The organism is Chitinophaga sp. CB10 (assembly GCA_001870995.2).
In the GTDB taxonomy this organism is placed as follows: domain Bacteria; phylum Bacteroidota; class Bacteroidia; order Chitinophagales; family Chitinophagaceae; genus Chitinophaga.
Genome location: MLAV02000003.1, coordinates 1 through 57671 on the forward strand (window position 1 = coordinate 1; position 57671 = coordinate 57671).

Genomic DNA, 57671 nt, shown 5'->3' on the forward strand with positions numbered 1-57671 from the left:
GGTATCTATCTCCTTGCAAATACGCCGAGCGTTTTTATCAAGGTCTATTGCATGAGAAGCTCTAATCCTGACTGGCTTAGTTTTAGGGGAAGCTTACAAAAAGATGGTAAATTCTTTATGGTATTACAAATTCAGGGAGGTGTTGAAATGGTACAAAATGCCACAACTGGAAGATTTTATGCTACTGCAAAGAAGTGTTTTATCCCATGCACTTTTGATGAAACAACTGCTAAATCCTTGATTGGCACTCAAATCAATGGTTGTATCAAAAGAGAAGAATGTGATCCCTATCAATATACTGTTCCATCAACAGGAGAAGTGATTACTTTAGCTCATAGCTACACCTATTCTCCTGAAGAATCCTTTAATAAAACCAATCCTGTATTGGCTTTTCAATAATATTTCAAAAAGACATACCTGGCAGATTGTGATAAGCAGTCTGCCTTTTTTCATTTAATCTAACTCTACATCTTATGGTACAAGGACATGAAATTATTCACCTGGATAATCCACCACAAAGCAGTACTGATATAAGTAAAGCTGCTTTTATTGAGGCTAATACTTTCCCTTCATCTTTGGAAGAAATAGCCAGTAAACATATTATCCCTGTTTTCTCCAAGGATAATGAAAGTACAATTAGCCAGACAGATTTCATTGAAGTAACTAACCAGGCTATTTCTGACCTGTTTAATGGAGAAAAGATATTACAGCCCAACATCAGGCTTTCTCACCCCATTAAAGGAAGAATTCCAGAGGCTAAGTATAAACCTGCCAGTCAGTTGCTGGAATGGGAAAAGACCATATTTTTTGAGAGAATGGCATTTATTATAGAAGTGTCATCCATCTATGATTATATTGATGGCAATAAACTAACTCTCACTATTGGAGGTGTGAAAGCCTATAATCTTGATAATCTTTCTGGAAAGAAAGGTAATGGTGAATCCTTCAAAGTCTTTATAGGCTTCAAAAACAAGGTATGCACAAATCTCTGTGTTTGGAGTGATGGCTATATTGGAGATTTGAAAGTTAACAGTGTATCTGATCTGAAAGCAGGTATTTATCAACTCATCAATAATTACCAGTCAGTCAATCACCTCTCTATGATGAAATCACTGACTGAGTATTCTCTTACTGAGAGCCAGTTTGCCAAGGTGATTGGAAAATGTAGAATGTATCAGCATTTACCTATATCAGCCAAAGCTGAAATACCCACATTACTGATTAATGATACACAGATTAATGCAGTTTGCAGAGAATATTATAAAGACCCAAATTTCTGTAGTAGTCTGGATGGAAATATAAGCCTGTGGAGATTGTATAACCTTTTAACAGGAGCCATTAAAAGCAGCTACATTGACAATTTTGTTGATAGGTCTGTCAATGCCATCAATTTTACTTCACAAATTAAGTCTGGGTTGGACAGCCATTCCTTCAACTGGTTCTTGAATTAATAAATAATTGATTTTCAGATACTAAGCCATTCAGACCAATCTGGGTGGCTTTTCTGTTTTAAAAGTAATCAAATGACCTTACCCTACCTCCCACATTACATTAGTCCACAAGCCATTTTGGTGATCAATAAACATGGATTGATGAAAAAGCTATACTGTCCATTTGGGGTGGTAAGTAACCAGCAGATTGGGGCTATTCCTTCCTCCACCAGAATGATTGTGGAAGAAGTGCTTATCACCCTACAGGACATTTTAGTGTATATCATCAATGGGAAGCAGTATCACCACAGCAATTTTCACATTTTAATGCAATTCTGACATGAAAACACATACAGTTGAGCAGTATCAGGAATTTTTACAACATTCCCTACTTATTGACCAGACCAGGATAGTTGATAGAATACTCAATCCTGATACCTATGCAGATTACATGAATAATATTGAGAACAATGAGTATTTCAATATCAATCTATCTACAGGAAGGCTTTCTGGCACATTACATCTTATTGAAGAAATGCAGTCTGATATTGAAAATGTCTTAATCTCCAAAGAAGCCAAAGCATCAGTTACCAGCCCAGGGAATGAGCTAAATGCCCTCCAACTGGATATTAACAGGTTAAAGCATGATCTAAACCTGATAGAGAATGCTATCAGTTCCAGGAGATATATTTTCTCTTGGCTACTAGTCCCATACTGGCTTTCAAAGGAATTAACCATTATGGGGGAAGTAGTTTTTGAATGTTTGGGATCATTCTATTGGGGAATTACTTCAATTTCTGGGGAAGATGCTTTTTCCTCAGTGCTGCTGGAATTATCAAAGGAAATTAAACCATCAAACTAATTTACATGAGAAAAACATCAAATATATTGGCTAGGGTTCATTCCAGATTTATAAACCTACCCACCCAATTAAGGAAAAACATCTGTCAGGAATGTGGTTGGAGTACTCCTACCTTCTATAGAAAGATGAGAATCAAGGATAAGCCTGATCCTAATGATATTAACAATATCATCCCTTCTTTGAGTAATGCAGAGAAAGATGCTATTTTAAGGCAGGCACAGGTGTGTTTAACAAATATCAATGACTATATGAGGAGATTAAGCAAAAAGTGATCTGTGCAGGTTCTGAAAATGTATTACAGGAGAGCATCTTGATATGTATAGGTAAATGGTTATTAGTCTTATAAGAAGCACCCAAAAGTCCACCAAATGTTCACCAGTCAAAAAGAAGGAAGATAAATAGTTGATTTTCAGCTAATAAAAAAAGAGTGTGACTCCTCCTCCTACAGCTGAATTGGTTTAAAGAGTCCGTGGGTCCTGCTCACGGGCTTTTTTGCTTTCAGGCGGGGCGCCGCATCGCGAAAAGCCTTACCCGTACAGGAAAGCATACCAGCGAATGGCCGCCCCCGGCAGCCCGCCCCGTAAACAGGGAATTGTAAACGCTGCCGCGGCCCCTGCGGCATTATATCTTTCCCCCTCCCCCTATCCTGTTACAATGCTTTGCAGGAAAAACAATCAAAACTGTATTTTTGCGGCCAAATGGGACAAAAAAAATTAGAACGCTTCGCTGAAATAGAAACTTTTCCTAATGTATTGATCTATCCCGAAGGGATGCAGGGGAAATGGCACGAATTCTTTAAAAACAGCCACCCGCTTACGTTAGAACTGGCCTGCGGGAAAGGAGATTACACCGTTGGGCTGGCCCGCCTGTTCCCGGAAAGGAACTTTATGGGCGTGGACCTGAAAGGCAACCGCATCTGGAGAGGGGCGAAAACCGCGCTGGAAGAAAACCTCGGCAATGCGGCATTTCTGCGGACGCAAATCGATAAACTCAATAACTACTTTGCTCCCGGCGAAGTAGCCGAAATATGGATCACCTTCCCGGATCCGTTCCTGCGGCAGTCCAAATCCAAAAAACGGCTGACGCACCCGCGGTTCCTGGCCCTGTACCAGCCACTGCTCGCGCCCGGCGCCACCATCAACCTGAAAACGGATTCGGAAGAGCTGTACGAATTTACCAAGGAGGTGATTCAGCAGGCCGGTTGCAAACTGATAGAAAACATCCCGGATGTGTACGCGCTGCAGCCCGTGCCGGCGCTGTTGCAGATACAGACGCATTATGAGCGGTCGCACCTGGCAGATGGCCGCACCATCCGCTTCCTGAAATTCCAGCTGCCGGAAGCCCCGATGGACTGGCGTACGATTAAATTAGCCACTGATGAAGAAATCGCTGATAGAAAAAGTTGATTTCTACTATAACGGGCAGGGATATATGGTGTTTACGGAAAAATACCACCTCGAGCGCGGCTACTGCTGCGGCAACGGCTGCCGGCACTGCCCTTACAACTACGAAAAGGTGCCGGAACCCAAAAGAACGCTCCTGCTCAATAAAAGAAAAGACAACCGGCAGCCTTAACCTGCCATCTGCCGGAAGCGGCCTCCCCTGCCCGCTTCCGGCATGAAAAAATCAAAAAATAACACCCCGTTTGCATGTTTGCTTGATTTTCCCCATTATCTTTAATTATGACGATACTTAAACTGAAGCTGGATCAGGATCAACTGGTGGAGGACTTTTTTGACAGTTGCCATTTGATTGGAATAGCCTCTACTGCCCGCGATTACCAACTCTGCTGGCAGATAAACCGTCACCTCCATACCAATTTCCGGGTGAATAACTCGCTGGAGATTACCCTGTCTAAAAAAAACAGGTCCTACCATTTTCCCGTGCTGGACTTCCATGAGCCCACCAACGCCGTGGTGCATTACTGCTACAACAACCATTGCCAGGCCGAATTCCTGTTGCCTGAACTGAAGCAGATCCATTTTTTATGGATGATCAAAGGCGATTACTACCAGCTGGAAGATGTGAAAAAAATTGTGGAAGCTTTGAGGCACGTACCGCTGGTACAATTAGTATCTTTACTGGATATACGAGAGATCAAGAACAAGATGAACCTCATTTTTTAGGCAGGACATAACCAAATAATCTTAACCAGTCCACGTAGAAAAACCCTACGATAAAAATTTCCGCATATGTGGGAAGAAAAAAACAATCAGCTCTACCGGGCCTTTACATTCAAGGATTTCCGGGAAGCTTTTGCCTTTATGACCAAGGTGGCACTGACGGCTGAAAAGATGGATCACCACCCCTACTGGACGAATGTGTATAACAAGGTGGAAATCTATCTCAGCACGCACGATGCCGGCAATACCGTCACTGAAAAGGACAGGCAGCTGGCCGGCGCCATCGACCAATTATTTTAGATTATATATTCGCTATTTGTGAAGCGCATACTGCTATTGATGTTACTGTGCTGTTGCACAGCGGCTATCACCTTTGCCACCAACCGGAGCGAACTGCCCGATACCTTAACAATAGAGCCATCCGCGGCGCCTGTTGCCATTGACCTGCGCCCGTACGTGGGGTCCATCGAGGACGCTACCGGCCGCCTTACCATTGACGCGGCTACTCAGCTGCCGTTCTACCTCAATTCCCAATTGTTTCATGCGGCGCCCCGCAATAACAGCAAGCCCAATAACTGCTGGATTAAACTCAATATTAAGAACCCGGGCAGCACCAATGCCTCCTGGCTGCTGTTTACCGGCTGGCATGATTTCATGTACTGGTACGAACAGGACCCCGGCAAAGCGCCGTCCCTGCTGGTACAAACGGGGCTGATGCTGGACCGCGGCGGCGTGGAGCGATGGAATAATTACGCCTTTGTAGCCGATATCCCGGCGCATCATACCCGGACTTTTTACCTGCATATCATCAATAAATCTTTCAACGAAAATCCGTTTGAGCCTACCCTGTACAACTCCTCCGCGTTTGTGAAGTTCCAGAATGCCCAGGTGGAAGGCTACCGGCGGGAATCCGTTGTGATACTGGTTTTGCTGGGGATGCTGCTGGTGATACTGGGGATATCGATCATTAATTATATACAGCTGCCGGACAGGTCGTACCTCTACTTCGCGATTTATGTGCTGGGCCTGATTCTCTTTTTTGCATTGCGGCTGGAAAGCAAGCCATACCAGCTTTCGTTTTTCCACCGCTGGCCCATGCTGAAATACTACTGGGATATACCGGGGCTGCTGTTTTGCTTTTACCTGATGTATCTCCTTTTCGGGAATGCCTTCCTGAACCTGAAGGAGCGCTATCCCTTTATGGAACGGGTGTTTACCTGGGTGGCGGCCGTCGTGGGCGGGCTGATCCTCATCTGCATCTACCTGATAGCGGCGGAGCAGTATCATCTTCCTACCATTATATACGGGTATGTGTACTTCGGGACGCTGGTGCCGCTGCTGGCCATTTTCATAGCGCTGGCCAGGAGATCGCAGCATCATCCGCTGGTGAAATTTTTCCTCTTCGGCTCCGTATGCCTGTACCTGGCCTGTTTGGGCTCCTTCCTGATCCACGTACGCCCGTTGGGGTTAGTAGGCGCGCTGGGCGAGTTATCCGCGCCTACCATCCTGCTGATCGGCGGCATCCTGCTGCAGGCCTTCTTTGTACTGGCCGGCCTCAGCTACCGGAATAAGCTGGTGCATATGGAGCGCACCCGCACCCAGGAGATGCTGATCAAACAACTGAATAAGAACAAGGAGCTGCAACGCAAGCTGAATGAGCAGCTGGAAGAGCTGGTGAAAGAACAAACCACGGAGATACTGCGGAAAAAGCAGGAACTGGAAGAGCAGCGCAAGATCCAGCTGGAAACGGAGTATGTGAAAAAGCTCACGGAGATAGAGCTGAAGGCTATACGGGCGCAGATAAATCCGCATTTTATTTTCAACTGCCTGAACTCGATCCAGTTGTTCGTCATGCAGCGGGACTTTGAATTTGCGCAGAAGTACCTCTCTGATTTTTCTTTCCTGATCCGGAAGACGCTTGATTTTTCCCGGCGGAATTTTATCTCCCTGGCAGATGAAATAACCTATCTGAATACTTATCTTGGCCTGGAAAGAATGCGCTTTGAAAACCGGATGGAATACGAGGTGATCGTAGATCCCGAGATAGCCACCGCCGAGCTGGAAATTCCGGCGATGTTGCTGCAGCCCTATGTGGAAAACGCTGTAAAGCACGGGATGACCAACCCGAGGCAGACGCTGGGCAAGCTTTCCATCCGCTTTACGCAGATTGAGCCGGATATGCTGGAATGTATTGTAGAGGATAACGGGATTGGCATTACCCGGGCCCGGGCGCTGCGCAGCCTGCCGAAGCACCACCAGTCGTCCGGCATGGAAATCAGCCAGAACAGGGCGGACCTGCTAAACAAGATGTACAACACGGAAATACAGATTGAGGTGATCGATAAGTCGGTAGAACAGGAATGCAACAGCGGCACCCTGATCCGCATCCTGATCCCTCAACTCTAAGTGTATTCGTAAATGTTAGAATTCTCAAATATGGTAAAAGCAGTTATTATAGACGATGAGCGGAACAGCAGGGACATTATTGCACTGATGCTGGAAAAATATTGCCCGTTCGTTGAGATAGCGGCTATGGCTACCGACTGTGCAGATGGTATTGCCCGTATCCGGGAGCATCGGCCGCAGCTGGTATTCCTGGACCTGGAGATGCCGGATGGCACGGGGTTCGACATCCTGGCGGCCACGCAGGCGGAGCTGAGCTTTGAAGCTATTTTTGTAACGGCTTTTGAAAAGAAGTTTTTGCAGATTATACGTTTGAGCGAGGTGGAGTTGATACTGAAGCCGGTGGATAAGGAAAGCTTGTTGCAGGCGGTTGGTACGGTGGTGCGCCGGGTGGAGGAAAAGGTGGTTACCCGCCGCTACCAGGTGCTGATGGAGAATTTCAATTCCCAGCAACACCATCACTGGCAGGTGATCATTGCGGATAAGGATAACCAGGAGCAGGTGATTTTTTTGGGAGAGATTGAATTCTTCGAGTCGGCCGATGACCAGGCCGTTTTTTACCTGCGCGATGGACGTGCCGTTGCAGCCGCGGGCTCCTTTAGGTACTACCTGGAGTTATTTTCCGGTTTAAGATTCTATCAGTTAAATAATACCCAAATAGTGCGTTTGTCGGCAGTGGCGCGACTTTCCGGGGATGGCGCCCGGGCGGTCCTGCAAAACGGGCAAACTTTGGATATCTCGGAAAGAAGAAAAAAGGAGTTGTTAACCCGGCTTCACGGAGAGCATTAAAACAAGTTGACACAGTCAAAATACCCTACCCTATTGCATTTCCACGATTTTAAGCCGATTGTGGCAGTATGAATTAATACGAGTGCGCGAAGGATACGTAACAATTTCTTAACAAAAAAATTTGGTTGAATAGTTTTTGCCCGTACATTTGACCCGCGAAACGAAAAAGTCAAATAGTCAGACCAATATCGTATTGCAATCGACCAGAATCAGCCGCCAAGGTATGTAGAAAAAAATTAAGATAGGAAGCACAGTTTTAATGAATATTTAAATTAACGAAAGATGAAAAAGTTGATTGTAATTGCCGCAGCAGCTCTGTTCGGCACCCAGGTAGCAAAAGCGCAAATCTCCAAAGGCGATATTTTACTGGGCGGTAATGTTAATGTTATCTCCTCTTCTGAAAAAGTGAAAGATGCTGACAAGAAAAATACCAGCACTTCTTTCGGTATTAGCCCTAAAGTAGGTTATGCACTGAACAGCAACTGGGTACTGGGTGTGTTCGTAGGAACAAACTTCGGTTTCGAAAAGAATACAGCTGATGTAAAGACTAAAACGCTGGATATCAACCCTGGTATCTTTGTTCGTAACTACCACATGCTGGGTGATTCCAAATTTGCGTTCTTTGCTGAAGGTAATGCATCTTATGGCTTCGGTAACAAAAAAGTAGCGGATGTTAAAACTTACAGCTACAACAAGTTTAATGTAAACGTACAGCCAGGTATCTCTTACTTCGTAACCAAACACTTCATGGTGGAAGGTATGTTCGGTGGTATCGGTTACCAGTTCCAACAGAAGAAAGACGAAGCTACAGGTGTTAAAACTAACTTCAGCGACTTCGGTGTGCAGTTCACACAGCAGTTCTCCCTGGGTGTTAACTTCCTGTTCTAGTAGTTACCACGTGACTTTATGTGAAAATTTTATGGTAATAGGAACAGCCGTCTCGTTTGAGGCGGCTGTTTTGTTTTGGGGTGGGAGGGTTTATGGCGGGAGGCAGAGCGCATAGCATGTGGCGCGCCGGCGCGCCGCACTCCCATGATCCCTGATGATAAATAAAAAACGGCGGTGAATTACTTCACCGCCGTTTTTATTATCAATAACCTATTGATCCTATCCGTTCATAGAGATCAGGAACTCTTCGTTGTTCTTGGTTCCGCGCATATGCTGCAGCATGAAGTGCATGGACTCGTCGGTATTCATATCTGCCAGGTGGTTACGGAGGATATGGATACGTTTCAGGGAGTCTTTATCCAGCAGCAGATCATCGCGGCGGGTAGAAGATGCAGATACATCGATGGCCGGGAAGATACGTTTGTTAGCCAGCTTACGATCCAGCAGCAGCTCCATGTTACCGGTACCTTTGAACTCTTCGAAGATCACCTCGTCCATTTTGGAACCGGTGTCGATCAGCGCAGTAGCGAGGATGGTCAGTGAGCCACCGTTCTCGATTTTACGCGCCGCACCGAAGAATTGTTTAGGTTTCTGCATGGCGTTGGCTTCCACACCACCGCTCAATACCTTACCGGAGGCAGGGGCCACGGTGTTGTGCGCACGTGCCAGACGGGTGATGGAGTCAAGCAGGATCACCACATCATGACCGCATTCTACCAGGCGTTTTGCTTTCTGCAGGGCGATAGCGGAAACTTTCACGTGTTTTTCTGCCGGCTCGTCGAAGGTAGAAGCGATGACTTCTGCCTTTACGCTGCGCTCCATATCGGTCACCTCTTCCGGACGTTCGTCGATCAGTACCACCATCAGGTAAATTTCAGGATGGTTGGTAGCGATGGCGTTGGCCACTTCTTTCAGGAGCATGGTTTTACCCACTTTCGGTTGCGCTACGATCAGACCACGTTGCCCTTTACCGATTGGCGTAAACATATCCATAATACGGGTGGAGTAGTTATTGGACGTGGTGGTCAGGCGCAGTTTTTCGAAAGGAAACAGCGGGGTGAGGTAATCGAAAGGTACACGGTCGCGTACTTCTTCCGGGGATTTACCGTTGATGGTCTCCACTTTCAGGAGGGCGAAATATTTTTCACCTTCTTTCGGAGGGCGTACCGAACCTTTAACGGTATCGCCGGTTTTGAGACCGAACAATTTTATCTGGGACGGAGATACGTAGATATCATCCGGAGAACTCAGGTAGTTATAATCGGAGGAGCGGAGGAAACCATAGCCGTCAGGCATCATTTCCAGCACGCCTTCGCTAACAATCACGCCATCGAATTCGATATTGAATACGGGCTCTTTCTTGTTGCTGAATTTATTCTTCTGCGCTGCAGGCGCGATTGTATCAGGTTCTTCAGGCATCACGAAATCATCATCCTCATCCTGTAATTCTTCCTCTTCTTCTTCCGCAACCGGCGCCGGTATTACTTCTTCCTCTTCTTCCTGCATATCTTCCGTGAACGAAGGAATGATGATATCATCATCGTCATCGAAGGTGAGGGAAGGAATGCTGTCGAGGTCTATATCAAAGTTTTTAATTTTCGGTTTCGGAGCGGGTTCGGAGTTATCTTCGGTTTCCTTGCTTTTGCCTGTAGTGGCCTTTTTCGCTGGTTTCTTTGCTGCAGGTTTTTCTTCAGTATGGTGAGGTTCTTCAGCTACGTGCTCTTCTTCTTTTTTTACTGGTTTACGTTTGCGTGCTTTTTTCTCTTCTCCGTTTGCTGGGTTATCTGCAGAAGCCATTACAGCTTGTTTATCAAGAATCTTGTAGATAAGGTCTTGTTTGTTCAGTTTTTTTGCGTTTGGAACGTCCAGTTTCTCTGCTATGTCAAGCAGTTCTGGAACGAGCATGTCGTTCAATTGTAAGATGTCGTACATCATCGGAATTGTCAAATTTTAGAAGTCATGTGAGGCGGGTACCACTGCATACCAACACGCACCAATTACAAATAATTGTTTTGAGTCAATAAATTTAATTTGATTATTAAATTTGATAGGGAATGTTGAGTTCAGGAACTGCTGATGAAGGTGGTAATTTTGGACTTAATCAGACAGATTATACCGCAAGATTAAAACAACTTTCATAATTATCCAAAAAAATTTGCCCCCTGTTAGCCTCTCCTTTCCTTGTTGCCGCTAGATTGCAGCCATTTTAAGTGCTTTTTTAACATTTCCTTGGGAAAAGCCGCCTTGCATTTCCGGCGCTAATTGCAGGTAACCGGGTTATGCACTATGGAGAATTCCGCTTATTTTTGCACTCCTAAAATTTATTTATTATGAGCCAAAGGGTAAAAGTTAAACAGATCCTGGCAGACGACAGGACTAACTATGAAGTTACAGTAAAGGGTTGGGTGCGGTCTTTCCGCAACAATCAGTTTATAGCTTTAAATGACGGCTCTACCAATAATAATCTGCAAGTAGTAATAGATACCGAGCATACAGACCCTGCCACGCTGAAGCGCATCACCACCGGCGCTGCTATCAGCGCAGTGGGCGAAATAATTCCTTCCCTGGGCAAAGGCCAGCGGGTAGAGCTGAAAGCCGCATCCCTGACCATCCTGGGCGATTGCGATCCGGAAAAATATCCGCTGCAGCTCAAAAACAGGCCCAGCCTCGAATACCTGCGCGAAATCGCACACCTACGTTTCCGCACCAACACATTCGGCGCTATCTTTCGCCTGCGCAGCTCCCTGGCGTTTGCCGTACATCAGTTCTTCCGGGAAAAAGGCTTTGTGTACCTCCACACGCCTATCATCACCGCTTCCGACGCAGAGGGCGCCGGCGAAATGTTCCGCGTAACCACGCTGGACTTAAACCAGCCGCCACGCACTGAAAGCGGGGAAATCGACTATAAGGAAGACTTCTTTGGCCGCTCTACCAACCTCACCGTTTCCGGCCAGCTGGAAGGTGAACTGGGCGCTATGGCACTGGGCGATATCTATACGTTCGGACCTACCTTCCGCGCCGAAAACTCCAACACCGCCCGCCACCTGGCTGAGTTCTGGATGATTGAGCCGGAAATGGCCTTCTATGAACTGGAAGATAACATGAACCTCGCGGAAGAGTTTATCAAGTTCGTGATCCGTTACGCGCTGGAACATAACCGGGAAGATCTCGAGTTCCTCGCTACCCGCCTCGCCGAAGAAGAGAAAACAAAACCGCAGGCAGAACGCTCCGAAATGGGCCTCATCGAAAAACTGGAATTCGTTGTCAACAACGAGTTTATGCGCCTGACCTATACGGAAGCGATCAGCATCCTGAAAGATAGCAAACCTAACAAAAACAAGAAATTCCAATACCTCATCGAAGGCTGGGGCGCCGACCTCCAGAGCGAACACGAACGCTACCTCGTGGAAAAACACTTTAAGAAACCGGTGATCCTTACCGACTATCCGAAAGAGATCAAGTCCTTCTACATGAAGCTGAACGAAGACGGTAAGACGGTGAGAGCGATGGATATCCTCTTCCCCGGCATCGGCGAAATTGTAGGCGGCAGCCAGCGCGAAGAAAACTACGAGAAACTGGTGGCACGCATGGAAGAAATGCATGTGCCGGTAGAAGAACTCAGCTGGTTCCTGGATACCCGCCGCTTCGGTACTGCCCCGCACTCCGGCTTCGGACTGGGCTTTGAGCGACTGGTACTCTTCGTGTCCGGTATGACCAACATCAGGGACGTGATTCCTTTCCCACGTACGCCGAAGAACGCAGAGTTCTAGTAGTGGACGCATATAATATTCCTCAACTCCCGCACACCGCGGGAGTTTTTTTTTGCCCCCTATGTATGGAATCTCCGCCACATCGCATCTTACTGATGAAGGCGCTTTCAACCATTTTTCGTTTATACTAAACTGTTATACAATGGCTGAAATTAACACTACATCCGGCAACCGGCGCGATGGCAAAAGAAGAAGCATTAAAAAATCTACCCGCGTGGACATGACGCCCATGGTGGATCTTGGCTTCCTGCTGATCACCTTTTTCATGCTGACAACCACCATGGCACAGCCCAGAAACCTGCAGCTCCTCATGCCCCGGGAAGATGGCGAACCCATGAAGCTGGGGGAATCAAAGGCCTTAACGGTCATCCTTGGCCCCAATAACCAGGTGGCCTGGTACGAAGGCACGGACGCCAACCCGGAAATACGCCGGTCCTCTTTCGCCAATAAAAACGGCATCCGGGATATAGTTATCAACAAGAAAGCGGCGGTCATGGAAAAGTACCATTCCAACGAACTGATGGTACTCATCAAGGCCGATAAAGGCGCCAGCTATAAAAACCTGGTGGACATCATGGATGAAATGCTGATCAATAAGATTGACCGCTACGCCGTTACCGACATTACTCCGCAGGAAACTGCCTGGTTCAATAAATAGCCATATTACCGGCCCCGCCAATCCCGGGGCCGGATTCCATGTGGTAAGGATTTGCTACCTTTACCACTCCAAAACAATAGCAATATGGCAATTACCCACTCCATTCCCTCCGTGGACCTCGCGGACTTTACGTCAGGCGACGCCAGTCGCAAGGCTGCCTTTGTACAGCAACTGGGCAAAGCTTATGAAGAAGTAGGATTTGTGGCCGTTAAAAACCACGGCATTCCTGATGATCTGATCGCTGACCTGTACAAATACGTGCAGGAGTTTTTTAAACTCCCGTTCGATATAAAACACAAATACGAAATTCCTGAACTGGCCGGCCAGAGAGGCTATACCAGCTTCGGGAAGGAACATGCGAAAGGCTACGAAGCGCCGGACCTGAAGGAGTTCTTCCAGTTCGGGCAAACAGTGGAGGATAACGACCCTACCGTGGAACATTACCCGCCTAACGTACAGGTAGACGAAGTGCCGGCATTTACGCCCACCTTCTTCAAAGCCTACCGCGGCTTCGAGCAGTCCGGCCGCTACCTGCTGCAGGCTATTGCGCTCTACCTCGGCCTGGATGAGCATTATTTCGACGATAAAATCCACAATGGCAACTCCATCCTGCGAGCCATCCACTACCCTCCTATTAAAGAAGAACCTAAATCAGCCATCAGGGCCGAACAGCATGAGGATATCAACCTGATCACCCTGCTGGTGGGCGCTTCTGCCGACGGCCTGCAGATCCTCGATAAACAAAACAACTGGGTACCGGTTACCTCGCTGCCGGAGCAGATCGTGGTAAACGTGGGCGATATGCTCCAACGGTTGACCAACAATAAACTGAAATCCACCACGCACCGCGTAGTAAATCCGCCACGCGAACTGTGGGGCACTTCCCGTTACTCCATCCCCTTCTTCCTGCATCCTAAATCAGACATGAAGCTGGATAGCCTGGAGAGCTGCGTTACCAAAGAAAATCCGCTTGCCTACGAACCCATCACAGCGGGCGAATACCTGGATGAACGCCTCCGCGAAATCGGTCTGAAAAAATAATCTGCAAGTAGCAATAAAACTTAAAGCCCCGGAAAGTGTGTACCTTCCGGGACTTTAAGCTTGCATATCTGAAGAGTTATTACTGTCCAGACGATGGTTTTTCGAACATTCGATATGGTTATTATTGAGAGCAGGTTAACTGCCCATAATTACGAGGCTACACGGCTACAGATGCAAATGCACACAACGGATAAAAGGCCATAACACAATACAATGTGCTGGATATTACAAGTACCGTGCCTGTAATAACCCGCTACTTTGGAATAATTAGCAACACTGTTGTATTTTGTGGTATTTTAACGGTGTTAATTGTATCACAAAGGCTAACCACCCTTAACTAAAACTGTGATTCTACGTCATATTCCATTCCTGAAAGCAGTACTCCTGCATAGTCTTACTGCCTATGGCGGCCCCCAGGGTCATCTGGCAATGATGATGAAAACATTTGTTCAGCAACGTAAAGATGTTACTGAACAGGAACTGATGGAATATAACGCCTTCTGCCAGCTGCTGCCGGGCGCATCGTCTTCCCAAACCCTTACCCTGATTGGTTATAAACGCGGGGGCGTACTGCTGGCCATTATCACCCTGCTGATATGGATCACGCCGGCCTGCCTGCTGATGGGCTCCCTCAGCTTTTTGCTGCAATATTTCGATAAAAAGGCCCTCCATACGGATATCTTCATTTACGTACAGCCGATGGCGGTAGGCTTCCTGGCCTATGGCAGTATCAAGGCATTCAGGATCAGTATTAAAAACACGGCTACCTGCTGCATCATGATGGGGTCCGTGCTGGTGGCCTTCTTCCTGAAATCGCCCTGGACCTTCCCCGCCCTGATCATAGGTGGCGGCATTGTGACCAACTTCAGCAACAAGCGTATCCCCGATATAGCGGAAAAGCCCAAAAAGATCCAATGGGGCAACATCTGGCTGTTTGTACTATTATTCATACTGGCGGGTTTTATGTCTGAGGTGGCCCGTACGCACGACTGGATCACCCGCCGGCCGTTCAACCTTTTTGAGAACTTTTATCGTTTCGGCAGCCTGGTATTCGGCGGAGGGGATATCCTCATTGCCATGATGCTGGAACAGTACGTATTCCGGGCCAAAACCCAGTTCCTGACGGCCGAAGAGCTGCTGACGGGAGCAGGGATCATGCGCGCCCTGCCCGGCCCTACCTTCTCCATATCTGCTTATGTAGGAGGCATGGCCATGCGCAACCTGGGCATGGGTTACCAGTTCCTGGGCTGTATCCTGGCGCCGGTGGCCATCTTCCTCCCCAGCTTGTTACTGGTCCTCTTCTTCTTCCCCATCTGGCACAACCTGAAAAAATATGTGATCATTTACAGGGCGCTGGAAGGCATCAACGCCGTGGTAGTGGGCATTATGTGGGCGGCCACCTTTATCCTCTTCTTTGCAATCCCCGTATCGCCGGTGAATATCCTCGTGATGGTATCCACCCTGGCCCTGCTGCTGTTCAGCAAGCTCCCTTCCCCGGTAATTGTACTCACCTGTGTATTGCTGGGGTGGTTGTTATAGGGAGATGTTATATTCCTTGATTTTATTGTACAACGTAGTTAGACCGATGTCCAGTAATTCGGCTGCCTTTGTTTTATTGCCTTTGACATGAGCCAGTACCCGGGAAATGTGGTACTTCTCTACCTCCGCAAGGCGCATGGAGGCAGGCGCCGCGGCATCCTGGCGGAAGTCGAACGGCAGCGCGTTCACATCCAGTGTATCGGTATCCGTTAGTATGGCTGCCCTTTCGATCACGTTTTTAAGTTCACGGATATTTCCCTTCCAGGAATGTTGCTGCAAAGCCTGCAGGAAAGCCGGCGTCATGCCGCTGAGGCGCTTGTTAAGTTTAGGCGCCACCTGGTCCAGGAAGAAGGCCGCCAGCAGCGGAATATCCTTTTTACGTTCGTTAAGGGAGGGCAGTACTATCTGGAAGGCGCTGAGGCGGTAAAACAGGTCCGACCGGAAATGGCCTGCCTCTATCTCTTTTTCGAGGTGACGGTTCGTAGCGGCAATGACCCGTACATCCGTTTTAGTGGGCCTGGACTCCCCGACTTTATAAAACTCCTGCACTTCCAGCACACGCAGCATTTTGGCCTGAAGCTCCACCGGCATCTCCCCTATTTCATCCAAAAAGATGGTACCTCCCCTGGCCTCTTCAAAAAAGCCTTTCTTGTCCTTTACCGCACCGGTAAATGCGCCGGCTACATGGCCAAACAGTTCGCTTTCCAGGATATCCTTGCCGAAAGCGCTGCAGTTGACGGCCACAAAGGGCTGCTGGTTACGGCTGCTGGCCTGGTGAATAGCCTGGGCAAAAACCTCCTTGCCGGAACCCGTTTCCCCCAGGAGGAGGACGGTAAGGTCCGTCATGGCTACCTTCCGCGCCAGGGCTACAGCGGCATTGATTTCCTCGCTGTTGCCAAGGATGGTATCGAAGCTGTATTTGCCGTTTAATTTTTTTTCCAGATCGCGGACGCGGTATTGCAGCACCGCTTTGTCCATCGCTTTGCTCACCAGGGGGAGGACGCGGTTGTTATCGTCGCCTTTGGTGATATAGTCGAAAGCGCCGTTTTTAATGGCCTGTACCCCATCGGCAATATTGCCATAGGCGGTGAGTACTATGATCTCAGTTTGTGGATACTTACTGCGGATGGTTTGCACTAATTCCACACCGTTACCGTCCGGCAGCTTTACATCAGAGAGGATCACCTGGACCTCCTCTTTTTCGAGCAGTTTCAGCGCTGTACGCACGTTGGGAGCTTCGTGCATGGTATAACCTTCCAGTGCCAGCAGCCTGCTCATCAGCTTGCGCAGCTGGTCTTCATCATCGATAATAAGAATGTGACCCTTAGCCATAACCCTGCAAAGATAGCAGAAAGGCAAACGCGCTACGCAGTCTTATTTTTTAGCCCTGGCAGCGGCTTTTTTGGGGAGGGGTTTATATTTCTCTCCCTGGTCTTTCACACGTTGTGGCGTATAGTCCTCACTGTTATACCCGTCCACCGCGTATTTGTCGTTATGCTTGATAAGCAGCCAGGCATTGGACTCCGCCGTCTTCATTTTCACGAGGGCAAATTCGCCTTTCAGCTTTTTGCCTTTCATGACAATTTTGAGGTTACCGGCTTTGATTTCCCGTAATGCCTGCTTGTCGAAATTTTTCCCCTCATCGTTGAGGAGGGTGTAGGTGCCTTTATCCCAGATGTACACACTGCCTGCGCCGTAGTTCCCCTCGGGGATGACGCCCTGGAAGTCTTTATAATCATACGGATGATCTTCCACCTCCATCGCCAGGCGCTTATCCGCCGGGTTGAGGGACGGCCCTTTGGGGACGGCCCAGCTTTTAAGCACTCCGTCTACCTCCAGGCGGAAGTCATAATGCAGCCGGGAAGCCTGGTGGCGCTGGACCACAAAAATATGCTTACCCGCTTCGGGCTTACCGGACTGGGGTTCCGTCGTTTCTTTGAAATTTCGTTTAGCCTTGTACTTTGTAAGCGTCATGATACTTTCTTTTTACCTGATTTACCCAAACTGGCCTTGAGCTGGTCAAAGAGATCGCTACTCTTGGTATGTACCACACGCAGCTTTTTGACCACCGGCTTTTTACCACTGGCTTTGGCCTTGATGATTTTCATCAGCTCGGCGCTGTACTGGTCCTTATACGCGGTGATGTCAAACTTCTCCGTGTATTCCTTCACCAGTGCGGCCGCCATGTCCAGTTCCTTTTTCTGCAGCTTTACGCCTTTAGGCAGGTTCAGGTCTTCGGCGGACCTCAGTTCTTCTTCAAAACGCAGCTGTTGTAACAGCAGGTAGTTTTCCCGGGGGCGTATGACGGCCAGGTGTTCCGCCGTACGCAGCACAAAGCTGCTTAGCCCTGCTTTCTTCGTTTTTTCAAGGGTTTGCCGGAGCAGTTCATAAGCCTTCTCCCCTCCTTTAGCCGGCTCAATGAAATAGGGCGACTCGAAGTAGATGTCGTCAATCTCGCTTTCTTCCACAAAGGAAGATATTTCGATCACCTTACTTTTTTTAGGGCTGGCCGCCTCAAAGTCTTCATCTTCCAGTACAACATATTCATCGTTGTACAGGTAGCCTTTCACAATTTGTTCCCAGGGAACCTCCTTACCTGTGTCTTCATTTACACGCTTGTACCGGATATGCCCCATATTTTTGCTGTCCAGCATATCCAGGCTGATATGGCTATCCTGTGTGGCGCTGTATAGCTTCACCGGTATGTTTACCAGTCCGAATCCGATGGCGCCTGACCAGATTGCTCTCATAACTAAAGGTTTTTGGTTATAGTTAACTAACACACAAATAGTACCATGTGTTGTATAAGTCCAACGAATGGGTGCGGCATAACTTTTGGATTTTTAAGGATAACCAAAAACCCTTTTTTATGGAAAAGCCAGGCGAAATGACAACACTGACAAGAGTAATGGAAAAATTGCGTGAGAGAGGCTTTGATCATGAATTGAAACTCAGCGACCATGGCCGCATGCAAAATCCGGAATCTAAAAAGATATATAATCCGGAAGATCTGTTAATTGTCAAAACATATCGATTTGAAGGTGACTCCGACCCTTCCGACTCTTCCGTGCTGTATGTACTGGAAGATAAAGACGGGGATAAAAGCTTCGTACTGGACGCCTATGGCGCTTATAGCGACCATGCCGGTTCAGGCTTTGATGAATTCATACAAAAAATTCCTGTCGAGGACAGGGATGAACAGTTGTTATTTGGATAAGGTAAGGGAGCAAAGTCCCTTACATCATCTTTCGTTAAAGTATAAGGGGCAAAGCAGCAGGAACCTGTTATCCTTGCTGCTTTGCCCCTTATACTGCTTTGCTTAAGCAAAATCAATGCGTCTGCGGATCAGCAGGCTGATGTGGCGTCTGCCGGTCCGGGATCTCTTGTGGAATAGGCCTTATTTCAGGCTTATCCGGCGGAGGCTGCATGGGAGTGGGCTCGTGTTTTCCTGGCTCCTGCCTGTCCGGAGCCGGTTTATCCGGCTGAGGAGGAATTGGTTCCCTGTTCCTGTCTGGATTTGGATTATTTGCCATAGCTTACAGTTTAAAGGTGAACATATATTATTGAAAAATCAAAGTTCGTTCCAGCACAGTTAGTCTGCCCTCAACATCAGAACCCGCCATGGTTGTAGAAATTTACGTTCCAACCGTGGAAATTGTTGCTCAATATCTGCCATGAAAACAAATGACAGCCTGCCAAAAATTCCGGGAGATATAGTATCTTCAAATGCCGTTGCAGTAAACAACAAAGACGATATGCATTTTTCCGTACACAAGAAAATACAGATTGGTTTTTTCATTGCGTTTACAGTTATCGTGACAGCGTCGATTTTCTCCTATCTTGTTGCAAAAAACCTCCTGGATAACGCTGCCAGGCTTAACCACGCTATTGAAGTCTCCAAACGACTGGAAGTCATCACCAAACAGGTGAAGGAGGCTGAGGCCGCTATACGCGGCTTCAAGCTCACTAAAGACAGTTCCTTCCTCGATCCTTCCATGAAAGACAGAAGCCTCCGCATTGAGAAGGAATACCAGATGTTACGGAAAGTAACCGCTGACAGCAAAATACAACAGCTGCACCTGGATACCCTCCGCCAGCTCCTTTCCCTCAAATACGAACAGCTCCTGGGCAGTAATGCCGAAGCGGTGATGAGCCGGGAGGAGAAAGCCACCGTGCTCGCCGGCGAAGGCGTGATGGACCGTATTGACCATACCGTGCGGGAAATGATACATATTGAGGAAAGCCAGGTGCATGAAAAATCAGAACTCTTTAATTTTTTCTCCGGGCTGTGGGTACCCATGATCTTCATCTCCTCGCTGGTAGCCATTACCATCGGCATCTATTCGTACATCACCCTCACCAAGGAAGTAAGGCTGCAACATCATATTGAGTCCAAACTGAAATCTTACCAAAGGGATTTACAACAAAATATTTCCCTGTTAAATAAGACCAACCAGGAGCTCGAACAATTCGCCTATGTGGCTTCCCACGATTTGCAGGAGCCGCTGCGAAAAATTTCCACGTTCTCCGACAGGCTGCAGGTTAAATACAAAGAGCACCTGCCGGCTGATGCCAGCGAGCTGATAGACCGCATGGTGGCAGCCGTATCACGCATGCGGATCCTGATCAACGACCTGCTCACCTTTTCCAGGGCCGGCCGTATTGTGCCGGAAAGCATTGTGCCGGTCAACATGGATGAACTGCTGCAGGAAGTGATCAGCGACCTGGAAATCACCCTGGAAGAGAAAAACGCAGTCATCCATGTGGATGAACTGCCGGTGATAGAAGGTAACCCTACCGCTTTCCACCAGCTGTTTCAGAACCTGATCGCCAATGCGATTAAATTTTCCCAGCCGGAGCGGCAACTGCATATAAACGTCCACAATGAGGTGGTGTCCGGTGAGGACCTGGGCTTCGTCAAGGAAAATCACTGGCAGGAACAATATTGCAGGATAAGGATTGAGGATAACGGGATAGGTTTTGACCAGACCTATGCCGAACGTATCTTCCTCATCTTCCAGCGCCTCCACGGCATCAGTGAATACAGCGGAACCGGCATCGGGCTTGCCATCTGCAAGAAAATAGTAGATAGTCACCATGGCTTTATCATGGCAAACGGTTACCCCGACAAAGGCGCCACATTTACGGTGATCCTCCCCCTGATCCAGCAGCTAAAAAGTGAAGAATTTGCCGAGCAACATAAAGCTTAGCATCGTTCTTGCTGTGAACCTGCATGTTATTAAATGCCTGAAATATTACCTGCTACCGCGATGAGTGAGTTTCCTGTTAACATACTTATGATTGACGATGATGAGGATGATTTCTTTCTAGTCAATGAATTATTACACGACATCTCTCCCGGCCAGTACAAGCTGGAATGGGCGCCTACGTTTGATAAAGGGAAGGCAGCCATAAACCGGAGAGCCCATGATGTTTACCTGGTAGACTACCGGCTGGGCCCTTTTACCGGGCTGGATATTCTCCACTACTTCCAGGAGCTGGACTTCCAGGCGCCGGTGATCATGCTTACCGGTAAAGGCGATTACGCGATCGACCGGGAAGCCATGCAGGCCGGAGCTTACGACTACCTTGTAAAAGGAGATATCACGGCCGACCTGCTGGAAAGAAGTATCCGTTATGCGCTCGATGAATACAGCCACCTGCGCACCATTGAAGAAAGTGAGAAAAAGTACTTTGGTATTTTTGAAAAAGCACATGACCTTATACTCCTTGCCGACTGCAATAAAAACATCATCGACGCCAATCCCGCCGCGCTTAAAACGCTTAAATACCGTAAAGAAGAATTGCTAAACAAGCACCTTCGCGACCTTTTTGCGAACAAGGAGCAGAGCGACAATTTCATTGAACATATTTGCGAGGAGGGCGAAGCATCCAGGGAATACGATTTCAAAACCAGCGATAATCAAAAGCTGGTTGTGCAGATAAACGCGGTCATGCTGGATGAGGCGGCGCAGATATTCCTCTGTGTAATACAGGATATCACCGAACGGAAACGGGAAGAGCAGGAAAAACAACACCAGGAAAAATTCGTAATCACCGGCCGCATCGCCCGGGTAATTGCGCACGAAGTCCGCAACCCGCTGACCAATATACTCCTTGCCGTTAGCCAGTTTAAGGACGATCCCGCTGTAGCTGCCAGTGAAGATGCCATGCTGTACACCGATATAATTGAGAGAAATTGTACCCGCATCAACCAACTGATCACGGAACTGCTGCACAGCACCCGTATGATGGAACTGCATGCATCGGCAGTGAGCCTTGACAGGCTGTTGAATAATACCCTGGCGCTTTCCAGGGATCGAATGAAGCTCAATGAAATCAGCCTGGAACTGCAGCTGGAAAATGAAACCATCAAGGTAGTTGCTGATGAAGAGAAAGTAGTGATCGCATTCCTGAACATTGTGATCAATGCGATTGAGGCTATGACGCCGGGCAAAGGCGTGCTTACCATTTCCACCAAACGGATACACGATAAGGCGGTGATAAAAATTTCAGACAACGGGCCCGGTATCCCGGAAGAGCAGCAGGGGCGCTTGTTTGATCCCTTTTACACGAGCAAAGCCAAAGGCACCGGTTTGGGTTTGACGAGTACCCAGAATATCCTGCTCAATCACAAAGGCACCATTCACGTAGAAAGTGAAATGGGTAAAGGAACAGCTTTCACTATTACTTTACCCATTGCGCCATAAAACCTGCGTACAGGTTTTAGTAATTTATATTCAGCAGCCGCAGTTTGTTATACAGGGTTTTCCTGTCGATGTTTAACAGCTGAGCTGCTTTTGTTTTATTGTACTTCACCTCTTTCAGCACATTGATGATCTTGTTGTACTCCGCCTGTAAGGCTACGGACTTCAGATCATTTTCATTGGAGAGGATGGAAGATATTTCGCCTGCTACCGGCATTTCTTCTGCCGGCTGGTTAAAGGATTCTTTCATTTCCAGCGGCAGCGCAGCCATGGTAATCTCTTCTCTTTCCGGCGTCAGCAGGCAGGCGCGGCGAATTACGTTTTTAAGTTCGCGGATATTACCCGGCCAGTTGTACTGGCGGAAGCATTCCCATACTTCAGGCGAAATGCTGCCACAGGTTTTATCCAGTTCTCTTTCAACCTGGCTAACGAATGCCTCTACAAACAGCGGCAGGTCGGCCTGGCGTTCTCTTAATGGCGGGATGTAAATAGTGAATTCGTTGAAGCGGTGGAACAGGTCTTCCCTGAATTTGCCTCGCTGTACGGATTCAGATAATTTTTCGTTGGAAGCGACGATGATGCGTACGTCAATGGGTATTTCCTTGAGGCTGCCAACCCTTCTGATCACTTTTTCCTGGAGTACGCGCAGCAGCGCTACCTGGATATCATACGACAGGTTGGAAATCTCATCCAGGAAGAGCGTACCGCCCTGCGCCTGTTCAAAAGCGCCAATCTTGGTATTGATAGCGCCGGTAAACGCGCCCTTTTCATGCCCGAAAAGCTCGCTGGCGGCCAGTTCTTTTGAAAGGCTGCCGCAGTCCAGCGCCACGAAAGGTTGTTCGGCGCGCTTGCTGTGGTAGTGGATCAGGTGCGCTACGGATTCCTTACCGGTACCGGTTTCCCCGAAGATGATCACACTGTAGTCAGTGGGCGCAACCAGTTTGATCTGGCGGATCAGCTCCTGCGAATTAGCGCTTTCCCCGTAAACGTATTTATCATTTTTATCGTTCTGATTGCGCTGCAGCAGGGTTTCGCGGGCTTCCGCCTCGTTGCCTGCTTCTACCGGCTGGGACGCGCGTCTTTCCTGTTCCGCTTCCTTGTGTGCGAATGCCTTATGTACGAGATTAAGGATTTCATCCGGATACAATGGTTTTGACAGGTAGTCGTATGCTCCGTTTTTCACCATCTCCACGGCTACGCGAACGTCCGTATAACCGGTGATGATAATTACAATCGTATTAGGATTTATCTGGCGAATATCCTGGAGCAACTGCGCACCGTCTGTGTCTTTGAGCCGGTAATCGCACAGCACAAGATCAAAAGGTTTTTCCTTCATCATCTTGAGCGCGGACGTACCGGTCATCGTGGTTTCAACAGCAAATCCGTGCTTCGTAAGAAACTTGCTCAGCAACGTACAGATGTTGATTTCGTCATCTATTATCAGAATATTTCTCATACTGGATTCATATAGTTTTGTGGGAACAGCTATCGAATTTAATCATTAATAATTTGGACTACTAACTTTTTAACTTACCAAGCAGTTCATCCACGCTTTTAACGTTGAACGGTTTGGCCAGGAAAAAAGATGCGCCGGTAGTCAATGCCTTTTGTTTCTCCATTTCATTATCATAGGCGCTGATGGTAATGATCGGTAACGTTGGAATAATACCTTTGATTACGGGCAATGCATCCAATCCTGAACCATCCGGGAGGTGTATATCCAGGAACAGCAGGTCAGGTTTATAGGTTTGCAGGTACTGCATCCCGTCGCGCAGGGCATGAACGTATTTTACGGAATAGCCATGCCTAACAAGACTGAGTTGCAGTAACCTGCAAATGTCAGGTTCATCGTCTATAATCAGGATATGTTGTCCTGTTTTTCTCTCTTCAGTTGAAACCGACTCTGGCCGGTTCCATGCTGTTGTCTTGTTTCGATGTAACATACTTATGTTTATTCCATTCCTCCATGAGCAGACGGCCCATCAGGTAACAGACGGTTGACTCCGCGCCCTGGTTTTGGTTGACATTATTTGTTTCCAAGCCATCGTAGCAACCGTATGTAAGGGGATTGTAAACCAGCTGTTTCAGGTGGTTGTTACCTAAAAACCAGCTGAAAGCCAGTCGTGACCTCTCCAGGCAGGAAGGATCTTTTGTGATATTATAAAATGTATGAAGCGCCAGCATGGTATAGGCCACCTCGATGGGTTGCTCGCCGCCTTCGGCGATTTCCGCATCGGAGCGGTGGTACCATGACTTGTTGCTGATCATCTTCATGTGATTGTTATTGCAGGTTTTGTGCCAAAGGAAGTGCATGCTTTCCTCGGCGGTTTTCCGGCACCTTTCATCCCCGGTAATTTGCCATGCCATCATCATCGCTTCCGGCAGTACGGCATTACCATAGGTAAGGTAGGATTCGTACCATTTCCAGTTACCGTCGGCTTCCTGGTTGTAAGCCTGCTGCAACCTGAATGCTAATGTACGAACAATGTCTTCCGTAATATCGCTGCGGCGGTATTGGCGGAAATAATATAACCCTTTGATAGCGAATGCGATAGCTCGCGGCGATTTCAGGCTTTCCATCCATTTAAGGCAGGGCCTGAAGATGGAATTGAGCTCCTGAAGGATATCGAAGGGCAGGTGTTTATAGTTAGAGAGGGCATATCCCAATGCCCAGATCGTACGGCCGTTGGCATCTTCCAGGTTCACTTCGTCGTTCATCGGGGAGAAAGTCCCGTCGAAATCTACATAGTTAAGGAATTTTCCGGAAGGTTTCTGGCAATAGCGTATAAAGTCGATATACCTGCGGCAGAGGCTGTAAACAAAGCTGCTGGGCTGCAGTTCCTTCATGTACATACACATGGCGATCAGGGCGCGGGCGTTGTCGTCCAGCGTGTAGCCTGATTCCGGGTCCGGCGTGTCGTATTTGGAGAACTGAAGCATACCGAATTCGGTGGTGAGGCGGTCGATATGGTCCAGGTAAGGAGGCGGCAGGTTGGGCAGCAGTGGCTTGTCTTCCGCAAATACTTCGCTGATCACACCCATATGAGCGATCGCCACGTTTTCCCAGATGGAGCTGCGGGTCTTTTCGATCGCATTCTGGCTCATGGTCTGGCGCAGCTCCGGGTTGGAAATCAACTTGATAGCCGCGGCGGCCAGCTGTTCATGGTTATTGAAATCGATCAGGCAGCCGCAACTTTCGTCCAGCATTTCCTTGGCCTGTACGAACTCCGTAGAGATCACGGCGCAGCCGGCGCTCATGGCATATACGAAAGTGCCGCTAACCGCCTGGTGCGGGTCTTTGGAGGTGAACAGGTATATATCTGTGAGCGACAGGTAATCCAGCAGGGTATTGAGCGACAGGTAGCTGTTAACGAACCTGACATTGTTTTCCAGGCCGTATTCTTTTACCAGGTCTTGCAGGTATTCCCGGTATTTTTCACCCTGGTGGCTATATACCACCGGGTGTGTTTTACCTAGGATCAGATACAGTGCATTAGGCTCGTGTTTTACGATCTCCGCCATTGCTTTGATCCCGGTTTCGATCCCCTTATTTTCTGATAACAGGCCAAAAGTGCTGAGGACAGTTCTTCCCTGTACGTCGTACTGTCTTTTCAGCGCGTCGATATCATCCACGATATGCGCATGCGTTCCGTGAGGGATATGCTCTACTTTGGATGCAGGTACATGGTACACTTCCTCCAGGAGTTTGGCGGAAGCTTTTGTCATTACCAGCACTTTGGCCGCAAGCGCACTGATAAGGCTTACCACCTTCGTGCATTTGGGGTCAGGATATGGTAATACGGTGTGAAAACGGATTACAAAGGGCTTGTCCAGCAGGGAAAGCATCCCCAGCAGGTTGTGGCCGTATTCGCCACCCCATAATCCGAATTCATGTTCAAATACGATGAGGTCAATTTTACTGTTTGCATTCACTTCATGGGCAAAGGCCACACAACTGTCAATGTCAAATGGGTTAAGCGTGTAAGTCACCTGAGGGTTAGTGTAGGTTAACTGTTTACCGGCTTCGTGTAATGCGCAAACTTCTATTTCCAGTTTACCGGAGAAGCTTTTTTCCATCGCGTTAATGAGGTCCTGGGAGAAGGTAGCGATCCCGCATTCCCTGGGAGGAAAGGATGTAACAAATAGCAATGTTCTGGTCATGTTCCACAATTTTTTTTTCGTTTTACTAGATTACAGCCGTACACCGCTACTATTTCAAATATTAATCCATAGGGTTTAGCCAGTATTCTGGCTGACCTCTTTCAGAAAATGTAGAATTTTTTCCACAAAATCAGCACAACAACTGAGGAATTTGGTAGCGCCAACCCCGCTCAACCAGGTATTTTGTAAATCATTCGTTAATCCGGGTAGTCGTTAACATCTAGTAAAGGTTTGTTGTAAACATAAATCTTTACTTTGTATTACAGAATGCGTTGAGATAGGGTTATTATTTCACAATTATAATAATTATGACAGCATATGTTTCACATTACAGAAAATTTGTCCGAACGGTAATAATTTTGGTGCAGCGGAATAGCCAAAGCACCAAAATGATAAAAATTCTATGGAAAGCAATCATCAACATTAACGGGGACCTGCCCCTCCATTTAACTTCAAAAACCAGTGTTACATGCGGAATATCTCTTGTACATTCAAAGTAGATGGAGTACCCAATAAGGTGGTACTGCGAAAAGTGGCAAAAGAAAGAAGATTTCAGGTTTCTCTGAACGGAAGCACCACACCAACTGAATACATTATTTCTGACATCACGAATGAAGTCGAGTATTACGACGGCCCCATGCTAAGTGATACTTATTTTGCGAGAGTGGTTTGGATCATCAAACAATATTTCCCGAATGTCAAAGCGATTATGAAGGTAGGCGCAGATAGCTATGACGATTACGAAGACGAATAAAATTACTTAAATCTATACATCTGAACATTCCAGGTGGAGGGATCCATCATGGAGTTATTTTTGTACGCGGGAGACGTCTGCCTCCCGCATTTTTTTTAAGACTGATTTGAATGGATTTAAGACTGTTTTGAATGGATAAGTGTAAATAAAAAGGCTTTAAATAAACCCCTTCTCCAACGCCATAAACGCCTCCGTAGGATGCAACTGCTGCCATAAAATAGCATACACCGCCTGCGCTACCGGCATATAAGCCCCTATCTCCCGGTTCATTTCATGCAGGCACTTGCTCGCATAATACCCTTCCGCAATCATATTCAATTCCAGCTGAGCCGCCTTTACCGAATACCCCTTTCCAATCATATTCCCAAACGTCCTGTTCCGGCTGTGCAGGGAGTAACAGGTAACCAACAAATCGCCCAGGTAAGCGCTGGCACTGTAATTATGCGCCGTACTCTCAATCCCTTCCTCCGCAGCATGGATGGTCTCGTATTGCTTCAGGAACGTTTGCATCTCCCCAAAACAATTCGTAATAAACACACTCAAAAAATTATCCCCATACTCCAACCCATGCGCAATACCGGCGCCCAACGCATAAATATTTTTCAGCACCGCCGCCAGCTGCACGCCAATCACATCCGTATTCACCACCGTCTGCAAATTGCTGTTGGTGAACTTATCCGCAATCGCCTGCGCCTTATCGGGAATTACGCCGGAAAAGGTGAGATACGACAACTTCTCATTCGCCACCTCCTCCGCATGACAAGGCCCCGTAATCGTGAAATAACGATCCAGCGGCACATGGAACCGCTCCGCCATATAATTATTAATCAGCGTATTGGTACTGGGCACCAAACCCTTAATAGCAGAAATTACTTCCTTACCTTCAAAGGCATTCTCCGGCAGCTCCCGCAAGGCGTCTTCCAGGAAGGCCGACGGTACGGACAATACCAGCTGATCGCTGGCGCCAACAATATACTCCAGGTCGCTGCTCAGTTCCAGCAGGTTGGTATCAAAATATACAGAAGTCAGGTAATGCTTGTTATGATGACGGAGCTGCAAATGCCGGATGGTATCCTCATTGCGGATCCACCAGTTAATGCGGTGACCGTTGTCGGTCAGAATCTTGGCCAGCGCGGTAGACCAGCTACCACCGCCGATAATACCTATGCTTTTATCCTTACTCACTACGCGAATTTTTACGCAATGTAAGGAAATTGAGGCTATTGAAAACGATGAAGCCGCACCAAAGGCGCGGCTTCCAATAGGTTATGTGTTAGCGGACTTACTTCTGCGTGCCTTCAAACAGCTGGGCTTTCGGTACTACCTTCACCTTTTTACCATTGGATAAGGTACGCGAAACAGCGGAATAAGGCGCCGTAATAATCTCATCTCCTTCTTTTAAGCCGGAAAGGATTTCAATGTTCGTATCATCCTGTACGCCGGTAGTCACCTTCACCATCTTAACCGTCATATCCTTCTGCAGCACAAATACCACTTCATTCAGCTCAGGTTTGGTGCTTTCGGAGGAGCCGGGAGTCGTGTTATCCTGTACTTTCTTCTCCCCTTTGACAGTGTCCTGGTCGCGGGTAGTTACCGCGTTGATAGGTATTGCCAGTACGTTGTTGACGTGCCTTGTTTGTATATCCACGCTGGCGCTCATTCCCGGGCGGAAAGGATAAATTTTCCGGCCGCCGCTGGTAGCGGTCATGAGATCCGCATAACTCTCCGCCAGGATCCTGATATGTACAATATAGTTAGTTACCTGCTCCGCGCTGCTGGTAGCAGCGGTAGCCGTAGCCGCGCCTTTGCTGCTGCTGGCAATCTGGGTAACGATCCCTTTAAATTTACGGTTGTTATAAGCGTCTACTTCAATGATGGCGGTATCTCCGTACTTTACCTTAGGGATATCGTTTTCTCCCACATCCACCTGTACCTCCATAGCATTCATATCCGCGATACGCAGCATTTCCGTACCGGTCATTTGCGCAGTACCCACCACGCGCTCCCCTTTCTTAACGGAAAGCAGGGAAACGATCCCACCCATCGGGGCGTTGATGGTAGTACGGCCCAGGTTCTTGTTCGCCTCTGTGAGGTTGGCCTGGGCGCTGGCAACAGCGTACTTGTTACTGTTGATTTGCTGCAACGCGGCATTGTAATCCGCCAGGGATGCCAGGTAGGCCGCTTCGGCGGTTTCAAATTCAGACCTGGATATTACTTTCTGATCCAGCAGTTCCTTGTTGCGGTTATAAGCTGCTTTATTCTGATCCAGACGGGCTTTGTAAGAGTTGAGCGCGGCGGTGGTGTTGGCCAGCTGGGCTTGCGACTGACTTACGGAAGCAGCAGCCTTATCCACCATGGACCCATAAATATCTGCGTATATGCGTGCCAGTACCTGGCCCTTTTTTACGCTGTCCCCCTCCTGTACCAGGAGGTCTGTAATTTCACCGGAAACGTCGGAGCTAACTTTAACTTCTACTTCGGGGTAAATTTTTCCGCTGGCAGTTACCACTTCGATAATGTTTTTGCGGCCAGCTTTTTCTGTAGCGACTTTAATACCTTCTTCCTTACCAATAACACCTGCTTTTTTCAGGATAAGTAGTAGAACAATAAGTGAACCGAGTATGCCTATGAGCCAGTAAAGTGTCTTTTTCTTCATAAAGCAGTTTATTTCCTGGACAGCGCTACAGCGATATCTTTTGATCCCTGTAGAACTCCAGTAATTTCATTTTAAATATATAATCGTATTGCGCAGAAACCTTGTCAATCTGGGCCCTGAACAATTTACTTTGCGTGGTAATATAGTCGATGGTATTCATCAGACCAAGGTTGAAACGTTTGGTAGCAAAATCATAGGCTTTCTGGGCAGCATCCACTCCTTTGGAAGCAGCGGTGTACTTTTGCAGGGCAGCCACTGCGTTGGCATGAGCCGTGTAAATATCCTGCCTGAGTTTTTGCACATCCTGCTCCTTCGTCAGCCTGGCATTCTCCACATTTAACTGGGCTTTTTTGGTATTGGCCCTCACCTGCCAGCCGTTGAAAATAGGGATACGCAGGCTAAGCTGTACAAACTGCTGGAAGTTGTTGCTTATCTGGTCGCCGAAAGGAGTCATATAATACGCGCTGGACGGTATATGCACTGCCGGCTTTACGACCGACTGCGTCGGGGCGCTGGCCAGGTAACCAACGGTGTCAATAGTAGTCTGTACCTTCGTCAGGTCTATACTCCTGAAGTTATTCGCAAAGGATGAACCCAGGCCCGCATTGAATCCCAGGGATGGGTATAATCCCGCCCGGGTGGACCTGAAGTTGTATTCCGCCGCCTGTATCTTATAATCATCCGCTTTCAGCAACGGATAGCTGGTAACAGCTGCGCTGTACACCATCTCCGGCGCCATCTCACTCAAATGGGCCATCGGCAGGTCAAAGATGTTTTCAGGCACCTCCGGCTGGAAAGGAATTTCAAAGTCCAGGTTCAGATAAGCCTTCATCTGCAAAATAGATGTGATAACATTATTTTGCGCGGTTACCAGGTTCACGCTGTCTGTTGCCAGCTGCGCTTCCAGGTCGGCCTGGTTACTTTCCGGCACAGATCCCGCGATCACCAGCTTCTTGGTATTATTCAGGTTGGAGTTGGTCAGCTTTACCTGCACCTCGTTCACCTTCACCTGTTCAATATTCAATAAAATCTGCAGGAATGCGGTAGCCACGTTAAACGCAAGGTCGTTCCTGGCTTTATCCAACAGGTAGTTGTTGGCATGCAGGTCAAACGTATTCGCCTTTACCAGGTTCTGCTTCGCAAACCAGTTGAAGATATCGCCCTGTATGTTAGCATTACCGTTCAACGATGTGAAGGATTGTTGAATATAGGTATTGGTTTCAGGGCTGGGATTACGTCCTTCGTTGTATGCCCCTCCTAAACTGGCATTAACATTCGGGATTCTGCTCAGCTTACTCTGCTTCAGGGTAAGTTCGGCCATACGCCGTTGTATGTCCTGTTGCCTTACTTGTATATTATGTTGCAATGCATAATCAACACAACGTTGCAAACTCCACGTATCCTGCGCTACAGCTTGTGAGATGTTAGCAAACATGAATAGTAACAGGCACCTGCCTGCATATCGGGATAATCTCATAGCATTACAAAAATATAGTAATTGTATTGATACTTTCCTTTTCTTAATGACGGAAGGTAAAATTTTTGTAGGTATGGCGGCATACCTCAAAATTTGAGTGTACAACATAATCTTTTTTTATCAGATTATTATTATTGAATCAAGCCATCCTGTATGCGAATGATCCTGTTGCCATAGGTAGCATTGACATCCGAGTGGGTAACCTGTACAATGGTGATCTTATCCTGTTTGTTTAATTGGCTGAACAGCTCCATGATAACTTTAGCCTGATCGGAATGCAGGTTGCCCGTAGGTTCATCCGCCAGGATCACCCTGGGCTCCGCCACCAGGGCCCGGGCAATGCCCACCAGCTGCTGCTGGCCGCCTGAAAGCTGGTTGGGGAAAAGGTCCTTCTTGGCCACCATGTTGAACCGGTCCAGGATATCCGCCACCTTGCTTTTCCGCTCGGAGGCCGGCACGTTCTTATATAACAAAGGGGTTTCAATATTTTCATAGACCGTCAGCTCGTCGATCAGGTGATAAGCCTGGAACACAAACCCGATGGCCCCCCGGTGCAACTGCGTACGCTTCTTCTCATTCATACTGTCTACCCGCTCCCCCTGGAAGAGGTATTTCCCGGAAGATGGCTCTTCCAGCAGGCCCATAATATGCAGCAGCGTGGATTTGCCGGAGCCGGAAGGGCCCATGATGGACACAAATTCCCCCTCCCTGATCTCCAGGTTTATATGCTTCAGGATCTCATTTTTGCCAAATCCTACCGGGTAATGTTTGGATATATCTTGTAACTGTATCATAATGCTGTTTTTGCAATTAATTAGACAGAGTGTGTAGACACACTCCCTGGTTACTTGTTCACTTGTTATTCTACTCGTAAAACATGAATTATTTCTAACGCGATGGAATACACGCAGTTATAACGTATAGGCACTATACGTGGAATTGCTCCTTGATATTCTCCGTTACCACACGGCCATCGAACAGGTTGATCACCCGGTGGGCAAAACCCGCATCATAGGGGGAGTGGGTTACCATAATCAGGGTGGTGCCGGCGTTATTCAACTCCTGCAGGAGCTTCATCACTTCTTCCCCGTTGGTAGAATCCAGGTTGCCCGTCGGCTCATCCGCCAGGATCAGGTTAGGCTTGGCCACCACGGCACGGGCAATCGCCACGCGCTGCTGCTGACCGCCGGACAGCTGCTGGGGGAAGTGGTTCCGCCGGTGCATGATGTTCATGCGCTCCAGCACCTCCTCCACCTTCCGCTTCCGCTCCGGCGCCGGCACCTTCAGGTACAGCAACGGCAGCTCCACGTTTTCATACACGGTCAGTTCATCAATCAGGTTAAAGCTCTGGAATACGAAACCGATAGCTCCCTTCCTCAACTGGGCACGCTGGCGCTCGCTCATGCGCGCCACCTCCTTGCCCCAGAAATGATACTCACCGTCAGTCGGGTTATCCAGTAATCCCAGGATGTTGAGCAGGGTCGATTTTCCGCATCCGGAAGGTCCCATGATGGCTACAAACTCGCCATCCTGTACTTCCATATTAATACCATTCAAAGCGGTAGTTTCTACTTCCTCAGTGGTAAAGAGCTTTTGTAAGTTAACGGTACGTATCATAAAAAGGCTTTTATGGGATTCTGAATATAATATTACTAAAAGGCCAACACATCTTTGTTGCCAAAACTTTCATAGGAAGAGGTGATCACCTTGTCCCCCGGCTGCAACCCTTCCAGCACCTCGAAATAAAGCGGGTTTTTGCGGCCCAGCGTGATGTTCCGCTTCACGGCGCGCTTGCCGTCCTTATCAAGTACATACACCCAGTTGCCCCCCGTATCGGAGAAGAAACCGCCCAGCGGCAGCAGCACTGCCTCGGAAGATTTACCCAGCACCAGCCGGATCGGGGTGGACTGCCCGCGGCGAATGCCTGCCGGCGTTTCCTTTTCAAAGGTCAGGTCCGCCTGGAAGCGGCCGTTCTTCACCTCCGGATAAACCTTCGTTACCATCATATCATAGCTCTTGCCGTCAAATTCAAAGGTCGCCTTCAGCCCGGAAAATACCTGCGAAACATAGTGCTCATCAATATCCGCACGCAGCTTAAACCCGTTCAGGTCATCTATCTGCCCGATGTTCTGGCCGGCGGTGATACTGGAACCTACTTCCACGTCAATGGAAGATAACTGGCCGGATACCGGGGCGCGTACAATCAGGCTGTTCAGGTTCTCCTTCATCAGCGCCAGGTTGCGCTGCGTTCTTGCCAGCGTGCCTTCCAGCTGCGCTATCTGGCGCACGGCATTTTCATCCTGGTAACGCTGGGATTCCAGCTGTATCTCCCTTTGCTTGATCAGCCCTTCCAGCTCAATTTTGTTCTTGTTAAACTCCTGGCGCGCTACAATCTTTTCATCCACCAGCTGCTTGTTGCGGTCGTACAGGTCCTGCGCCGCGGCGATCTTCGCATCCATATCGTAGATCGTCTGCTGCATGGTAAACTTCTGCTGCCGGATAGAGAGCCGCGTGTTCTGCAACTCGTTCTGCAAACGGTATATCTCCGTTTCATGGTTCACGAAATCCATCATCAGCCGCTGGTTGTCCAGCTTCAGGATGGAATCGCCGGCTTTTACCATGCTGCCCCCATCCAGGTATTTATGGCTTACATAACCGCCTTCAATCGCATCCAGGCGGATGGTCTTCAGTGGCATCACTACAGCCGTTACCGCTATATAAACATCAAATGTTCCTTTCGTTACCGGTGAAATGGTAATTTTATCCTTTTCCACATTGAGGGTAGCCCTGTGATCTGCAAAAATGAGGTTATATGCCAGTAACAGCACCGCTATACTGCCCGCCCCTATCCATAGGATGCGTTTCCTGGTCCAAAATTTCTTTTCTAATTTTCTGTCCATGATTTGTTGGAAAGTTTGATGCCAGGAAGAAGTCAATGCATATGCCAATAACGTAACCAATTAACCAACAACAACTTAAAGCACTTTTCGCCAGTTAAATCTGTCCTGTTCCGCACAGCGTTTGTTCGCATTCGGACACTTTCAAATCTTTGCTTTTGTGCGGAGAAAAATTCTTTATTATTGTAGCCAATACCCACTCAATATCACCGCTATGACCACAATGCAACAGGGGAAAATTCTGATTATAGATGACGATGCAGATGTTTTACGCGCTGCACGCCTGCTCCTTAAACGCCATTTTGAACAGGTGGACTTCGAAAGGAATCCGCAGAAAATACCTTACCTGATCAGCAACTTCGACTACGATGTGATCCTGCTGGATATGAACTTTACCCGCGACCTCAGTAGCGGCAAGGAAGGCTTTGAGTGGCTGGACCGGATCCTCGATATCAAACCCCAGTCAACAGTAGTGCTGTTTACCGCCTATGGCGATGTGGAAATGGCCGTACGCGCAATTAAAGCAGGAGCGGCGGACTTCGTACTCAAACCCTGGGAAAATGAAAAACTGGTGGCCACTATACAATCGGCCTACGAAAAACACCTGGCCGCTACCGCCAAACCCGGAACCATACACGCCGCCGCCGGCGGGAACCTGCTCATAGGCAAAAGTCCCGCCATGCAGGAGGTATTTGAAACGGTATCGCGTGTAGCCGGTACGGATGCCAACATCCTGATCCTCGGGGAAAATGGTACAGGAAAGGATATGCTGGCCCGCCATATCCATCAGCAATCTCACCGGAAAGAAAAACCTTTTGTAAGTGTAGACCTCGGCGCAATTGCCGAAAGCCTGTTTGAGAGTGAGCTGTTCGGCCATGTAAAAGGCGCCTTCACCGATGCCCGGGACGACCGCAAAGGCCGGTTCGAAGAAGCCAGCGGCGGTACCATCTTCCTGGACGAAATCGGAAACATCACCATGCCCTTCCAGGCCAAGCTCCTCACCGTCCTCCAAAACAGGAACGTGACCAAAGTGGGTTCCAATAAACTGATCAATATCGACGTGCGGCTGATCTGCGCTACCAACAGGAACCTGCAGCAAATGGCCGCCCAGCAGCAGTTCCGCCAGGACCTCCTGTTCAGGATCAACACCATCGAAATACACCTCCCTCCACTACGGGAACGCACAGACGATATTGTGCCGCTGGCAGAACATTTCCTGCAAATCTACCGGGATAAATACAAACGCCCGGTAAACAGCCTGAGCGACGCGCTGGTAACACAGCTGCTGAAATATGACTGGCCGGGCAATATCCGCGAACTGCAGCACGCCATTGAAAGGGCCGTGATCCTCTCCCAGGGCAAAACCCTGCAACCCAAAGATGTTTTCACGAAAAACAACCAACCGAGCGACCAGCCCGCCGATACCGGCTACAACCTGGAAGACATGGAAAGGAACATCATTACCCAGGCCATGAAAAAGTGCAGCGGCAATATCACAGAAGCCGCCAGGGAGCTGGGCTTGAGCCGCGCTGCCTTGTACCGCCGCCTGGAAAAATATAACATTTAACCGCGCGGTATGAACAGGTTCAGTATCAACCTTTGTACGCGCGTCATACTGCTGGCGATGACCATCGTGGCAGGCGCCTGGCTGTTCTTTGGCTACAGCCGGATACTCGCCTACCTCTGTATTCCACTGGTGGCAGGCCAGATGTACGGCATCTACCATTACCTGAACCGCATCAACCGCAAACTGACGCTCTTCCTGGAATCCATCCGCTACCAGGATTTCTCCATCCGCTTCAGCAGCGATAATAAACTCGGCAAAAGCTTTCAGCAACTCAACCAGCAGTTCAACGAAGTGCTGGAAGCCTTCCGCCAAACCCGCGCAGAGAAGGAGGCCAACCTCAAATATATCGACGCCATCATCCAGCATATCAGCATCGGCGTGATCTCCTTTGACGCCGCCGGCAGAATTGAGCTGATCAACCCTGCCGCCTTTCGCCTGCTCAACATTTACCGGCTGCGGAACCTTTCCGAACTGAAAACCTCGCATCCCGGGCTGGATGAGCTTTTGCTCCAACTGCCGTCGGGGAATAAATCCCTCTACGCCACCAAACAGCAACAACAGTTATCCATACACGCTACCGCCCTGCGCTTGCAGGGCCGGCTGATCAAGCTGATCTCCATCCAGAACATCCATGCGGAACTGCAAAAGAAAGAGCTGGATGCCTGGCAGAACCTTACAAAAATCCTCCGCCATGAAATCATGAACTCCGTGACGCCCATCGTATCGCTCATCGGCACCATGCAGGAAATCGTAGCGGTGGACATCGCGCCCGGCGCCAGCAATGCGGAAGGCATTGCGGACCTGCAGGAAGCCCTGGATACGGTGGAGAGCCGCAGCAAGGGCATCATGAACTTTGTAAATGCTTACCGCGATTATACGGCATTGCCGCAGCCGCAGTTTACAGTGGTCAACATCCGTTCGCTCGTTACGGCCGTGGCCAACCTCTTCCAGGCGGACCTGAAGCAGGCCGGCATTCACTTCTCCCTGGAAATAAACATCCAGCAAACCGAAATACATGCGGATACCTCCCAGCTGCAAATGGTGCTGATCAACCTGGTGAAAAATGCCATGGACGCGCTGGAACATACGCCCAATCCTGCTATCAGCATGCGGGTGTACCAGCCCGGCACCGGCGTCCTGCATATCGAAGTAACGGATAACGGACCCGGCATCGACGAAGAGGCGATGGAAAAAATTTTTATTCCTTTCTTTACCACGAAAAAGAAAGGCTCCGGCATCGGGCTAAGTTTGTCGCAACAGATTATACAACTACACGGCGGGCAGCTGCGGGCCGGCAGTCCGTCCGCTAACGGTAACGGTTCTACGTTTTTTATCATCCTCAATATTTAACCACATGATAGCGCCTCTCTTTCGTTCCAAATGGTTATTGGTGTATAGTTTTATTTTTTTGGGAGATATCATCTTCACTGCGCAGCAGTTGCCCGTTCCACGCTACATTACCAAACCATTGCTCACGGTCGTATTAGGTATGTACGTCCTGTCGGAAAGTGGCTTCATTAAACGCAGTTATCTGCCATTCCTCTTACTCGCGTTGTTGTTCTCCTTTACAGGGGATGTATTGCTGATGTTCGACCAGCTGAACCCGGCTTATTTCCTCGGCGGACTTGGCAGCTTCTGGCTGGCCCATCTCATGTATATCGCCTTTTTCCTGAAGATACGCTACAGCAATCCGCCGGTACCGCTGTGCAAGTATCCCTGGATATTTCTCAACGCCGCATTCCTCATCGGGTTCATTATTTACCTGTTGCCCTCCCTGGGCGACCTGAAGATTCCCGTAATCATTTACGCCATTACCATCTGCATTACCGTGCAAAGCAGCCTGCATGCGTTCCACCACGGCTGGCAGAAGGCCGGGCCCTATTGCGTAAGCGGCGCCGTCCTCTTCCTGCTGTCGGACAGTTTGATTGCCCTCGGCAAATTCGTAGCGCCCCTCCCGGCCAACGGCGTGCTGGTGATGATCACCTACGGCCTTGCACAGTGGCTGCTGGTGACCGGCGCAGTCATGTATTTCAACCCTTTGCTGCAAAAGGAACACTCATCAATTTAGCGCTATTAGCTTTCAGCTTAATTCGTACTTTTGTTGCCTTATGCAGCAAACAGATTTTCTTGTCATAGGATCCGGTATTGCAGGACTCACATATGCGCTGAAAGTATCGCAGCAGTGTCCTGACAAAAAGATTACCATCATTACCAAGAGCAGGGAAGATGAAACCAACACCAAGTATGCACAAGGTGGCGTGGCGGTAGTGAACGATCTGGAAAACGATAGCTTTGAAAAGCACATCGATGATACGCTGATCGCCGGCGACGGACTTTGCAATCCCCGCATCGTGGAGATCGTAGTAACGGAAGGGCCGGAAAGGGTCAACGAGATCATCGAATGGGGCGCCAACTTCGATAAAACGGCCAACGGGGATTTTAGCCTGGGCCGCGAAGGGGGGCACTCCGTCTTCCGCGTCATCCACCACAAGGATGTTACCGGCAAGGAAATCGAAAGAGCGCTGCTGGAAGCCATTCACCAGCGCCCCAATATTGAGCTGGTAACGCATTGCTTCGTGATTGACCTCATCACCCAGCACCACCTGGGTTACCTGGTCACCAAAGCAACCCCGGACATCGAGTGCTTCGGCGTGTATGTGCTGAACCGCAACACCAACAAGATCGAAAAGATCCTGTCCAAAATAACCTTGCTGGCTACCGGTGGCAACGGCCAGGTGTACCGCAGCACCACCAACCCAACTATCGCTACCGGCGATGGCGTGGCAATGGTGTACCGCGCAAAAGGCCGGATCGAGAACATGGAATTTATCCAGTTCCACCCTACCGCCCTGTACCAGCCAGGCGTAAGCCCTTCCTTCCTGATCACCGAAGCCGTGCGCGGCGATGGCGGCATACTCCGCAATATCCACGGGGAGGATTTCATGCATAAATACGACCCGCGCCTGTCGCTCGCACCACGCGATATCGTGGCCCGCGCTATCGACAGCGAAATGAAGATCACCGGTACGGAGTATGTGTACCTCGACTGCCGGCACATGGATATGGAGAAGTTTATCCATCACTTCCCGAATATTTACGAAACCTGTAAGGCGGCCGGCATCGACGTGCGGGAGCAGATGATCCCCGTGGCCCCGGCGGCTCATTACAGCTGCGGCGGCATCAAGACCAACGAATGGGGACTCACCTCCATCCGCAACCTGTATGCCTGCGGGGAATGCGCCAGCACCGGTTTACACGGCGCCAACAGGCTCGCCTCCAACTCCCTGCTGGAAGCCATGGTATTTGCGCACCGCTGCTTCATGGACGCTACCAGCAAGATAGACAGCATCAATTTCAAGGAAAATGTGCCCGACTGGGACGCACGCGGCACCACCGCCCCCAAGGAAATGATCCTCATCACCCAGAGCCTCAAGGAGCTGAAGCAGATTATGAGCGACTACGTAGGTATCGTGCGTACCGATGTGCGTTTGGAAAGAGCCATCCGCCGCCTCGATATGCTCCACGAGGAAACGGAAGACCTGTACGAAAAAACCGAAGTATCTCCCCAGCTCTGCGAGCTAAGGAATATGATCACGGTAGGCTACCTGATCGTGAAAGGCGCCGCCTTCCGTAAGGAAAGCCGCGGCCTGCACTACAACACGGATTATCCGTATAAGTGCGAGCTGTTGCAGAATATAGTACTCTAAGGCTATAGACTGGTTTTCATTACCTTTGCTATCAATTTAATGAAAGGCAGCATGTACTATATACTTCTGGTTATATTTTACGGAATTTCCCTACTGCCATTACGTGTGTTGTATCTGCTGAGTGACTTCCTTTACCTGCTGATATACCATGTGGTGGGATACAGGAAACAAGTAGTTTATGAGAATCTGAGGCAGGCATTTCCCGATAAATCCAACGCCGAAATTACCGGCATCGCCAAAAAATACTACCATAACCTTACGGATATGATGGTGGAAACCATCAAGCTGCTTACCATGAGCAAAAAGCAGCTGCAAAAGCGTTTCATCTGCGACCTCACCGTCCTGCGGGAACTCTATGCCAAAGGCAAAAGCTGCCAGATGCACCTGGGGCATAATTTCAATTGGGAGTGGGCCAACGTTTTCTGCATGCAGGGCGTGGATTTCCCCTTCCTGGTAGTGTACATGCCGCTGACCAACAAAGCGGCGGACAGGCTCTTCCGGCATTTCCGGGAAAAAGCGGGTTCCATCCTGCTGCCGGCCAACGATATGGGCAACAGCATCAAACCCTGGCTGGATAAGCAATACCTCATTGCCCTGGTGGCCGATCAGAATCCCGGCAATCCCCGCAGCTGTTTATGGTACCCATTCCTGAACAAGATGACGCCTTTCTACAAAGGGCCTGAAATGAGCGCCAAACGCCATAATATCCCCGTTGTATTCGTGGATATACGCAAGCCTAAGCGCGGCTACTATAACGCCACCTTACAGCTGCAGTTCGAAGACCCTGCCAGCGAGCCGCCAGGCAGGATCACGGAGAGCTTTGTACGATTCCTGGAAAAGAATATCCACGAGCAGCCGGAAGTATGGGTATGGAGCCACAGGAGGTGGAAACACCGGTATGAGGATTATATCAGGGAAGATCATAAAAAGCAGTAACGCTGCTTACCATAAAGCAAAATGGGGCCAATGGCCCCATTTCGTTTATACGGAAAGTATGTCAGTCTTTATGACGGGATCTTCAGCTTCTGGCCGGGGTGGATCAGGTTGGGATCCTTGATCTGGTCTTTATTTGCCTCGTAAATATCCTTCCAGGATACGCCCGGATAGTTTTTGGCAATTTTGCTCAGGTTATCCCCGGATTTCACTTCGTAGATCTTTTCTTCTTTTGCAGCGTCGGTGGCGGTGAGGTTCATCACCACGTCAGCGGAACGCATTTCAGGGTCCAGTTTTTCGTAGGTATCCCACAGCTGGTCCTTTACCGCAGCGGTGGTTGAACCATCAATGTAGAGTACATTATCCTGCTCTCTTACCTGCAGATCAGCAACACCGGCTGCTTTAGCCTGGTTTATCAGTTCCTGGTATTTGTCCTGTAAACTCATGACAATAAGGATTTAAAGGGTTATTTAACTTTGATGTTATTCACAACTTTCTTAGGCCTGGATTCCTGCGCAGTACGTACAATCTTTTGCAGGTCTGATTTGGAGGCTGTTCCATCCAGCGTCACCACGCCATCTTTGATGGTAACGGAGATGCCGGAAAAACCTGCTGCTGCGTAAGCGGAATCGAGCGAGCGTTTCAGCAGATCGTCCGGGTTAATCACTACCGGAGCTGGGGCAGGTTCCGGCGCTTTGACCATGATTTTGTTATCCACAGACTTAACGCCTTTCACGTCCTTGAGCGCATCTTCTGCGGCGGAACGTGCGGCTTCATCGGATACTTCTCCGGAGAGGGTGACCACCCCGTTTTTAACATTCGCAGAGATGCCGGGGATGGCGCTCAGTTTTTCATTAACTGCCTGTTGAATTTTGCTGTCAGAAGGTTTGCAGGCAAACATAAATACGCCCATAGATAAGATCAGGGCAACAAGTAAGGATTTTCTCTTCATGACTGGGTGTTTTTTTATCCATAGAAGTTAAGGATAAACCGCGGAATGGACAATTTTTTTGCGCTTTAACTTATTGTAAATCAACCTTACATATCCAATTAATCCGCAATATTAGAACTTGGGTTTATTTATTGGCCGTCACGGGAAAGGGAGGATAAGGCAAGCGGGTAAAAGAACGGGAGTTACCTGTTGCCGTGGCAACGGGTAACTCCCGTGTGTATTCTTTGCAGAAAGGAATTAGTTCAGCGCAGGTTTTTCCTGTACTACCACCAGTCCTTTTTGATCTTTCATTTTAGCATAGCCGCCTTCTACGTTGCGGATATTGTGGATACCTTCCCTTTTCAGGAGGGAGCAGGCAATGATGCTGCGGTAGCCGCCCTGGCAATGTACGTAGAAGTTCAGGTTATCTTCCATATCGGCCAGATTGCCAGGATCCTTCATGTCGATCAGGGAGAGGTTTACGGCATCTTTGATATGACCGCTGGCAAATTCAGCAGGCTTGCGTACATCGAGGATAACGAGGTTTTCGTCATGCGGGATGTCCATGGCCAGTTCATCCGGCTCTACGGTGATGATGAGGTCTTTTTGCTCGCCGGCTGCTTCCCATGCAGGAAATCCGCCTTCCAGGTAACCCACCACGTTTTCAAAACCTACACGGGCCATTCTTACTACGGTTTCCTCTTCTTTACCGGGAGGCGTTACCAGCACGATGTCCTGGTCAAACGGCAGCAGGCTGCCCGCCCATTCCGCAAAGCGCCCTTCCAGGCCAATGCTTACGGAACCGGGTACAAAACCATCTCCAAACTCAGTGGCAGGGCGCGTATCCAGGATCAGCGCACCCGCAGCTGCTTTCGCCTTCAGCTCAGCAGGCGTGAGGGGCTGCATGGCTTTTTCCATAACGGCCGTAAGCGCATCATATCCTTCCTTGTTGATTTTCGCATTGATCGGGAAATAGGAAGGTGGCGTAGACAAGCCGCTGGTCACCTCTTCAATGAACTTTGCCTTATCGGTAGCCAGCAGGGCATAGTTGCTTTCCTTTTGCTCGCCGATGGTGCTGTAAGTGTTAGGCCCCAGGTTTTTACCGCAGGCGGAACCCGGACCATGCGCAGGATAAACGATCACGTTATCCGGCAGGGTCTTGATGACATTATTCAGCGATTCGTATAACATACCGGCCAGTTCTTCCTTGGTCAGGTTGCCGCTGAAAAGGTCCGGACGGCCTACATCGCCCACAAACAGCGTGTCGCCCGTAAATACAGCGTATGGCTGCTGTTGTTCGTCCAGTAAGAGGTAGCAGGAGGATTCCAGGGTATGACCAGGCGTATGCAGCACCTTCACAGTGAGTTCGCCTATTTTGAATTCCTCGTTGTTTTTGGCAATATATGCGTTGAAGTTAGTAACGGCATCCGGCCCGAAAACTATTTTGGCGCCGGTGGCTTTAGCCAGCTCCAGGTGGCCGGAAACAAAGTCCGCATGAAAGTGCGTTTCAAAAATGTATTCAATGGTGGCGTTGCGTTCTTTGGCCAGCTCCAGGTACACTTCAATATCCCTCAGCGGATCAATCACAGCCGCTACCCCATTGGATTCAATGAAGTAAGCCGCCTCTGATAAGCAGTTGGTGTATAATTGCTTTACGAACATGGTTTTTGATTTTCACAAATTTACTAATTATATGGCTGGCGGAAGTATGGATAAAATCTATACTAAAATAAAAAAGTAGCCGTATGGCTACTTTTTTATATACTTTCTCTGCATAACCTGCGTGGCAGTTATACGGTATTATTAACCTACGAGTTCTTCCACGAATTTAGCCACTTCAGCAATGCGTTGCTTGTTGATAGTGTAGTGAATGAACTTGCCATCTCTTTCTGTAATTACGATGCCTGCCCGCCTTAAAATGGCGAGATGCTGTGATGCTACCGATTGTTCCAGACGCAATTTCACATAAATCTCAGTCACAGTCATTTTTTTATGATCCTCCAGCAGCTTAATCATCTGCTGGCGCAGCTTATGGTTGATAGCACGCAAAACCATAGCGGCTTTTTTAACGGCAATGTAATCCAATTTGATCTGGTCTTTTTCATTGTTACCTCTAGAAATAATAAGAGTATTAGAAGAGGTAGTTAATAATGTTTTTTCCATCGCATAATAGTTTTAAAAAATGATGAAATGAAAGGGATCAACGGACAGTACACACAAACAGTTAGACAACAATTGTGGTTATCGATTTATACAAAAATATAATATCTGTCACAATAAAAAAAATTTCTATACCTTATTTTTTCATATATATCCGCCAGATACGTGCAAAAAAGATGTAATTTGACAGAATTATGACAGTATCACACGTCCGTGCTATGCTTTTTTAGGGAAAAAGAACGGTTTAAGGTAAAAAGGACTGAAATAAGCGAGGTCTGCGAAGGATTTTGACGTATAGGCCGCCTCTGATAACGGGGCCATATCGCCGGCGTTCATCGTGTATTCGGCAAACGCGGCGTTGCCTGCTGCAGGCAGCAGCTGACGCCACTTTGGACTACCGTCTCCAAAGAAAACAATTTTATGTTGGGCTAACAGCTCTTTAAATGAATGCTCTTCCAGGATCATCGCCTGCGGCTGCAAGACCTCTTCCAGCCGGTGGTTGTACACCGCGGTAAAAACTTCCATACGGCGCGCATCCAGCATCGGGCAATACAGCACGTTTTCCTCCGGTTGTTGCAGCAGCATGCCCTGCGCCATCATTTGCAGCGTGGAAACCGCGATCAGCGGCTTTTCCCAGGCATAGCACAGGCCTTTGGCAGTAGCCACTCCCACACGTAAACCCGTGTACGAACCCGGGCCGGCACTTACGGCAATCGCATCCAGCGTAGCGGGGTTGATCCCCTGCTCTTTCAGCAATTGCTCAATGAATAATACCATCGTAGCTGCATGATCCCGCTGCTCTTCACTGGCGAGGGTCTGGATTACTTTACCATCGCGGGCCAGGCTTACGGACCCTCTTGCTGTTGCAGTATCGATATTTATTATCAGTGCCATGTTCTATATTGCTTCGTATTCGGTTTCTAATAAGGCAGCTACTTCAAAACGGCCGTCGTTGGCGCTTTCCTGCACTGCTTTCAAGACTTCATAAACATTTTTTACCCCTATCCGCTCGCACCACTCAAAAGGCCCGAACGGGTAATTGGTGCCCAGTTTCATGGAGATGTCAATATCCTCGCGGGAAGCCGTGCCTTCTTCCGCAGTCAGGTAGGCCTCGTTGATGATCATGCATACCACCCGGGGCGTCACCAGCCCTACGGCATCCGCTACCACCCTGTACTCCCAACCCAACTGGTACATGATATTATCCAGGGTGCTGTACTGCGTTTCGTCCAGCACGGAAACCTCTGTTACCGGCATGGTAATAAAACCCGGCAACAGGTTACAGCCCATGATGTTAAATCCCTGCTCAAAAGCAGTATGGTTCATCGTTTCCGCCAGGGATACCTTTACCATACAGGCCAGCACCGGCACTTCCGGGTTACGCGCATAAATGGCCGCGTTGGAAAGCCTGTCGTCAAACAGGGTATCTATTACCAGGTCAAACGCCTTTACAGATAAAACATCTTCCAGGTTGGTTTTCCACTGTACCTCATTTTTTCCCAGGCCTTTCTCCTGCAACTCCTCATACCGCTGGGCGTCTGCAATTACCAGGATATTCATGCGTAAAATTTCAGCAAACCTAATAAAGAATCATTAATTATCACGCAACTCCATGGCCCCACTGGCTTTGAACCTTTTTATTTTATACTTTCGCCTTCATGGAAAAGCAAATTATCAATACCCAAAACGCCCCTGCTCCTATCGGGCCATATAACCAGGCTGTGAAAGCTGGTAACACCCTTTATATTTCCGGTCAGATCGCCCTGAACGCTGCTACCGGCGAACTCGTAAAAAGCGGTGTGGTGGATGAAACCCACCTCGTCATGAAGAACCTCCAGGCTATCCTCACGGAAGCTGGTATGAGCTTCGACAACGTGGTAAAAAGCACGATTTTCATTACGGATATGAACACCTTCGCACAGGTCAATGAAGTGTACGGCAGCTATTTCACGGGCTCCTACCCTGCCCGCGAAACCGTACAGGTATCTGCCCTGCCTAAAGGCGTGAACGTGGAGATTTCCGTGATTGCGGTACAGTAAGAGATTTTCCCCGCAGCGTTGCCCAAAAACAACCGCTGTGCGGACAAAAAAAATCCCGCTCCGTGAGCGGGATTTTTTTTATGCCTTTCTTTCTTAGTTCTTTCCAAATAAAGTGGCCGCCAGCTTGGCATCGTGGCCATACACATCGTCCCTGAAATTGAGGCGCCCCTGGCTATCCACAAAGGCGGTGAAGTAGCCGATAAACACCGGTACTTTCTCTTTCAGGGTCACATATTTTTCCTTACCGGCATTCATGGCCTCGTCAATTTTTTGCTCCGTCCAGGTGGAGTCGTCTCGCAGCAGCCACATGGCCAGGTGCTTGGGCTCTTCCACGCGGATGCAACCGTGGCTGAAGGAGCGTTTGTCGCGCTCAAACAAATACTTCGCAGGCGTATCGTGCAGGTAGATATTGTATTCGTTCGGGAACAGGAATTTCACCTTGCCAAGGGAGTTTTTACCTCCGGGCCGCTGGCGTACCACGTAAGGGAAATTTCCGCCGGAGTACTTGCCCCAGTTAATGGAGCCGGGGGAAATCGGCTTGCCGCTGGCGCCTACGATCTCCATGTTTTGCCGTGCGAGATAGGAGCTGCCGCTGCGTTTGATACCCGGCAGCACCTCTTTGGAGAGGATGCCCGGCGGTACATTCCAATAAGGGCTGAATACAATATATTTCAGTTCATTGCTGAAAATAACGGTATTGGCGCCCGGCGTGCCTACCACCACGTTGCAGCTCCAGTCGAGCTTACCATTCTGGTAAACGTGCATCTTAAATTCAGGCACATTCACAAGGATATAGGTTTTAGGCGGTTCCACGGCTACCCAGCGGAGGCGCTCCATGTTGAGCAGCACCTGCCGGATACGTTGTGCCACCGGCACATTCAGGGATTTTATGACTGCGGGAGATATCAGCCCATCTTCCTTAAGTCCCATACGTACCTGGTAATTTCGTATGGCCGTGTCCGTAGCCTGGTCAAAAATGCCGGAGGAATCGTGCCCGGGCAGGTCGCCATAGGCTTGCAGCCGCAGTTTGACCGCTGCTACCAGGGCGGAGCTATCTCCTTTTTTCAGGTTTTTAGGGGGAGACGGGAGGGTATCCCATTTTACATGTTCATTGATCACGGCCAATTGTTTCAGTCGCTCCCGGAGCATTTTATACTGCGGGTTAACCGGCGCGTTGGTCTCGATATTACCTGACCCGGTGATCATGGAGTCCAGCAGGCTGGACATATCCAGTTTCTTCCGGGGGATGAACCATTCCAGGTCCTTGGCATTATCGCTCGTGAGGCCGCCCCATACCTTATTGCCATAGCTGAAGAACTGGGAGGTCAGCATCATTTCCACCCGGGGGATTTCGCCGGCATTGGCGGCCAGGCTGGAGTCGCTCAGTTCCAGGGTATCAATCAGCATACGAAGTTCCGGCGTATTTACGGAGCTGTCTTTAATTCCGAAGGCGGCATCGTTTTTCATCATATTGATGAAGTTCCCTGCCTGTTCGGTGAGCCCTTCCTTATTGATCCAGGCGTAGTGATAATTCCGCTGACTGTAGAAATTTTTAATGAATTCAGCGTAGGGCTGGTAGGTCGGGTGCGCAGCGAGGAAGGTATTCAGCTGGTTGCTGTCGAGCGTGCGTTCGATATATTCTTCCTTGCTGTAATGGACGGTATCTCTTGCTTTCAGGCGTTTTCGCTGGCCGCCGTTCTGCTGACATGCGGCAAAGGCAAGGATGAACAGGAGGAGCATTGAGGTATAAAAACGTAGATTCATATGAGTTATGGATGTGGTTCAACAAATAAACATGACAATTCCGATGCCTGAATAAAGGGGTGATCGATTGCGTAAATGTATGAATTTAATTGAGTTAAAGATGCCGGGAGGTGCATGTTATAAAAATTTAAAGGGAGAGGTAACCGTGGTTACATCTCCCTTTAATAACTTATTGGTGCATCTGATTGTTTAAAGCTTTATTTCTTCTTCGTTCGCATCGAAGAAACGGTATTCCGTGAGGTGGTAATTAGCGTCGGCTTTTACTTTGATCCATTTCTTGAACTGGAAGTACCATTTCCACTGTTTGGATGTCAGGAATCCTTTAGTGAGGTAAGCAAAGAGGATTGGATGTACGTGAATGCTCAGGCCTTTGTGCTGGTGATTGATCAGGTATTGCAGGTTTTTCTCTATATCGTCCATGATAAGCATGGAAGCGCCGATTTTACCGGTTCCTTTACAGGTAGGGCAATCTTCGGCCACGGAGATGGTCACTTCAGGTTTCACGCGCTGGCGGGTGATCTGCATGAGTCCAAATTTGGATATAGGCAGAATGGTATGCTTTGCCCGGTCGAGCTGCATGAATTTCTCCATTGCTTCAAAAACTGTCTTTTTGTTTTCAGGCAGTTTCATATCAATGAAGTCGATGATGATGATGCCTCCGAGGTCGCGCAGGCGGAGCTGTCGGGCAATTTCAGCGGCGGCTTCCAGGTTGGATGCGAGGGCATTTTGTTCCTGGTTGTTGCTGGATGATTTATAACCGCTGTTCACATCAATGACGTGCAGGGCTTCCGTGGCTTCGATGATCAGGTAAACGCCGGAGTCGAGGTTTACGGTTTTACCGAAGGAGGCTTTTACCTGCCGGGTGATACCGAAGTTATCGAAGATAGGCGAGCCGTTATTGTAGTAGTCTACAATATTTTGTTTTTCCGGCGCTATTTTCTGGATATACGTTTTGGTATCGGTATATATATTCTTGTCATTGATCACGATCCTGTTGAAGCTCTCGTTGAGGAGGTCGCGCAGGATGCTGGTGGTTTTAGCCTGTTCACTGAGAATTTTCTGCGGGGCCTGTGCACCTTTGAGGTTGGACTGGATATTTTTCCAGGTTTCCACGAGGGTGGTGAGGTCTTCGTGCAGTTCTGCCGTTTTCTTTCCTTCGGCGGCTGTGCGCACGATTACGCCGAAATTGGGAGGCTTGATGGCTTCCACAATTTTCTGCAGTCTTTTTCTTTCTTCGGAAGAGTGGATTTTTTTAGAAACCGCAACAATATCATTAAAGGGTGTTAACACGATAAACCTTCCGGGAAGAGAAATTTCGCAGCTCAGGCGTGGTCCTTTGGAAGAAATTGGTTCTTTGAGGATCTGAACGAGCAGATTGGGTTTACCGCCCAATACATCAGTAATTTTACCGGTCTTAACTATTTCCGGTTCATTTTTAAATTTAGTGAAATCAAAGCCTTCAGGTGATTTATCATTGAGGGCCTGTTGAGTAAATTTAAGAATGGAGCGGATATAGGGGCTTAGATCCGTGTAATGGAGGAAGGCGTCTTTTTCGAAGCCAACGTCGACAAATGCAGCATTCAAGCCGGGAATCAGCTTTTTAACCTTGCCCAGGTATAAATCGCCTACTGCGAAGTTAGGATTGCCGCTTTCGTGGTGTAATTCTACTAACTTTTTATCTTCGAGTAAGGCAATTTCTACCCCTGTCGGAGCCGCATTTATAATAAGTTCCTTATTCAAGCGTCCAAAATTTTAACCTTTAATACTTCACCTTTGGGCTATGCACACGACTGTATATCACAGCTTGCTGCATACCAGATTTTAGCTGACTATAAAGTTAGCTTATTTCTTCACGTACGTGATGGATTGCTTAAGGGTTCAGCGATCACTGCAGGTAGTATCCGGAGAAATCAGTTGCGGGATCTATGGAAACAACCTGCATGACTTTAGCAATTTAAGAATTAAAGCTAAAATCATGCAGGATATATGAAAATTTTTATCCGATCGCCGCGCCGGGTTAAATATACCTGGTTAGTATAAATGGCGGGAAACTGGAGTAATTATTTCTTACCTTTTTTATGCCGGTTCTTTCTCAGTCTTTTTTTACGCTTGTGAGTGGCAATTTTATGTCTTTTTCTTTTCTTACCGCAAGGCATACGCTAATACGTTTTTAGATGATTGAAAAAATAAATATTATTGAATACTTTTGATATAACTATCTACTTCTTTCTTCAGTTCCGGATCGTCCATGAACTGCTTGCTTTTCTCAAACAATTCGATCGCTTTCTTCTTATCTCCCTTGCTCCTGTAGGATTCGGCCAGTACAAAGATGACCTTCGCATTGTCCGGATGCTTTTGCATCACCCCTTCCAGCCTTTCAATAGCTTTATCATATTGACCGGATGTAATGGCCAGGTTGGCTAAAGTAACCTGAGCGTCAATATTATCCGGGTGTTTTGCCACTATATCCCTGAGGTTGGCTACGCCCTTCATTGGTTCGCCACTGTTCATGTACACCATGGCCTGTGACATTTTGAGCGTATCGTTCTCCGGGTTGAGCGCAATAGCTGCGTCGAACAATTCAATTGCCCGGTCAGCTTCCCATTTGGCAACAGCAGGATTCTCTGCGTGTTGCAGATGAGTTAAAAATAAATTGGCTGCAAAGGTGAGGCTTTTTTCGGAATTTTCCAACTTAGCTGCTTCACCGAGGTAATAAGCAGCCACCGGGGCCTCGTTGAGGCTGTCCCATGCGTTGTAGAGCGCTTTATATGCGGCAATTTGCTGGGTCTTAACGTCCCCACGCACCACATTTGTTTCGATCGTATTTACTTGAAGAAGCTTTTCAGCGGGAATACGCTTCTTGGCTGCATCGAGCAGCTCAGAAAAAGCAATAGGGGCCACCTCCTGTCCGCCCTGCATAGGAGCGGCAGTTGACATAGCTTTTTTGTCCGGTTTGGGTACCGTACGTCCAAAGGCGTATAATACCACCAATAACGCTACAGCAGCACCAATAAGGAGAACTTGTGATTTTCGCATGGCCTAAATGAATTAGGCTGCGAAATTAAGAACTTTTAAGCTTCTTTACCTCAGCAACAAATTCTTTCGATGGTTTGAATGCAGGAATAAAGTGCTCAGGAATCTCCACAGCAACGTTCTTCTTGATGTTGCGGCCAATCTTGGCTGCTCTCTTCTTGGTGATAAAACTGCCAAACCCTCTGATGTAAATGTGTTCGCCGTTTGCAAGTGCTTCTTTCACTTCCTTGAACATAGCTTCTAGCGTTACTAACACATCTACCTTGGGGATGCCGGTTTTTTCAGCAATGTTGTTAATTAAATCAGCTTTTCTCATATAAAAGCGAGAGGATTACTTTACTCTCAAAGTTAATTTAAAATTTTTAATTGCTGAATTTTAAGCAAATAAATTTTACTATTTTTCCTTATACCTGTATTGTGATTATTTCTATTTATTTGCATCCCTGAAAAGGGTCATCAGATATGCCTCCATAGGGTTTTTAGGCCTTCTTTTGCCATATCAATATACTAAATAATTTTATTAAAATAATATATAAATGCGTGCCGCCCGACTTTTTTTTACCGAAAAATTACTGGATTGGAACCAGGAGCTGAATAATCGCTCTATGCCGTGGAAAGGGGAAAAAGACCCCTACCGCATCTGGCTGTCAGAAATAATCCTCCAGCAAACCCGCGTAGAACAAGGCTGGCCCTATTACGAACGCTTCATTGCCCACTACCCCACCGTGTCGGACCTGGCCGCCGCCAACGAGGAAGAAGTATTCCGCCTCTGGCAGGGACTCGGCTATTACGCCCGCTGTAAAAATATGCTCGCCGCCGCCCGGGAAATCCAACAAACCTATCATGGTCAGTTCCCCCGTACACACGAGCAGATCAAGGCCCTCAAAGGCATTGGCCCCTATACGGCGGCCGCCATCGCCTCCTTCGCCTTTAACCTCCCCCATGCCGTGCTGGACGGTAACGTGTTCCGCGTACTCTCCCGCTTCTTCGGTATCGATACGCCAATCGACACGACGGCCGGGAAAAAGGAATTTTCCGACCTGGCGCAGGAGTTACTCCCTAAAGATAATGCAGCCACTTATAATCAGGCACTTATGGACTTCGGAGCGGTGGTGTGCAAACCCCAGCTACCGGAATGTAGCAGCTGTCCGCTTCAGAAAAAATGCGTAGCCTACCACCAACAGCTGGTTTCCCTTCTGCCCGTAAAAACAAAAAAACTCCAGATCAAAAAAAGATATTTCAACTATATAATCGCCTCCTGGCAGGATAAAGTATATATCCGCAAACGTACGGCAGACGATATCTGGCAAAATCTGCACGAATTCGTACTCATCGAATCAAAAGAAGCGGCAAACAGCACCGCGCTCCTGGCAGGAGCGGAATTCCGCCAGCTCTTTGGAGCCGCTCCCTACAAGATCACCCGTATCTCCAAACAATTTAAACAACAACTTACCCATCAAACCATTCATAGTCAATTCATTAACATAGAGCTAGCCCAGCCGCTGGCCCTCCCCGGCTACCAACTAACTCCAATGGATACACTGGACAAGCTGGCCTTTCCGAAAACGATTACCACCTTCCTGCAATCCAAAACAGGACTGCTTTTGTGACACACTGCGAAGAATAATTTTTTTTTGAATTCCGATTGTAAAAAAATATTAACTTTAATAAGGTTGTTTATTTATTAAAAGAAGAACTTTTTATCAATAGACTAAAAAAACCTACAACTATGAGAGGTGTTAATAAAGTAATCTTGATTGGCAATTTAGGCAGGGACCCGGATGTACAATTTTTGGAAGGAAATATTGCCGTGGCCAAATTTTCGTTAGCTACCACAGAAACATTCAAGGACAGAGCAGGTAAACTCATCAGTCAAACAGAATGGCATACAGTGGTTTTATGGCGTGGACTCGCTGAATTAGCGCAGAAGTACCTGCACAAAGGGAGCCTGGTCTATATCGAGGGTCGCCTGCGTACCCGCAGCTGGGAGGATAAGGAAGGCAACAAAAAATTTGCTACTGAAGTTGTAGGTGATAACCTCGTTATGCTCGACAAACGCATGGACCTCAACAGCACCGACCACCCCATACCTCACCATAGCAGCTCAGGTTCCGCTTCCGGAGAAAATTTCCCCAATAACATGGAAATTCCCCCTTCCCTGAACGAACCCGCAGATGATCTGCCGTTTTAAGTAATATTAAAAAAATTTAAGTTTTCATAAGGACGTAATCCCGTAATCGGACATTACTTATATTTGCGTGCATGGAAAATTCCCGCTAGGTAAACACGCTGAATTTTCCATATTTTTGATTCGTTACATCAAAGCTGTAAAACTTGGATATCACTCCGGCAAGCAACATATCCTATCTCCTGCAAACCAACAGCGTTATTGCAACACCTAATGTCGTGGTGTTTTCGCTGGTGATTTTTGTACTATTATTACTCACCTTTATTGTTGCAGGTGCAGAAGTGGCGTTTTTTTCCCTGAACTACAAGGATTTGAACGTCTTAAAAACCAGACAGAATGCCTCCGGCAAACTCATCACCAAGATGCTGGAGAAACCAAAATCGCTACTGGCATCCTTGCAGATCGCCGGCATCGTACTGGGCATCGCATTCATTCTGACCACCAACTTCCTCATTACCCAGATGGAAGACCTGCAGACCCTGCCGGTAGTTTCCTACGTGGTGCGCATTTCCATCATCGCGTTTGTACTCCTGTTCTTTGGCCAGATACTCCCGCGGGTATGGGCCGCCCAAAACAATATACGCTTCGCTACCTACTTCGCCTGGTTCGTCAGCATCGTACACGCTACGCTGGAACCTGTGAGCGATTTCTTCGTTTCCATGAGCGGCAGCATAGAAGATAAATTCTTCCACCGCAGCGCCGGCCCTGTCAACTACCAGGAAATCGACCAGGCCATCGAAATGAGCGTGGACCCGACCGCCTCCCAGGAAGAAAAAAATATCCTCAAAGGCATTCTCAAATTCGGTAATATCACTGTTAAACAGATTATGCGGGGCCGCCTCGACGTGAACGGCATCCAGTACGACCTGAGCTTCTCAGACGTAGTCAAACGCGTGGCCGACCTCCACTATTCCAGGCTGCCGGTGTACAAAGGCAACCTCGATAATATCGTGGGCGTCATCCATACGAAAGACCTGCTGCCTCACCTCGATAAAGACAATACCTTCGACTGGCACGAAGTAATGCGCCAGCCCTTCTTCGTACACGGGCATAAACTCATTGAGGACCTCCTCAGCGAGTTCCAAAGCAGGAGAATGCACTTTGCCGTAGTGGTAGACGAATTTGGCGGCACCTCCGGCATCGTTACCCTGGAAGACATCATGGAAGAAGTAATCGGCGATATCAAAGACGAATTCGATGAAGAAGAATTCAACTACAGCAAAGTCGATAACTTTACCTACGTGTTCGAAGGCAAAACCATGCTCAACGACGTTTGCCGCATTATGAACATCCCGGCCGATACGTTCGAAACCGTAAAAGGAGAAAGCGATTCCCTCGGCGGCTTAATACTGGAACTCTCCGGAAAATTTCCTGACGAAAACAGCGTTATAAGCTACAGCAACTATGATTTTACTGTACTGGAAGTGAATAAAATGCGCATCCAGAAAGTACAGGTAACCATCCGGCCCGATGCTGCAGAACAAGCATAGCCTTTAACGTAGAACTTACCAATGCCAAACAAAAGCCATGCATGGATCCTATTCCTGGCAATACTCATTGCCCTGAATGCCTGTGATACTGTCTATACTCCCAAGCCCAGAGGCTATTTCAAAATCAATTTCCCCGAAAGGAAATATAAAACCTTTGACCAGCCCGGCTACCCGTACACTTTCGAATACCCGGAGTATGCCACCGTGGTGAAGGATACTTCCTTCTTTGGCGACAAACCCGAAAACCCTTACTGGATCAATATCGACTTCCCCACCCTCAACGGGAAAATATATCTCAGCTACAAGATCATCGGCCAGGGCAAAAACAACCTGCAAAAACTCGTGGACGACGCGTTTAAGATGACCTATAAACATACCTACAAGGCGGAATATATCGACGAAAACGCCATCAGCACACCCTACAAGGTGTACGGCACCTTTTACCAGGTAGGCGGCAACGCTGCCAGCGCCCAGCAGTTTTTTGTAACGGATTCCACCAGCCACTTCCTCCGCGGCGCCCTGTATTTTGATGCAGCCCCCAATGCCGACTCCCTCGCGCCGGTCAATAAGTTCCTGAACGAAGACCTGCTGCAGCTGGTAAAATCGCTGCGCTGGCGCTAAAAAAGCACACAATTTCCCGTAACTTTGGGTCTGAAACTAAAACTTGCTGTACCACCGTACAGCCGGACCATACCCAATGATTATTATCGACGATAAGTACATTAGTGACGAAGTAATTGAAGAGCAATTCGTATGCAACCTCTCCGCCTGTAAAGGCGCCTGTTGCGTAGCGGGCGATTGCGGCGCGCCCCTCGATAAAACTGAAGTAAAAACGCTGAAGAAAATTTACCCAAAAATCAAGTCTTACCTGCGCCCCGAAGGTATCCGCGAAATCGAACATACCGGCACCAACACCGTTGATAAGGAATACGGCTACGTAACGCCTATTATCAACGGCGGCATCTGCGCATATGCTTCCATCGATGAACACGGGCATGTGGGTTGCGCGATTGAAAAGGCTTACAACGATGGTGTGGTGGACTGGAAAAAACCCATATCCTGCCACCTCTACCCCATCCGCGTTACTAAATATGAAAGCTTCGAAGCGGTGAATTATGACCGCTGGGATATCTGTAAACCGGCCTGTAAGAACGGAAAAGCTTTACAGGTACCCGTTTATCGCTTTCTAAAAGATGCGTTGATCAGAAAATACGGCACGGAATTTTATGAAGTGCTGGATAATATTGCCCAGAAGCAATACAAATGAGGAAATTATAAATCATAATTCCTCCGGTATAAACTATCTTTATTACGCATTATATCGGATATGCTTATGCACGAAACAGCGTCCACCTTTCTCGAAGAGAGCGAAAAAAAAGCGTCTGATCTAGGTCACCGGCAGACTATCAATTTCAATATAGGAAAATACAATACGGCTGTAAAAGCCGGCAAGCAACAGTTCACGGACCTGATGGGCGCAAGGGAACGCGCCAAAAACATCAAGTGGCGTGCAATTGAACACCTGGACAAACACCTGGAAGAATTCGAGATGAATATCACCAGGCGCGGCGCCAAGGTGATCTGGGCTGAAACGGCCGAGCAGGTGCAACAGGAGATCCTGGCCATCTGTAAAGCCAAACAATGCAAAAGCATCGTGAAAAGTAAGTCCATGGCCACAGAGGAAGTACACCTGAACTCCTTCCTGGAAGCCAACAACATTGCCTGCGTAGAAACCGACCTGGGAGAATATATACAACAGCTGGACGGGGAACCTCCCTACCACATTGTAACCCCGGCCATGCATAAAAGCAAGGAGGATGTAGCCCGCCTCTTCGCGGAAAAGCTGGGCACCGATCCCGGGCTCACCCCCGAGCAACTCACCATGGTGGCCCGCGAAAAGCTCCGGCAAAAGTACCTCGACGCCGAAATCGGCATCACCGGCGCCAACTTCATCATTGCCGATACCGGCTCCATCTGTGTTACCGAAAATGAAGGAAATGCGCGGCTCAGTACCGCCTTTCCCAAAACGCATATCGTCCTGGTGGGTATAGAGAAGGTATTGCCTTCCATTACCGACCTGGCGCTCTTCTGGCCACTACTCGCCACCTACGGCACTGGGCAGCAGGTAACCGCCTATAACAGCATTTTCAGCGGTCCGCGCCAGGAAGGCGAAATCGACGGCCCGGATGAAATGTACGTCATCCTCATGGATAACGGCCGTACCAATATCCTCCAGGATACCACCGCCCGCGAAAGCCTGTATTGCATCCGTTGCGGCTCCTGCCTCAACGCCTGCCCGGTGTATAAAAACATCGGCGGCCATACCTACGGCACTACCTACAGCGGCCCTATCGGCTCCGTCATTACCCCGCATCTCAAGGATATGGGCACGTATATGCACCTGAGCTTCGCCTCATCGCTGTGCGGCAACTGTACGGAAGTTTGCCCGGTACGTATCAACCTGCATGAGCTGCTGCTGCATAACCGGCAAAAAGCCGTGGAAGAAAACTTTACTTCCGGCAGCGAAAAGATGGCCTGGTTTGCCTGGAAACAAGGCTGCATGAGCCGGAAAATGATGAATATGGCCGGCGGTAAAATGAAGAATTTCCTGCTGAAGCGGTTTTTCGCCAAGAGTTGGGGAGATAACAGGGCTTTGCCGGAATTTGCTCCCAAATCCTTCAATCAGCTCTGGAAGGAAAGAAGATAAGCTACTGCTCTGTCCGGAAGTAGAACCTGATGGATACATTCGCCGGCTGACCATTGGCAGCAGGCTTCCATTTAGGCCCTCCCTTGATAATATTTATAGCTGCCTTCGTGGCGGCTATATTTTTGCCTGTTATGACGTTAATGCTGTCGATAGCCCCATCCGGTTTTACCTGGAACACCATATACACTTCACTGCCGGCGATAGCCGTATCGGAAGTGGCGCTTTGCATGGCAATGTATTCCCGGTAAGGTTTCAGGCCCATTACCGGCTCCGGACCGTTTTCCCCTGTAAATACCTCTACCCCGTTTTCCCGGCTTAAAACCGCCTTTTTTGCGCTCACTACAGCCACTCCCGGCATGCGTTCTTTCAACAGCTCGCCGGTACGTTTGGCGCGCTGACTGTCGTACATAGCCATGGCCGGCGCAGCCTGGGGGGCATAAGCCTCGTTGCGGGCGGCTATACTCTTATCCGCCAGCGCTTTGAAGGAATCCGCTGAAGTAGGTTCCTGCTGGCTGTCCATTACTTCCGCCTGGGGCGTACGCATAGCCAGCACCGGGGTTTCCGCCTGCGGCGTGCTGGCGGCTGGCGGCGGTGTTGCTTTAGGTGTGGCAGGGGCCTTGGCGGCATCCGTTACCAGCCCCGCGGAAGGCGCAGCCGGCGAAGGCTGCCCGGCCGGTGGCTCCTCCGCCTGCTTCGGCGGTACACCGGCGATCTGCGGCTTTACGGCCGGCTCCCTGAAGAGGAACCAACCACCGGTAGCAAGCAGGAGCAGTATGGCCGCTGCGGCCGCATAGCGGTAATACAGAGGGCGCACTTTTGCCTGGGCCGGCGCCACGCGGGCGTTCAGGCGGGCATGCAGTTCGTCCAGGTTGGGTTGCTGATCGGGCGGGGCCGCTTCAAAACCTTCCAGCGCCTCGGCCAGGAACGGATCGTCCAGGGCCTGGCGTTCCAGGGCGTGCATAGCTTTGTCGTCCAGCTCTCCTGCGAGATACCGGCG

At 48.6% G+C, this 57671-nt stretch carries 56 protein-coding genes (1 of these 56 running past the window's edge); 31 read left to right on the plus strand and 25 right to left on the minus strand.

Going from position 1 to position 57671, the window contains the following annotated elements; genetic code table 11:
• The 11 genes from BOC67_RS05350 to BOC67_RS05400 form a co-directional block, all read left to right on the plus strand.
• A partial coding sequence (locus BOC67_RS05350) for a hypothetical protein (RefSeq protein WP_291908090.1) occupies nucleotides 1-399 on the plus strand: 399 nt, incomplete at its 5' end.
• 74 nt (nucleotides 400-473) lie between these two features.
• The gene (locus BOC67_RS05355) at nucleotides 474-1451 is read left to right on the plus strand and encodes a DUF3871 family protein (RefSeq protein WP_291908092.1); all 978 of its coding nucleotides are present in this window, start codon (nucleotides 474-476) and stop codon (nucleotides 1449-1451) included.
• A gap of 319 nt (nucleotides 1452-1770) precedes the next feature.
• Nucleotides 1771-2292, plus strand: a complete 522-nt coding sequence (locus tag BOC67_RS05360) for a hypothetical protein (protein WP_291908093.1) — start codon at nucleotides 1771-1773, stop codon at nucleotides 2290-2292.
• A 5-nt stretch (nucleotides 2293-2297) separates the two neighbouring features.
• Complete coding sequence (locus BOC67_RS05365; RefSeq protein ID WP_291908094.1) at nucleotides 2298-2564, plus strand: hypothetical protein; 267 nt, start codon at nucleotides 2298-2300, stop codon at nucleotides 2562-2564.
• A 426-nt stretch (nucleotides 2565-2990) separates the two neighbouring features.
• On the plus strand, nucleotides 2991-3698 hold the full coding sequence (trmB, locus tag BOC67_RS05370) for a tRNA (guanosine(46)-N7)-methyltransferase TrmB (protein WP_291908095.1): 708 nt from the start codon (nucleotides 2991-2993) through the stop codon (nucleotides 3696-3698).
• Nucleotides 3670-3867 (plus strand): DUF5522 domain-containing protein, encoded by a 198-nt coding sequence (locus BOC67_RS05375; RefSeq protein WP_291908096.1) that lies wholly within the window; start codon nucleotides 3670-3672, stop codon nucleotides 3865-3867. Before trmB ends, BOC67_RS05375 begins: the two co-directional genes overlap by 29 nt.
• 107 nt (nucleotides 3868-3974) lie before the next feature.
• Nucleotides 3975-4418 carry an IPExxxVDY family protein gene (locus BOC67_RS05380; RefSeq protein WP_291908098.1) on the plus strand — a complete coding sequence of 148 codons (444 nt, stop codon included), beginning with the start codon at nucleotides 3975-3977 and terminating at the stop codon, nucleotides 4416-4418.
• Nucleotides 4419-4484: 66 nt separating this feature from the next.
• Entirely contained in the window at nucleotides 4485-4715 is a 231-nt protein-coding gene (locus BOC67_RS05385) for a 4a-hydroxytetrahydrobiopterin dehydratase (RefSeq protein WP_291908100.1), read from the plus strand.
• A gap of 39 nt (nucleotides 4716-4754) precedes the next feature.
• On the plus strand, nucleotides 4755-6821 hold the full coding sequence (locus BOC67_RS05390; protein ID WP_291908102.1) for a histidine kinase: 2067 nt from the start codon (nucleotides 4755-4757) through the stop codon (nucleotides 6819-6821).
• A gap of 30 nt (nucleotides 6822-6851) precedes the next feature.
• Entirely contained in the window at nucleotides 6852-7607 is a 756-nt protein-coding gene (locus BOC67_RS05395; protein ID WP_291908103.1) for a response regulator, read from the plus strand.
• Between the two features lie 282 nt (nucleotides 7608-7889).
• Nucleotides 7890-8495, plus strand: coding sequence for a DUF6850 family outer membrane beta-barrel protein (locus tag BOC67_RS05400; RefSeq protein ID WP_291908104.1), 606 nt, complete (start codon nucleotides 7890-7892; stop codon nucleotides 8493-8495).
• 219 nt (nucleotides 8496-8714) lie between these two features.
• Here the strand turns inward: BOC67_RS05400 and rho are convergent, their stop codons facing one another.
• Nucleotides 8715-10430 carry a transcription termination factor Rho gene (gene rho / locus BOC67_RS05405; RefSeq protein WP_367115527.1) on the minus strand — a complete coding sequence of 572 codons (1716 nt, stop codon included), beginning with the start codon at nucleotides 10428-10430 and terminating at the stop codon, nucleotides 8715-8717.
• A 395-nt stretch (nucleotides 10431-10825) separates the two neighbouring features.
• Here rho and asnS point away from each other — a divergent pair, with 395 nt between their 5' ends.
• The 4 genes from asnS (at nucleotide 10826) to chrA (ending at nucleotide 15503) form a co-directional block, all read left to right on the plus strand.
• Nucleotides 10826-12265: an asparagine--tRNA ligase gene (gene asnS / locus BOC67_RS05410; RefSeq protein WP_291908105.1), complete on the plus strand. Its 1440-nt coding sequence runs from the start codon at nucleotides 10826-10828 to the stop codon at nucleotides 12263-12265.
• A gap of 142 nt (nucleotides 12266-12407) precedes the next feature.
• On the plus strand, nucleotides 12408-12923 hold the full coding sequence (locus BOC67_RS05415) for a biopolymer transporter ExbD (RefSeq protein ID WP_291908106.1): 516 nt from the start codon (nucleotides 12408-12410) through the stop codon (nucleotides 12921-12923).
• 84 nt (nucleotides 12924-13007) lie between these two features.
• Nucleotides 13008-13964 (plus strand): 2-oxoglutarate and iron-dependent oxygenase domain-containing protein, encoded by a 957-nt coding sequence (locus tag BOC67_RS05420; RefSeq protein ID WP_291908107.1) that lies wholly within the window; start codon nucleotides 13008-13010, stop codon nucleotides 13962-13964.
• 345 nt (nucleotides 13965-14309) lie between these two features.
• The gene (gene chrA, locus BOC67_RS05425) at nucleotides 14310-15503 is read left to right on the plus strand and encodes a chromate efflux transporter (RefSeq protein ID WP_291908108.1); all 1194 of its coding nucleotides are present in this window, start codon (nucleotides 14310-14312) and stop codon (nucleotides 15501-15503) included.
• Here chrA and BOC67_RS05430 read toward each other — a convergent pair.
• The 3 genes from BOC67_RS05430 to BOC67_RS05440 are packed head-to-tail and all read right to left on the minus strand — an operon-like array spanning nucleotide 15498 to nucleotide 18253.
• Nucleotides 15498-16835 carry a sigma-54 dependent transcriptional regulator gene (locus BOC67_RS05430; protein WP_291908110.1) on the minus strand — a complete coding sequence of 446 codons (1338 nt, stop codon included), beginning with the start codon at nucleotides 16833-16835 and terminating at the stop codon, nucleotides 15498-15500. The genes chrA and BOC67_RS05430 overlap by 6 nt on opposite strands.
• 42 nt (nucleotides 16836-16877) lie before the next feature.
• Nucleotides 16878-17477 (minus strand): DNA polymerase ligase N-terminal domain-containing protein, encoded by a 600-nt coding sequence (locus BOC67_RS05435; RefSeq protein WP_291908111.1) that lies wholly within the window; start codon nucleotides 17475-17477, stop codon nucleotides 16878-16880.
• The gene (locus BOC67_RS05440; protein WP_291908113.1) at nucleotides 17474-18253 is read right to left on the minus strand and encodes a Ku protein; all 780 of its coding nucleotides are present in this window, start codon (nucleotides 18251-18253) and stop codon (nucleotides 17474-17476) included. The genes BOC67_RS05435 and BOC67_RS05440 overlap by 4 nt, the downstream gene beginning before the upstream one ends.
• A gap of 119 nt (nucleotides 18254-18372) precedes the next feature.
• On the opposite strand from BOC67_RS05440, the gene BOC67_RS05445 reads away from it, so the two are divergent.
• The gene (locus tag BOC67_RS05445) at nucleotides 18373-18720 is read left to right on the plus strand and encodes a hypothetical protein (RefSeq protein ID WP_291908115.1); all 348 of its coding nucleotides are present in this window, start codon (nucleotides 18373-18375) and stop codon (nucleotides 18718-18720) included.
• 112 nt (nucleotides 18721-18832) lie between these two features.
• On the opposite strand, the gene BOC67_RS05450 is transcribed toward BOC67_RS05445, so the two are convergent.
• The gene (locus BOC67_RS05450) at nucleotides 18833-19036 is read right to left on the minus strand and encodes a hypothetical protein (RefSeq protein ID WP_291908116.1); all 204 of its coding nucleotides are present in this window, start codon (nucleotides 19034-19036) and stop codon (nucleotides 18833-18835) included.
• A 141-nt stretch (nucleotides 19037-19177) separates the two neighbouring features.
• On the opposite strand from BOC67_RS05450, the gene BOC67_RS05455 reads away from it, so the two are divergent.
• The gene (locus BOC67_RS05455) at nucleotides 19178-20713 is read left to right on the plus strand and encodes a sensor histidine kinase (RefSeq protein WP_291908117.1); all 1536 of its coding nucleotides are present in this window, start codon (nucleotides 19178-19180) and stop codon (nucleotides 20711-20713) included.
• Between the two features lie 33 nt (nucleotides 20714-20746).
• Nucleotides 20747-22213, plus strand: coding sequence for a hybrid sensor histidine kinase/response regulator (locus BOC67_RS05460; RefSeq protein WP_291908119.1), 1467 nt, complete (start codon nucleotides 20747-20749; stop codon nucleotides 22211-22213).
• 16 nt (nucleotides 22214-22229) lie between these two features.
• On the opposite strand, the gene BOC67_RS05465 is transcribed toward BOC67_RS05460, so the two are convergent.
• From BOC67_RS05465 to BOC67_RS05475, 3 genes are all read right to left on the minus strand, one after another.
• A complete protein-coding gene (locus tag BOC67_RS05465) occupies nucleotides 22230-23666 on the minus strand; it encodes a sigma-54 dependent transcriptional regulator (RefSeq protein ID WP_291908120.1) in 1437 nt (478 codons plus the stop codon).
• 61 nt (nucleotides 23667-23727) lie between these two features.
• Nucleotides 23728-24153 (minus strand): response regulator, encoded by a 426-nt coding sequence (locus BOC67_RS05470; RefSeq protein ID WP_291908123.1) that lies wholly within the window; start codon nucleotides 24151-24153, stop codon nucleotides 23728-23730.
• On the minus strand, nucleotides 24098-26371 hold the full coding sequence (locus BOC67_RS05475) for a glycosyltransferase (protein WP_291908124.1): 2274 nt from the start codon (nucleotides 26369-26371) through the stop codon (nucleotides 24098-24100). The genes BOC67_RS05470 and BOC67_RS05475 overlap by 56 nt, the downstream gene beginning before the upstream one ends.
• A gap of 469 nt (nucleotides 26372-26840) precedes the next feature.
• Here BOC67_RS05475 and BOC67_RS05480 point away from each other — a divergent pair, with 469 nt between their 5' ends.
• Entirely contained in the window at nucleotides 26841-27125 is a 285-nt protein-coding gene (locus BOC67_RS05480; RefSeq protein ID WP_291908126.1) for a hypothetical protein, read from the plus strand.
• Nucleotides 27126-27281: 156 nt separating this feature from the next.
• Here BOC67_RS05480 and BOC67_RS05485 read toward each other — a convergent pair whose 3' ends face one another.
• From BOC67_RS05485 to BOC67_RS05510, 6 genes are all read right to left on the minus strand, one after another.
• Nucleotides 27282-28310, minus strand: a complete 1029-nt coding sequence (locus BOC67_RS05485; protein ID WP_291908127.1) for an NAD(P)H-dependent glycerol-3-phosphate dehydrogenase — start codon at nucleotides 28308-28310, stop codon at nucleotides 27282-27284.
• 97 nt (nucleotides 28311-28407) lie between these two features.
• Nucleotides 28408-29781 carry an efflux RND transporter periplasmic adaptor subunit gene (locus tag BOC67_RS05490; protein WP_291908128.1) on the minus strand — a complete coding sequence of 458 codons (1374 nt, stop codon included), beginning with the start codon at nucleotides 29779-29781 and terminating at the stop codon, nucleotides 28408-28410.
• A 25-nt stretch (nucleotides 29782-29806) separates the two neighbouring features.
• Nucleotides 29807-31366, minus strand: coding sequence for a TolC family protein (locus BOC67_RS05495; protein WP_367115528.1), 1560 nt, complete (start codon nucleotides 31364-31366; stop codon nucleotides 29807-29809).
• A 23-nt stretch (nucleotides 31367-31389) separates the two neighbouring features.
• Complete coding sequence (locus BOC67_RS05500) at nucleotides 31390-32052, minus strand: ABC transporter ATP-binding protein (protein WP_291908129.1); 663 nt, start codon at nucleotides 32050-32052, stop codon at nucleotides 31390-31392.
• Nucleotides 32053-32185: 133 nt separating this feature from the next.
• Entirely contained in the window at nucleotides 32186-32875 is a 690-nt protein-coding gene (locus tag BOC67_RS05505; RefSeq protein ID WP_291908131.1) for an ABC transporter ATP-binding protein, read from the minus strand.
• Between the two features lie 35 nt (nucleotides 32876-32910).
• Nucleotides 32911-34158 carry an efflux RND transporter periplasmic adaptor subunit gene (locus tag BOC67_RS05510; protein WP_291908133.1) on the minus strand — a complete coding sequence of 416 codons (1248 nt, stop codon included), beginning with the start codon at nucleotides 34156-34158 and terminating at the stop codon, nucleotides 32911-32913.
• 211 nt (nucleotides 34159-34369) lie between these two features.
• Here BOC67_RS05510 and BOC67_RS05515 point away from each other — a divergent pair, with 211 nt between their 5' ends.
• The 5 genes from BOC67_RS05515 to BOC67_RS05535 are packed head-to-tail and all read left to right on the plus strand — an operon-like array spanning nucleotide 34370 to nucleotide 40365.
• A complete protein-coding gene (locus tag BOC67_RS05515) occupies nucleotides 34370-35722 on the plus strand; it encodes a sigma-54 dependent transcriptional regulator (protein ID WP_291908135.1) in 1353 nt (450 codons plus the stop codon).
• A gap of 9 nt (nucleotides 35723-35731) precedes the next feature.
• On the plus strand, nucleotides 35732-37072 hold the full coding sequence (locus tag BOC67_RS05520; protein ID WP_291908136.1) for an ATP-binding protein: 1341 nt from the start codon (nucleotides 35732-35734) through the stop codon (nucleotides 37070-37072).
• 4 nt (nucleotides 37073-37076) lie between these two features.
• Nucleotides 37077-37790, plus strand: coding sequence for a lysoplasmalogenase (locus tag BOC67_RS05525; RefSeq protein ID WP_291908137.1), 714 nt, complete (start codon nucleotides 37077-37079; stop codon nucleotides 37788-37790).
• A gap of 40 nt (nucleotides 37791-37830) precedes the next feature.
• Nucleotides 37831-39429 carry an L-aspartate oxidase gene (gene nadB, locus BOC67_RS05530; RefSeq protein WP_291908139.1) on the plus strand — a complete coding sequence of 533 codons (1599 nt, stop codon included), beginning with the start codon at nucleotides 37831-37833 and terminating at the stop codon, nucleotides 39427-39429.
• A gap of 51 nt (nucleotides 39430-39480) precedes the next feature.
• Complete coding sequence (locus BOC67_RS05535; RefSeq protein WP_291908140.1) at nucleotides 39481-40365, plus strand: lysophospholipid acyltransferase family protein; 885 nt, start codon at nucleotides 39481-39483, stop codon at nucleotides 40363-40365.
• A 68-nt stretch (nucleotides 40366-40433) separates the two neighbouring features.
• Here BOC67_RS05535 and BOC67_RS05540 read toward each other — a convergent pair whose 3' ends face one another.
• The 6 genes from BOC67_RS05540 to BOC67_RS05565 form a co-directional block, all read right to left on the minus strand.
• Nucleotides 40434-40808, minus strand: a complete 375-nt coding sequence (locus tag BOC67_RS05540; RefSeq protein WP_291908141.1) for a LysM peptidoglycan-binding domain-containing protein — start codon at nucleotides 40806-40808, stop codon at nucleotides 40434-40436.
• A gap of 20 nt (nucleotides 40809-40828) precedes the next feature.
• Nucleotides 40829-41314: a BON domain-containing protein gene (locus BOC67_RS05545; protein WP_291908142.1), complete on the minus strand. Its 486-nt coding sequence runs from the start codon at nucleotides 41312-41314 to the stop codon at nucleotides 40829-40831.
• A gap of 237 nt (nucleotides 41315-41551) precedes the next feature.
• Nucleotides 41552-42955: an MBL fold metallo-hydrolase gene (locus tag BOC67_RS05550; RefSeq protein WP_291908144.1), complete on the minus strand. Its 1404-nt coding sequence runs from the start codon at nucleotides 42953-42955 to the stop codon at nucleotides 41552-41554.
• Nucleotides 42956-43096: 141 nt separating this feature from the next.
• A complete protein-coding gene (locus tag BOC67_RS05555) occupies nucleotides 43097-43456 on the minus strand; it encodes a helix-turn-helix transcriptional regulator (protein ID WP_073084462.1) in 360 nt (119 codons plus the stop codon).
• 213 nt (nucleotides 43457-43669) lie between these two features.
• Entirely contained in the window at nucleotides 43670-44347 is a 678-nt protein-coding gene (gene tsaB, locus BOC67_RS05560; RefSeq protein ID WP_291908152.1) for a tRNA (adenosine(37)-N6)-threonylcarbamoyltransferase complex dimerization subunit type 1 TsaB, read from the minus strand.
• Nucleotides 44348-44350: 3 nt separating this feature from the next.
• Complete coding sequence (locus tag BOC67_RS05565; RefSeq protein ID WP_291908154.1) at nucleotides 44351-45013, minus strand: 3-hydroxyacyl-CoA dehydrogenase family protein; 663 nt, start codon at nucleotides 45011-45013, stop codon at nucleotides 44351-44353.
• Nucleotides 45014-45111: 98 nt separating this feature from the next.
• On the opposite strand from BOC67_RS05565, the gene BOC67_RS05570 reads away from it, so the two are divergent.
• Complete coding sequence (locus BOC67_RS05570) at nucleotides 45112-45492, plus strand: RidA family protein (protein WP_291908156.1); 381 nt, start codon at nucleotides 45112-45114, stop codon at nucleotides 45490-45492.
• A gap of 93 nt (nucleotides 45493-45585) precedes the next feature.
• Here BOC67_RS05570 and BOC67_RS05575 read toward each other — a convergent pair whose 3' ends face one another.
• From BOC67_RS05575 to BOC67_RS05590, 4 genes are all read right to left on the minus strand, one after another.
• Complete coding sequence (locus BOC67_RS05575; protein ID WP_291908158.1) at nucleotides 45586-47256, minus strand: L,D-transpeptidase family protein; 1671 nt, start codon at nucleotides 47254-47256, stop codon at nucleotides 45586-45588.
• A 189-nt stretch (nucleotides 47257-47445) separates the two neighbouring features.
• Nucleotides 47446-48996: an Rne/Rng family ribonuclease gene (locus BOC67_RS05580; protein ID WP_291908160.1), complete on the minus strand. Its 1551-nt coding sequence runs from the start codon at nucleotides 48994-48996 to the stop codon at nucleotides 47446-47448.
• A 453-nt stretch (nucleotides 48997-49449) separates the two neighbouring features.
• Complete coding sequence (locus BOC67_RS05585) at nucleotides 49450-50292, minus strand: tetratricopeptide repeat protein (protein WP_291908162.1); 843 nt, start codon at nucleotides 50290-50292, stop codon at nucleotides 49450-49452.
• Nucleotides 50293-50317: 25 nt separating this feature from the next.
• Nucleotides 50318-50605: an HU family DNA-binding protein gene (locus BOC67_RS05590; protein WP_073084475.1), complete on the minus strand. Its 288-nt coding sequence runs from the start codon at nucleotides 50603-50605 to the stop codon at nucleotides 50318-50320.
• A gap of 220 nt (nucleotides 50606-50825) precedes the next feature.
• Here BOC67_RS05590 and mutY point away from each other — a divergent pair, with 220 nt between their 5' ends.
• The 6 genes from mutY to BOC67_RS05620 all read left to right on the plus strand — a co-directional run bounded on the left by mutY (nucleotide 50826) and on the right by BOC67_RS05620 (nucleotide 56674).
• Nucleotides 50826-51899: an A/G-specific adenine glycosylase gene (gene mutY / locus BOC67_RS05595; protein ID WP_291908177.1), complete on the plus strand. Its 1074-nt coding sequence runs from the start codon at nucleotides 50826-50828 to the stop codon at nucleotides 51897-51899.
• Between the two features lie 119 nt (nucleotides 51900-52018).
• Complete coding sequence (locus BOC67_RS05600) at nucleotides 52019-52480, plus strand: single-stranded DNA-binding protein (RefSeq protein ID WP_291908179.1); 462 nt, start codon at nucleotides 52019-52021, stop codon at nucleotides 52478-52480.
• A gap of 143 nt (nucleotides 52481-52623) precedes the next feature.
• Nucleotides 52624-53967, plus strand: coding sequence for a gliding motility-associated protein GldE (gene gldE, locus BOC67_RS05605; protein WP_291908181.1), 1344 nt, complete (start codon nucleotides 52624-52626; stop codon nucleotides 53965-53967).
• A gap of 21 nt (nucleotides 53968-53988) precedes the next feature.
• Entirely contained in the window at nucleotides 53989-54588 is a 600-nt protein-coding gene (gldD, locus tag BOC67_RS05610; RefSeq protein ID WP_291908183.1) for a gliding motility lipoprotein GldD, read from the plus strand.
• Between the two features lie 76 nt (nucleotides 54589-54664).
• Nucleotides 54665-55234, plus strand: coding sequence for a DUF3109 family protein (locus BOC67_RS05615; protein ID WP_291908185.1), 570 nt, complete (start codon nucleotides 54665-54667; stop codon nucleotides 55232-55234).
• A 66-nt stretch (nucleotides 55235-55300) separates the two neighbouring features.
• A complete protein-coding gene (locus BOC67_RS05620) occupies nucleotides 55301-56674 on the plus strand; it encodes a LutB/LldF family L-lactate oxidation iron-sulfur protein (RefSeq protein ID WP_291908188.1) in 1374 nt (457 codons plus the stop codon).
• Nucleotide 56675: 1 nt separating this feature from the next.
• On the opposite strand, the gene BOC67_RS05625 is transcribed toward BOC67_RS05620, so the two are convergent.
• On the minus strand, nucleotides 56676-57671 hold the 3' portion of the coding sequence (locus BOC67_RS05625) for an energy transducer TonB (protein ID WP_291908190.1). 54 nt of this gene lie beyond the right edge of the window; the window shows 996 of its 1050 coding nt (coding positions 55-1050); its start codon lies off the right edge, out of view; it ends in the stop codon at nucleotides 56676-56678.

Coding starts and splice junctions, on each gene's coding strand:
- nadB (WP_291908139.1), top strand. CDS start 37,831: ATGCAGCAAACAGATTTTCTTGTCATAGGATCCGGTATTGCAGGACTC.
- BOC67_RS05525 (WP_291908137.1), top strand. CDS start 37,077: ATGATAGCGCCTCTCTTTCGTTCCAAATGGTTATTGGTGTATAGTTTT.
- BOC67_RS05470 (WP_291908123.1), bottom strand. CDS start 24,153: ATGTTACATCGAAACAAGACAACAGCATGGAACCGGCCAGAGTCGGTT.
- BOC67_RS05380 (WP_291908098.1), top strand. CDS start 3,975: ATGACGATACTTAAACTGAAGCTGGATCAGGATCAACTGGTGGAGGAC.
- BOC67_RS05555 (WP_073084462.1), bottom strand. CDS start 43,456: ATGGAAAAAACATTATTAACTACCTCTTCTAATACTCTTATTATTTCT.
- BOC67_RS05500 (WP_291908129.1), bottom strand. CDS start 32,052: ATGATACAGTTACAAGATATATCCAAACATTACCCGGTAGGATTTGGC.
- BOC67_RS05390 (WP_291908102.1), top strand. CDS start 4,755: ATGTTACTGTGCTGTTGCACAGCGGCTATCACCTTTGCCACCAACCGG.
- BOC67_RS05450 (WP_291908116.1), bottom strand. CDS start 19,036: ATGGCAAATAATCCAAATCCAGACAGGAACAGGGAACCAATTCCTCCT.
- BOC67_RS05435 (WP_291908111.1), bottom strand. CDS start 17,477: ATGACGCTTACAAAGTACAAGGCTAAACGAAATTTCAAAGAAACGACG.
- BOC67_RS05400 (WP_291908104.1), top strand. CDS start 7,890: ATGAAAAAGTTGATTGTAATTGCCGCAGCAGCTCTGTTCGGCACCCAG.
- BOC67_RS05460 (WP_291908119.1), top strand. CDS start 20,747: ATGCCTGAAATATTACCTGCTACCGCGATGAGTGAGTTTCCTGTTAAC.
- gldD (WP_291908183.1), top strand. CDS start 53,989: ATGCCAAACAAAAGCCATGCATGGATCCTATTCCTGGCAATACTCATT.
- BOC67_RS05445 (WP_291908115.1), top strand. CDS start 18,373: ATGGAAAAGCCAGGCGAAATGACAACACTGACAAGAGTAATGGAAAAA.
- BOC67_RS05505 (WP_291908131.1), bottom strand. CDS start 32,875: ATGATACGTACCGTTAACTTACAAAAGCTCTTTACCACTGAGGAAGTA.
- BOC67_RS05570 (WP_291908156.1), top strand. CDS start 45,112: ATGGAAAAGCAAATTATCAATACCCAAAACGCCCCTGCTCCTATCGGG.
- BOC67_RS05515 (WP_291908135.1), top strand. CDS start 34,370: ATGACCACAATGCAACAGGGGAAAATTCTGATTATAGATGACGATGCA.
- tsaB (WP_291908152.1), bottom strand. CDS start 44,347: ATGGCACTGATAATAAATATCGATACTGCAACAGCAAGAGGGTCCGTA.
- BOC67_RS05385 (WP_291908100.1), top strand. CDS start 4,485: ATGTGGGAAGAAAAAAACAATCAGCTCTACCGGGCCTTTACATTCAAG.
- BOC67_RS05480 (WP_291908126.1), top strand. CDS start 26,841: ATGCGGAATATCTCTTGTACATTCAAAGTAGATGGAGTACCCAATAAG.
- BOC67_RS05455 (WP_291908117.1), top strand. CDS start 19,178: ATGAAAACAAATGACAGCCTGCCAAAAATTCCGGGAGATATAGTATCT.
- BOC67_RS05430 (WP_291908110.1), bottom strand. CDS start 16,835: ATGGCTAAGGGTCACATTCTTATTATCGATGATGAAGACCAGCTGCGC.
- BOC67_RS05565 (WP_291908154.1), bottom strand. CDS start 45,013: ATGAATATCCTGGTAATTGCAGACGCCCAGCGGTATGAGGAGTTGCAG.
- rho (WP_367115527.1), bottom strand. CDS start 10,430: ATGATGTACGACATCTTACAATTGAACGACATGCTCGTTCCAGAACTG.
- asnS (WP_291908105.1), top strand. CDS start 10,826: ATGAGCCAAAGGGTAAAAGTTAAACAGATCCTGGCAGACGACAGGACT.
- BOC67_RS05545 (WP_291908142.1), bottom strand. CDS start 41,314: ATGAAGAGAAAATCCTTACTTGTTGCCCTGATCTTATCTATGGGCGTA.
- BOC67_RS05550 (WP_291908144.1), bottom strand. CDS start 42,955: ATGTTCGTAAAGCAATTATACACCAACTGCTTATCAGAGGCGGCTTAC.
- BOC67_RS05465 (WP_291908120.1), bottom strand. CDS start 23,666: ATGAGAAATATTCTGATAATAGATGACGAAATCAACATCTGTACGTTG.
- BOC67_RS05510 (WP_291908133.1), bottom strand. CDS start 34,158: ATGGACAGAAAATTAGAAAAGAAATTTTGGACCAGGAAACGCATCCTA.
- BOC67_RS05600 (WP_291908179.1), top strand. CDS start 52,019: ATGAGAGGTGTTAATAAAGTAATCTTGATTGGCAATTTAGGCAGGGAC.
- BOC67_RS05540 (WP_291908141.1), bottom strand. CDS start 40,808: ATGAGTTTACAGGACAAATACCAGGAACTGATAAACCAGGCTAAAGCA.
- BOC67_RS05615 (WP_291908185.1), top strand. CDS start 54,665: ATGATTATTATCGACGATAAGTACATTAGTGACGAAGTAATTGAAGAG.
- BOC67_RS05495 (WP_367115528.1), bottom strand. CDS start 31,366: ATGTTGTACACTCAAATTTTGAGGTATGCCGCCATACCTACAAAAATT.
- BOC67_RS05365 (WP_291908094.1), top strand. CDS start 2,298: ATGAGAAAAACATCAAATATATTGGCTAGGGTTCATTCCAGATTTATA.
- BOC67_RS05440 (WP_291908113.1), bottom strand. CDS start 18,253: ATGAGAGCAATCTGGTCAGGCGCCATCGGATTCGGACTGGTAAACATA.
- BOC67_RS05420 (WP_291908107.1), top strand. CDS start 13,008: ATGGCAATTACCCACTCCATTCCCTCCGTGGACCTCGCGGACTTTACG.
- BOC67_RS05475 (WP_291908124.1), bottom strand. CDS start 26,371: ATGACCAGAACATTGCTATTTGTTACATCCTTTCCTCCCAGGGAATGC.
- trmB (WP_291908095.1), top strand. CDS start 2,991: ATGGGACAAAAAAAATTAGAACGCTTCGCTGAAATAGAAACTTTTCCT.
- BOC67_RS05355 (WP_291908092.1), top strand. CDS start 474: ATGGTACAAGGACATGAAATTATTCACCTGGATAATCCACCACAAAGC.
- BOC67_RS05585 (WP_291908162.1), bottom strand. CDS start 50,292: ATGCGAAAATCACAAGTTCTCCTTATTGGTGCTGCTGTAGCGTTATTG.
- BOC67_RS05620 (WP_291908188.1), top strand. CDS start 55,301: ATGCACGAAACAGCGTCCACCTTTCTCGAAGAGAGCGAAAAAAAAGCG.
- BOC67_RS05415 (WP_291908106.1), top strand. CDS start 12,408: ATGGCTGAAATTAACACTACATCCGGCAACCGGCGCGATGGCAAAAGA.
- BOC67_RS05575 (WP_291908158.1), bottom strand. CDS start 47,256: ATGAATCTACGTTTTTATACCTCAATGCTCCTCCTGTTCATCCTTGCC.
- BOC67_RS05520 (WP_291908136.1), top strand. CDS start 35,732: ATGAACAGGTTCAGTATCAACCTTTGTACGCGCGTCATACTGCTGGCG.
- BOC67_RS05395 (WP_291908103.1), top strand. CDS start 6,852: ATGGTAAAAGCAGTTATTATAGACGATGAGCGGAACAGCAGGGACATT.
- mutY (WP_291908177.1), top strand. CDS start 50,826: ATGCGTGCCGCCCGACTTTTTTTTACCGAAAAATTACTGGATTGGAAC.
- BOC67_RS05490 (WP_291908128.1), bottom strand. CDS start 29,781: ATGAAGAAAAAGACACTTTACTGGCTCATAGGCATACTCGGTTCACTT.
- BOC67_RS05375 (WP_291908096.1), top strand. CDS start 3,670: ATGAAGAAATCGCTGATAGAAAAAGTTGATTTCTACTATAACGGGCAG.
- BOC67_RS05360 (WP_291908093.1), top strand. CDS start 1,771: ATGAAAACACATACAGTTGAGCAGTATCAGGAATTTTTACAACATTCC.
- BOC67_RS05535 (WP_291908140.1), top strand. CDS start 39,481: ATGTACTATATACTTCTGGTTATATTTTACGGAATTTCCCTACTGCCA.
- BOC67_RS05590 (WP_073084475.1), bottom strand. CDS start 50,605: ATGAGAAAAGCTGATTTAATTAACAACATTGCTGAAAAAACCGGCATC.